Genomic DNA, 55,980 nt, shown 5'->3' with positions numbered 1-55,980 from the left:
AACACGGAGGTAGAGGTGAACCCGGCAGAGCTCTTCGAATACGTCTACACGGAGAAGACATCGCAGCTGCGCGAGCAGGCCGAGCAGTTGCGTGAGGAACTGGCGCGCGGCGCGGCGCCGGATGCGCCCGCCGACGGCGCCGGGGACCAGGGGGGCCAGCGATGACGCAGACCACGGAGGCTCCCGCCGCGGACCGCGCCGGACACGTCGCCGGATCCGTCCGCACACCGCCGGCCAGGACCACCTCGACCTTCGCCAGGGCCCTCAATGCCGCCCTCGCGGATGCCATGGAGGCGGATCCGGCGGTGCTGATGTTCGGCGAGGACGTGGGCACCCTCGGCGGGGTCTTCCGCATCACCGACGGCCTGACGGCGAGATTCGGGGAGGAGCGCTGCTTCGACACGCCGCTCGCCGAGGCGGGCATCATGGGAATGGCCGTCGGCATGGCGATGAACGGCATGAAGCCGGTCGTCGAGATGCAGTTCGACGCGTTCGCCTACCCGGCGTTCGAGCAGGTGGTCAGCCACGTCGCGAAGATGCCGAACCGCACCCGCGGGAAGGTGCGCCTGCCCATCGTCATCCGGATCCCCTACGCCGGCGGCATCGGCGGCGTCGAGCACCACTGCGACTCCTCCGAGGCCTACTACGCCCACACACCCGGCCTCACCGTCCTGGCTCCCGCGACCGTGCACGACGCCTACCTGATGCTGCGGGAGGCCATCGCCTCCCCGGACCCGGTGGTGTTCCTCGAACCGAAGAAGCTGTACTGGTCCAAGGAAGAGGTGGACCTCGCCGAGCTCCGCCGGACGTTCGACGACGGGGAGGCACCCCGGCGCATCGGCCGCGCCGTCGTCGCCCGCCAGGGTACCGATGCGACCCTCATCAGCTACGGTCCGTCCGTCCCGACGGCCCTCGCCGCCGCCGCGGCCGCCGCCGAGGAGGGCCGGTCGATCGAGGTCATCGACCTCCGCTCGATCGTCCCGTTCGACGACGAGACGGTGTGCGAGAGCGTCCGCCGCACCGGACGGGCCGTCGTCGTCGCCGAGGCCCCGGGCTTCGCGTCCGTGGCCTCGGAGATCGTGGCGCGGGTCCAGGAACGCTGCTTCCACTCGCTCGCCGCACCCGTGCTGCGGGTCACGGGGTTCGACATCCCGTATCCCTCGCCGAAGCTCGAGCACTTCTACCTGCCGAGCGTCGATCGCATCCTCGACGCCGTCGATGAGCTGCAGTGGGAGGACTGACATGAGCGCACCGACCGTCAGCCCGCAACTCCTCGTCTTCGCGCTCCCCGATCTCGGGGAGGGCCTGACCGAGGCGGAGCTGGTGTCCTGGCTCGTCGCGGAGGGCGATACCGTCGCCGTCGACCAGCCCGTCGCCGAGGTGGAGACCGCCAAGTCCGTGGTCGAGGTCCCGTCCCCCTTCGCCGGCACCGTGGCCGTGCTGCACGGCAGGCCGGGCGAGGTGCTCGACGTCGGAGCGCCCTTCCTGTCGGTCCGTCCGGAAGGTTCCGAGACGCCGGTCCCCGATCCGGCCGCCGCCGGAGGGAAGGCCGTCGCGGATGCCGCGGCCGCCCTGCGGGAGGACGCGGGCGTCCCGACGTCGGCCACCAGCGGGAACGACGCTCCGCCCGTGGATGCCGGCGGGTCGGGGAACGTGCTGATCGGCTACGGAACCCCCGGCGGTCTCGCCGGAGGGCGGACGCGTCCGCGCAAGCAAGCCGCGGCAGTTGCCCGGGCTGCCGCAACCCCACCTGCCCCCACGACGACGACCGTCCAGGCCGAACCGGTGCCATCCCCGGCACCCGCCGGCGGCAGGGCTCCGATCTGCGTGTCCCCGCTGGTCCGCAAGCTGGCCCGGGACCGTGGGCTGCGCCTCGACGCCATCAGCGGAACGGGGGAGGCAGGGCTCATCCTGCGCCGCGACGTCGAGCAGGCCATCGCGACGCGAACGGATGGACCGCCCAGCAGCCCGGGGCCCGGGCCGGCCGTCGACGCCGCTCCCGGGCGGACGTCCTCCCCGCCCGATACCCGCTCCGGGCTCACCGTCCTCGAGCGCACCCCGCTGCGCGGAGTACGCCGCACCATCGCGGACGCGATGACCCGCAGCCGGCGCGAGATCCCCGAGGCGACCGTCTGGGTCGACGTCGACGTCACGCCCCTCGTCGAGCTGCGCGAGGCGATGAAGCGCCGCACGCCCGATGCCGTCCCGGGCATCCTGGCCTTCGTGGCACGCTTCGTGGTCGCAGGCCTCGCCCGGTATCCGGAGCTGAACAGCCGGATCGCAACCGCGGACGACGGCTCGCAGGAAGTGGTGCGCGTGGACGGAGTCAACCTCGGCATCGCCGCGCAGACGGACCGGGGGCTCATGGTTCCCAGCGTCCGCCGGGCGGACACCCTGTCGGCACGCGAGCTCGACGCCGAGATCCGCCGCCTCGCGACCCTGGCCCGCGAGGGGAGGGCGACGCCGACGGACCTGTCCTCCGGCACGTTCACCCTCAACAACTACGGGGTGTTCGGCGTCGACGGCAGCGCGGCCATCATCAACCATCCGGAGTCGGCCATCCTCGGCATGGGCAGGATCATCGACCGACCCTGGGTGGTCGACGGCGCTCTCGCCGTGCGGAAGGTGAGCGAGCTGACGCTGGCCTTCGACCACCGGGTGTGCGACGGCGGTACGGCGGGCGGGTTCCTCCGCTTCGTCGCGGACGCCCTGGAGAACCCGGGAGGGATGCTCGCCGACCTGTAGCGGTCGGACTCAGGCGTCGTCGGGGTTCCCGAGCAGCCCGCGCTGGGCGAGGTCTGCCTCGGGGGAGGACTCCTCCGGCAGGGGATCCGTGGCCGGCGGGACATCCTCCGGGACGTAGTCCTTCAGGCCCAGGGCCACTTCCTCACGCTCGGTCGCCAGGGCCAGGGCGTCGTCGTCCACGTGGTCGTCGGACTTCCCGTGCGTCGCCCGTGACGGACGAGGCAGGGCGTCGTTGTCGGGGTTGAGGTCGTCCAGCGTCGGGAACTCTTCATTGATGTCAGCCATGACTCCACCCTAGGAGCCGGGTCCCGCGGGGTCGATGCCGTGAATACCGGGCAGCGGCCTTCCGCTCGGGTGGCCGCCGTCCTATGATCCGCCCGTCGGCGGCGGGTCCCCCGGCGGGCAGCGTCCCCGGACGACCGTAGGGTGGGGTTGGTGATCGAGTCGATGAATGCTGCCCCTGACGGAACGACGAGCACGCGGGACGGCTTCGTCCGGGTGCGGGGTGCCGGCGAGAACAACCTGCGCGGGATCGACGTCGACTGCCCCCGGGACGCCGTCGTCGCCTTCACGGGCGTCTCGGGCTCGGGGAAGTCCTCGCTCGCGTTCGGGACCATCTACGCGGAAGCGCAGCGCCGCTACCTCGAATCCGTCGCGCCCTACGCGCGCAGGCTCATCCAGCAGGGGCACACCCCCCACGTCGGGTCGATCACCGGGCTTCCTCCCGCCGTCGCCCTGCAGCAACGCCGCGGCACTCCGAGCGTGCGCTCCACCGTGGGGACCCTCACCACCATCTCGAACTCCCTCCGCATGCTGTACTCACGGGCCGGAACGTACCCGGCGGCCGCAGCAGGCCGGCTGGAGTCGGACGCCTTCTCACCCAACACGGCCTCAGGAGCCTGTCCCCGCTGCCACGGGCTCGGCATCGCCCGCGACGTGACGGAGCAGACGCTCGTCCCGGACCCGTCCCTGTCCATCCGTGAGGGTGCGATCGCGGCCTGGCCCGGTGCATGGCAGGGCAAGAACCTCCGCGACGTCGTCCGTGAGCTCGGCCACGACATCGACGTGCCGTGGCGGGACCTGCCGGAGGCGGCGCGGACCTGGCTCCTGTTCACCGACGAGCAGCCCGTCGTCGAGGTGACGCCCCAGCGTGACCGTGTGGCGAAGCCCTACAAGGGACGCTTCTGGAGTGCGAAGAGCTACGTCATGCACACGCTGCACGACTCCAAGAGCCCCCAGATGCGCGATCGCGTCCTGCCCTTCATGGTGTCCGGGCCCTGTGGGCTGTGCGGGGGCAGCGGCCTGCGTCCCGAAGCGCTCGCCGTGACGTTCGGAGGACTCACGATCGCGGACGCGAATGCCCTGCCGCTCGCCGATCTGGCCGCCCACCTCGAGCCGGCGGCGACGATCGAGCATCCCTCGGCCGCCCACCGGTCCTCCACGTCGGGGGAGGGCACGGAGGTGTCCGCCACCATCAGTCGCGACCTCGTCCAGCGGCTGGACGTCCTGGTCGACCTCGGCCTCGGGTACCTCAGCCTCGACCGGGCGACGCCGACCCTCTCGCCGGGCGAGATGCAGCGACTGCGGATCGCCACGCAGCTCCGGTCCGGCCTCTTCGGTGTCGTCTACGTGCTCGACGAGCCGTCGGCCGGACTGCACCCCGCCGACGTCGAGCCGCTCCTCGCCGTGCTGGAAGCCCTGAAGGACGCGGGGAACACCGTCTTCGTGGTCGAGCACAACATGGACGTGGTCCGGCGGTCGGACTGGATCGTCGATGTCGGTCCGCTCGCCGGGGAGGGCGGCGGCACCATCATCTACAGCGGTCCCGCCGACGGGCTCGCGGATGTCCCGGAATCACTGACGGCCCCGTTCCTGTCCGGGACAGCACCGTCCGACGCCGCGCAGGCCGAGCCACGGACGCCCTCGGCCTGGCTGCGGCTGGAGGGAATCCACCGCCACAACCTGGCGGGGCTCGACGCCGATATCCCGGTGGGCGTCCTGACGGCCGTCACCGGTGTCTCCGGTTCCGGCAAGTCCACCCTGGTGAGCGCGGTCCTCGCCGACGCGGTCGGACGGCACGTTCGCAACGACACGCCGGCGGACGGCGAGGCGGGCGACGACGCCGGTGATGCCTCCACCGCGGTCGGGAACATCCGGGGGCTGGAATCCATCGACCGGCTGGTCAGCGTGAACCAGAAGCCGATCGGCAGGACACCGCGTTCCAACCTGGCCACCTACACGGGCCTTTTCGACGCCGTGCGGAAGGCTTTCGCGGCGACGCCCGAGGCGACGGCGAGGGGCTTCGGAGCAGGCCGGTTCTCCTTCAACGTGCAGGGCGGCCGGTGCGAGACCTGCCAGGGCGAGGGCTTCGTGTCGGTCGAGCTGCTCTTCCTGCCCGGCAGCTACGGGCCCTGCCCCACGTGCCACGGTGCCCGCTACAACGAGGAGACCCTGGCGGTCACCCTCGAGGGACGCAGCATCGCCGACGTCCTCGGGATGACGGTCGACGACGCGGCGGTCTTCCTCGGCGCCGTCCCGGGCGCGGCCCGCTCCCTCGCCACGCTCCGCGAGGTCGGGCTCGGGTACCTGCGGCTGGGCCAGCCGGCCACCGAGCTGTCCGGCGGAGAGGCCCAGCGCATCAAGCTGGCCACCGAACTGCAGCGTGCTCGGCGCGGCCACACGCTCTACCTGCTCGACGAACCCACCACGGGGCTGCATCCGGCTGACGTCGTCCTGCTCCTCGCCCAGCTGCGGAAGCTCGTGGACGCCGGCAACACGGTGGTCGTCGTGGAGCACACGATGGCCGTCGTGGCGGCCGCCGACTGGGTGATCGACCTCGGCCCGGGCGGAGGCTCGGCCGGAGGGAGGATCGTCGCCACCGGTACTCCGAGGGATCTCGCCGCCCTCGACCCGGGCACGAGCATCACCGCGCCCTACCTCGCGGCCCATCTCGGGGAACGACAGCGGGCGTCGTGACGACGGGACCGGTCTCCTACACCAGGGCCGGGGCGAAGTCGTCCTGCACCTCGACCGCCGGATCCAGGGACTGCCAGGCGGAGGCGAGGATGTCCACGGCGCGCCGGGTGTCCTCGAGGGGATAGCTGAAGGGGACGCGGAGGAAGCGCTCGAAGACCCCGCCGATGCCGAAGCGTGGACCGGCCCCAAGGAGCAGGCCCCGGTCCCGGGCGGCCAGGGCGAGCTGCGAGCTGACCGGTGCACCGAGGTTCACCCACGTGCACAGGCCGCCCGCCACGTGGGGGACCTCCCACCCGGGCAGCCGATCGGCCAGCAGCGATTCGAGGTGCCCGCGGCCCGCGGCGAGCTGCGTCGCGCGGAACCGGAGGAGCTCGTCGTACGTCCCGAGCATCTCGAGGGCCATGAGCTGTTCGAGGATGGGGGTACCCAGGTCGGATGCGTACCGGAACTGCACGAGCCGCTGGATCAGGTCCTCCTCGCCACGGATCCAGCCGATGCGCAGTCCGCCCCAGACGGTCTTGCCCATCGAACCGGTCAGCACGGCCGGACCATGCGCCGCGAGGGGGAGTTCGGACCGGCCGTCGATGGTCAGCTCCGCCATCGTCTCGTCCGCGATCACCACCGTCCCCTCCCGCGTGGCGGCGGCCATCAGACGCGCGCGCTGCGCGGCCGGCATGACCGCGCCGGTGGGGTTGTGGAAGTCGGGCATGACGTACGCCAGCGCGGGCCGGGTCCGTCGGAAGGCCTGCTCGAGGCCGTCCTCGTCCCAGCCCCGGTGCGCATCGACCGCGACGGCGACGAGGCGGCGCCCGGCCGACTTCAGGGCCTCGTAGGCGTGCGGGTAGCTGGGTGCCTCCACGAGCGCCGTGTCGGACCGCCCCATCAGGGTGCGCGCGAGCAGGGAGATGGCGTGCTGGGCGCCGAGGGTGACCATGATCTGCCCCGGCCGGGTCGGCAGGCCCCGGGCGGAATACCGGTCCGCGAGGGCCTGCCGGAGCCGCGGCAGGCCGAGCGGGTCGTAACCGTTCCCGTTGAGGTAGGCGGGAAGCTCGCGTGATGCCCTGGCCGCGGCCTCACCGACCTGCGGTGCCGCCGGCAGTGCCGCCTTGCTGAAGTCGAGCACGACGGCGGCGCCGCCGTCGTGCTGCGGGGGAGCCCCGCGCCCCGGCATGGTCACGACGCTTCCGGAGCCGCGCGTGCTCTCGAGGTACCCGGCCGATCTCAGCCGTGCGTAGGCCGCCGCGACCAGGGTCCTGCTGACGGTGAGCTGCGCCGCGAGTTCACGCTCCGCCGGCAGCCGGGTGCCGAGCGGGATCCGCCCGTCGAGGGTGAGCAGCCGGATACGGTCCGCCAGGGCGGCGTAGGCGGGGCCGACGGTCCGCCAGGAACCGAGTTCGGCGGCGAGGCGGCGGGCGGGGAGAACCATCATGGGGCCACCATCCCACAATTGGCATCTTGATGTACGGCCAATCAGAGGCTCTACTGGGACCATGACGTTCCTCGGCGCCCGGCGCGGGCTGCAGCTCCTCCTCGGCCTGTTCCTCTACGGCTTCTCGCTCGCCATGATGATCCGGGCAACGCTCGGGGTGTCGCCCTGGGACGTCCTGAGCCAGGGCGGCTCCCTGCAGACCGGCATCCCGTTCGGTTTCATGACCAACATCATCGGCGGGATCGTGCTGTTGCTCTGGATACCGCTACGGCAGCGTCCCGGCATCGGCACCATCCTCAACGTCCTGCTCGTCGGTCCGAGCGCCGAGGTGGGACTGGCGCTCCTGGACGAGCCGAACGCGCTGTGGGCCAGGGGCCTGCTCTTCACGGGCGGGCTGGTGCTCCTCGCCGTGGCGACCGGCCTGTACATCGGCGCGCGCCTCGGCCCCGGCCCCCGCGACGGCCTCATGACCGGTATCCACCAGCGGTTCGGGCTGCCGATCTGGCTCGTCCGCACGGCGATCGAGGGTACGGTCCTCCTGCTCGGCTGGCTGCTCGGAGGGTCCGTGGGTCTCGGCACGGTGGCGTTCGCCCTCCTCATCGGTCCGCTGGTCAATGTCGCACTGCCGCTCTTCCGGATCCCCGAGCGTCCCCGCCCGGCCCGCGAGGCCGTGGTCGCGGGCTCCTGAGCGCCGGCGTCCCCTCCGGCGCCTGAGCCTCTCGGGTGGAGGACGGGCGCGGACCTAGACTGGTAGTCCTGCCGCCACCGAGAGGATCCCATGACCACCGATGTCCCCAGCACCGAGACCCGCAGCCCCTGGCGCGAACTCGGAGAGGGTATCCACGTGCTGCGCACCGCCGGGTTCGGACTGAACGTGGGGCTCGTCGTCGGCACGGAGCGGGCGCTCGTCGTCGACACCGGTGCGGGTCCCCTGGGCGCCGCGGAGGTGTTCCGGCACATCCGGGACGTCACCGCGCTGCCCCTGATCGTGGTGAACACCCACGCCCACGCTGACCACTTCTTCGGCAACAGCTACTTCGCCTCCCAGGGTGTCGAGGAGTTCTGGGCGACGTCGCGCTGCAGCGCGGTGCAGGCGGAGCACGGGGACGAGCAGCGTGCGCTGGTCGCCGCCGTCGAGCCAGCGATGGGGGCGGCGGACGGCGACTCCACCGATCTCCTGCCGGCCAACCGGCTCGTCGAGGGCAAGCCCGCTGACCTGGACCTCGGCGGCGTGTCCGTGACGCTGTTCCACCTGGGCCGGGGCCACACCGACCACGACCTCCTGGTCGGCGCGGGCAACGTCCTCTTCACCGGCGACCTCGTCGAGGAGGGCGGCGACCCGGCCTTCGAGGATTCCTTCCCCACGGACTGGGTGCGGACGCTCGGCAAGATGGTGGCGCTGGAGGATCTCTACGACGTGTTCGTGCCCGGGCACGGTCGGCCGGTCTCCGTGGCCGAGGTGGTCACCCAGATGAACAAGATGCGCAGCGCGGTCCGCGTGACGCGCCTCGCCATGGACGAGGCGTCCGTGGACATGACCAAGGCCATCCCGATCCTGCCCTACGGCCCCGAGCAGTCGCGGGCCCTGCTGATCCGCCTGCGGACCCTGGCGCACTGGAAGTGGCTGGCGCGCAAGCACTAGGCACGCGCGCACGACGGCGCGCGGAGCGGCCTCAGGCGGAGGTGCCGAAGACCGTCCGGTCGAGGAAATCGTTGCGGAACTTACCCGAGGGGTCCAGGCGCAGGGCCAGCCTGCGGAAGTCGTCGAACCGGGGATAGGCGGGTGCGAGCTGGTCCGCGCCGGCCAGGAACAGCTTGCCCCAGTGGGGGCGGACCGACAGCGGTGCGAGTGCGGCCTCGATCTCGGGCAGGAGCGCCTCGACCTCCGGCTGCAGCGGCTTCCACGTGAAGTGCAGGCCGATGCCGTCCCGCTGGTAGTTGTTGCTCATCCAGAGCTCGTCCGCGGCCATCGACCGCACCTCCGAGACCAGCAGCAGCGGCGTGATCCTGGGTGCGAGGGCACGCATGGCCTCGATGGCCTCGACGGCGTGCTCGCGACCTACGAGGTACTCGGTCTGCAGTTCCTGGCCGTTGCTGGGTGTGAAGGCGAGGCGGAAGTGGGCGAGCCGGTCCGACCATGGTCCGGGAACGCCGAGCTGCTGCGTGCAGTGGTCCGCGGCGACGCCCGGTACCGGGTGGTATGCCCGGTCCGCCGGCGCACCCCCGTAGAACGTCCCGGGTACCGGTGTACCGCTGTCCGTCCTGGTCTTGAGCCAGGCCTGCCCGATGGTGTCGCTGGACCAGTCCGTGAAGAGGCTGACGCTGTAGGCGGAGGAGGTCGCGGCGTCGTAGTCCGCGAGGACGGCGTCCCACGGCACCTCGGTGAACACGTCCTGGCGTACGTCGAAGGACGGTTCGATGCGCAGGGTCACGCTATGGACGACGCCGAGCGCACCGAGGCCCACCACCATGCCGTCGAAGTCGGCGTCACCCTTGGCCACGGTGAGCACGTCGCCGGACGCCGTCACGAGCTCGAGCCCGACGACGGCGGTGGCGAGGTTGCCGTTGGCGTTCCCGGAGCCGTGGGTGGCAGTGGCGATGGCGCCGCCGACCGAGATGTGGGGGAGCGAGGCCAGGTTGTGGATCGCGAAGCCGTGCCGCTGCAGGTGTTCCGCGAGGACGCCGTAGCGCACGCCCGCCGCCACCGTGACGGTGAGCGCGTCGGCATCGATCTCGACCCCCGGATCGAGGACGTCCAGGGCGATGAGGGTCCCCGGGGTGTCGGCGATGTCGTTGAAGGAGTGGCGCGAGCCGAGTGCCCTGACGCGGTCGGCTCCGGCCACGGCACGCTGCAGCTCCGCGAGGGAGGTGGGGTGCTCCATCGTCCGGGCGCGGTACTCGTAATTGCCCGCCCAGTTGAGCCGGTCCCGTACCTGTTCCTCGATCATGGTGGTCCTTGTCTGCCCGGTGTCGCGACGATGGGAGAGGTGCTGCGCACTCCGTCCGCACAGGGTGCCCGCCTATCCTACAACGTTGTAGACTCACCTCACGCGTGGCGTACAGGGCATCACGGGTGGATCGAGGGAGCGGCATGGCGGCCACACTGAAGGACGTTGCGCTGGCGGCCGGTGTCTCGATCAAGACCGTCTCCAATGTCATCAACGACTACCAGCACATCCGCGCCGACACGAAGCAGCGGGTCATGGAGGCCATCGCCGAGCTCGGCTACAGCCCCAATCTCTCGGCGCGCAGCCTGCGCTCGGGCAGGACCGGCGTCATCGGTCTTGCCGTCCCGGAGCTCTCGCTGAGCTACTTCGCCGAACTCGCGGGTTCGATCATCAAGGCTGCCGAGCGCCGTGGACTCAAGGTCCTCATCGAGCAGACGGGCGGGGACCGCTCCCACGAACTCGAGATCCTTTCCAGCCCGCGGCTCCAGCTGACCGACGGCCTGCTGTTCAGCCCCCTCGGCATGTCGAACGAGGATGCCCACCATCTGAACGTGAACTTCCCGCTCGTCCTCCTCGGTGAGCGGATCTTCGGCGGCCCCACCGACCACGTCACCATGAGCAACGTGGAGTCGGCGCGGGCCGCGACCGCGCACCTGCTCTCCAAGGGGCGGCGCCGCATCGCCGTCGTCGGTGCGCACGAGGGCGAGGTCATCGGCTCGGCGGGACTCCGGCTGCAGGGCTACCGGCAGGCCCTCGAGGAGGCGGGCGTCGCGTTCGAGCCCGAACTCGTGGCCTATACGACGTTCTGGCACCGGGCCAACGGTGCCCGGTCCATGCGGGAACTGCTCGAGGCCGGCGTCGCGTTCGACGCCGTGTTCGGCATGAACGACACCCTGGCCCTCGGGGCGATGCGCGTCCTGCAGGAGGCGGGCCGAAGGATTCCCGACGACGTCGCCGTCATCGGGTTCGACGACCTCGACGAGGGTCGGTATTCACTGCCCACCCTCTCCACGATCGACCCCGGCCGGGACGAGATCGCGGACACGGCCGTGCGTGTGCTGCAGGAGCGCATCTCCGGACGGGACGGAGAGGCGCCGCCCCGGGAGTTCGAGGCCCGGTTCCAGGTCATCGAACGGGAGTCCTCGGCGCTTCCCGCCTGACGCTCCTGCAGCAATCGAAAATATCCTCCCGGATGCTTGACAGGTACCGTCCCCACTCTGCATGCTTCTTTCTACATCGTTTACCTACAACGATGTAAACCACGGAACCGACACTTGCGGAAGCCCCCTCCCAGAGAGGTGGACTGCAGGACGGCGGACCCGGATCAAGGAAGATTCGAGCGGGCGCAGCACCTGTGCCCCGGTGATCCTCCTCCCTGCAGCACCCGGACCGGCCGCCCCTCGGGGCGGACCACGGTGGAATCCCACCGCGAGAGGAAGCAAGAGATATGAAAGCCAAGTTCCTGGCAACGGCCGGCATCGTCGCCGCCACTGCCGTAGCACTGACCGGCTGCTCCGGAGGAAGCGGAAGCGGCGGCGGCGGCTCCGAGGAAGCCTCCTGCACCAACACCATCGTCAACGCCGAGGCGCCCCAGGTCACCGTCTGGGCCTGGTACCCCGCGTTCAACGAGGTCGTCGACCAGTTCAACAACGCCAACGACGACGTCCAGATCTGCTGGACCAACGCGGGCCAGGGCAACGACGAGTACACGAAGTTCTCCACCTCCATCGAGTCCGGTTCCGGTGCCCCCGACGTCATCCAGCTCGAATCGGAGGTCCTCTCCAGCTTCACCATCCGCGATGCGCTCGTGGACCTCACCGAATTCGGCGCCGACGATGTCAAGGCGGACTACGCCGAGGGCGCCTGGGAAGACGCGAGCAGCGGCGACGCCGTCTACGCCATCCCCGTCGACGGCGGACCCATGGGCATGATCTACCGCCAGGACCTCTTCGACGCCGCGGGCATCGCGGTTCCCACCACGTGGGAGGAGTTCGAGGCAGCGGCCCGGAAGCTGAAGGAATCCGGCAGCGACGCTGTCATCGGCGACTTCCCGACCAACGGCCGCGCCTTCAACCAGGCGCTCTTCGCCCAGGCAGGGTCTGTGCCGTTCGAGTACGACTCCGCGAACCCGCAGGAGATCGGCATCAACGTCAACGACGACGGTGCCAAGAAGGTCCTGGAGTACTGGGACGGCCTCGTGAAGGACGGCCTCGTCGCGACCGACGACGCCTTCACCGCCGACTACAACACCAAGCTCGTCGACGGCTCCTACGCCGTCTACCTCGCCGCGGCCTGGGGTCCCGGCTACCTGCAGGGGCTGTCCGACGCCGATCCGACCGCCGTCTGGCGCGCGGCACCGCTCCCGCAGTGGGACGCTGCCAACCCCGTCCAGGTGAACTGGGGCGGCTCCACCTTCGCCGTGACGGAACAGGCGAAGGACAAGGAGCTCGCTGCGAAGGTCGCCATGGGCATCTTCGGCAATGAGGAGGGCATGAACCTCGGTGTGGACAAGGGAGCACTCTTCCCGTCCTACGCACCGGTCCTCGACTCCCCGGAGTTCGCCGACAAGGAGTACGAGTTCTTCGGCGGACAGCAGATCAACAAGGACGTGTTCCTCGATGCTGCTGCAGGCTACGAGGGAGCGACCTTCAGCCCGTTCCAGAACTACGCCTACGACCAGCTCACCGAGCAGCTCTACGCGATGGTGCAGGGCGAGAAGGACGCCGGCCAGGCGCTCGACGACCTCCAGGCATCGCTCGAGCAGTACGCGACCGAGCAGGGCTTCACCGTGAAGTAGCCGTCCGGGGAGGTGCCCACGGAGACCGTGGGCACCTCCCCGCCCGGTCCGCTCCCGAGGGGACCGATCCACCGTGACAACCGCCAGCCCGAGGAAAGACATTTCATGGCTACGACCACCGCGCCGACGTCGTCCCACCGCGCCGAGGCCCCCCAGCAGGTCAAGCACCGTCCCGACAGGAACTACCGGCGCAGGCAGCGCTGGGGATGGCTGTTCGTGGCGCCCTTCGCCCTCATCTTCCTGACCTTCCTCATCCTGCCCCTGGTCTTCGCGTTCCGGATGAGCCTGTTCACCAGCACCCTCGCGACCGGCAACAAGTTCGTCGGCGCGGACAACTACCTCAAGGCGTTCTCCGACCCGATCTTCCTCGAGGGCCTCGGAACAGTGGCGAAGTTCGCCCTGGTCATGATTCCGGCCCAGATGCTCGTGGCCCTCGTCGCTGCCCTCGTCCTCGACAACCTCGCCACCTGGGCCTCGAAGTTCTCCCGCCTGATGATCTTCATCCCCTACGCGATCCCCGTCGTCATCGGTGCCCTGATGTGGGGCTTCCTCTACAGCCCGCGGTTCGGTCCGGCCAGCAGCATCTTCGGCCTCTTCGGACTCGCCGCGCCGGAATTCCTGGCACAGGACAACATCTTCGGCAGCCTCGTGAACATCGTCACCTGGCAGTGGGCCGGCTACTACATGATCATCATCTACGCGGCGCTCCGAGGCATCGACCCCGGGATCTACGAGGCGGCGGTGCTCGACGGCGCCTCCGACCGGCAGATCGCCCTGCGCATCAAGGTCCCCATGATCTCGTCGTCGCTGGTCATGGTGGTCATCTTCGCCCTGATCGGCACCCTCCAGTTCTTCACCGAACCGCAGGTCCTGAGGGGAGTGGCGCAGGGAGCCATCCCGGTGTCGTACACGCCGAACATGTATGCGTTCACGCTGGCCTTCTCCTACAGCCAGTTCAACTACGCCTCCGCCATCTCCTTCGCGCTCGGGATCGTCGTGTTCGTCTTCTCCTTCATCTTCCTCTTCCTGACCCGCAAGCAGAGCGGACTGAAATAAGCCATGGCACTCGTCACAGACACCCCCCAGCAGCAGGACGCCGGCCGGAAGACACGCGGCACGGCAGCCCGCAACCGGGCCCGCAACGGCGGCCCGCGCATCGGCTCGCACATCTTCCTGCTGATGCTCGTCATCTACTTCATCACCCCCCTCTGGTGGCTGACGGTCGCGAGCACCAAGGACACGGCGGGCCTGTTCGGCGGATCCGGCGGCCCGCTCTGGTTCGACGACGGATTCCACTTCTTCAGCAACCTCCAGGGCCTGTTCGAACGGCAGGACGGCATCTACTGGCGCTGGCTCGGCAACTCGTTCCTCTACGCAATCTCCGGCGGCGTGGGTGCCACCGTCCTGGCGGTCCTCGCCGGCTACGGCTTCGCCAAGTACAACTTCCGCGGCCGGGCCGCCTTCTTCGGCATCCTGCTCGGGGCGGTCATGGTGCCCCTGACGGCGCTCGTCATCCCGACGTTCGTCCTCCTGAGCTCGGTGGGCCTGGTGAACACCATCTGGGCCGTCATCCTGCCGTCGCTGCTCAGCCCCTTCGGTGTCTACCTCATGCGGGTCTTCGCCCAGGAGGCGGTACCCGACGAGCTCCTCGACGCCGCACGGATCGACGGCGCGGGCGAGATCCGCACGTTCTTCCAGATCGCACTCCCGCTGCTGCGTCCGGCCATCGTCACGGTGCTCCTGCTGTCCGTCGTCGGGACCTGGAACAACTTCTTCCTGCCGCTGGCGGTGCTCAGCGACCCGCTCCTGCTTCCCGTCACCGTGGGCCTGAACGGCTGGCAGGCACTGTCCAACGCCGGCAGCGGCGGCGAGGCCCTGTGGAACCTCATCACCACGGGCGCCTTCATCTCGATTATCCCGCTCATCATCGCCTTCCTCTCCCTCCAGAAGTACTGGCAGGGCGGGTTGTCGCTCGGCTCGCTCAAGTAGCCCGCACCCCGCCCCACCGCACGCCACCCTGAACAGAAAGCAGCTCGATGCAGAACGCACGCCTCACACTCGATCCCTCCTTCACGGTCGGGCGCATCAACCGCAACATCTTCGGCGGGTTCGTCGAACACCTCGGCCGCCACGTCTACGACGGAATCCACGAGCCCGGCCATGCGACCGCCGACGACGAGGGCTTCCGCCAGGACGTCATCGAACTCGTGAAGGAGATGGGCGTCTCGACCATCCGCTACCCCGGCGGGAACTTCGTCTCGGGCTTCCGCTGGGAGGACAGCGTGGGACCGCGCGAGGAGCGCCCCATCCGCCTCGACCTCGCCTGGCACTCCACGGAGACCAACCAGGTGGGCATGCACGAGTTCTCCTCCTGGCTGCGGAAGGTCGACAGCGACCTCATGCTCGCGGTGAACCTCGGGACGCGCGGAACCCCGGAGGCCCTCGAGCTCCTCGAGTACACGAACCTGCCCAAGGGCACCGCACTCGCCGACCAGCGCATGGCCAACGGCCGCCCCGACCCGTTCGGGGTGAAGATCTGGTGCCTGGGCAACGAGATGGACGGCCCCTGGCAGCTCGGCCACCGGTCCGCCGAGGATTACGGCAAGCTCGCGGCCATCACGGCCCGGGCCATGCGCCAGCTTGATCCGTCCATCGAACTCGTGGCCTGCGGCTCCTCGAGCGCCCACATGCCGACCTTCGGCGAATGGGAGCGCGTGGTGCTCACGCACACCTACGACGTCGTGGACTACATCTCCTGCCACGCCTACTACGAGGAGAAGGACGGGGACCTCGGTTCCTTCCTCGCCTCCGCCGTCGATATGGACTCCTTCATCGAGTCCGTCGTCGCGACCGCCGACCACGTGAAGGCCGTCCGCGGCAGCTCGAAGACCATCAACATCTCCTTCGACGAGTGGAACGTCTGGTACATCAGCCGGTTCGAGAACGTCGACAAGATCGAGGGCCTCGACAACTGGCCCGTGGCCCCGCGCCTGCTCGAGGACTGCTACTCGGTGGCCGACGCCGTCGTGTTCGGCAACCTGCTGATCTCGCTGCTCAAGCACGCGGACCGCGTCACCTCGGCGTCGCTGGCTCAGCTCGTGAACGTGATCGCGCCGATCATGACGGAGCCGGGCGGCCCCGCCTGGCGCCAGACCACGTTCTTCCCGTTCTCCCTCACCTCGAAGCTCGCGCAGGGTTCCGTGCTCGAACTCAAGCTGGACGCCGGCACGTACGAGACCAGCGACTACGGCACGGTGTCCCTGGTGGACGCGGTGGCCACGCACGACGACACGACGGGGGCCACCGCCGTCTTCCTCGTCAACCGGTCCCAGACCGAGGAGACGACCGTGACCATCGACATCGCGGCACTGAACGGCTTCAGCCGTGTGGAGGCGCAGTCGCTGTACGATACGGACGTATATGCCAAGAACACCCTCGAGGAGCCCGAGCGCGTGACCATGAAGACCAACACCTCAGCGAAGCTCGACGGCGGTGCCGTGACCATCACGCTGCCCCCCGTGTCCTGGACGGCCGTATCCCTCGCATGAGCCCTTCCGAATACAGGATCGAGGGCGGCGGCTACACGGCCGTCGTCCTCGGTCTCGGTGCTGCCGTCCGGGAACTGACCTACGAGGGACGGCCGCTCGTGGTCGGCTTCGGCGCCGACGAGGAGATGCCGAGCTTCCGCGGCGCCTTCGTGGCGCCGTGGTCCAACCGGATCGAGGACGGCCGCTATTCGTTCGACGGCGTCGACCACCAGCTGCACGTCAACGAACCCGAGCGCGGCGCCGCCCTGCACGGACTGGTCTTCGACATCCCCTGGACCCTCGTGGAGCACAGCGCGTCCACCGTGACCCTGGGCTGCACCATCGAGCCGACGGAGGCGTACCCCTTCACGCTCGCGCTGCACGCACGCTTCCGTGTCGACCGGGAGGGCTTCCGGACGGACGTCACCGCCCTGAACACGGGATCCCGGCGAGCGCCGTACGGTGTCTGCCCCCACCCGTACCTGGTGGCCGGTCCGTCACCGCTCGACGAGTGGGTGCTCGAGCTCCCCGCCTCGACCGTCCTGACCGTCACGCCGGACCGCCTGCTGCCGGTCGGCAAGGAAGCCGTGGACGGCACGCCCTTCGACTTCCGTTCGGCGCGCGTCCTCGGGGACGTCCAGATCGACCACGCCTTCACCGGCCTCACGTACGACGCCGCCGGCCGGGCCACGGTCCGGGTCACCGATCCGGCCTCCGGCACCGGCGCGGCCATGGTGTGGGACCAGAGCTGCCCCTGGGTGCAGATCCACACCGCGGACCTCCCGAAGAAGCCCGAGAACACACGCCTCGGCCTCGCCGTCGAACCCATGACCTGCCCGCCCGACGCCTTCAACTCGGGCGAGGACCTCGTCGTCCTCCAGCCCGGGGAGATGCACGCGACGGGCTGGACGATCACGGCCCTATAGCGTCGCCGTCCTGCACCGGGCCGGGTCTCAGGTCCTGGCCCCGGCGGTCTCCCGGCGGACGAGGGCCAGCAGGTCGTCGAGGACGTCCCCCGCCGGCCGGTCGGCATCGAGGAGCGTGAAGGAGCCGAACCCGGGCAGCCTCCGGTAGCCGGCCTGCAGTGCCACGAGCCCCGCGCGTGTCTCCACGTCGGTGCCGCGCGCCGCGACGCGACGCAGCGCGACGTCGACGGGCAGGTCGAAATGCGCGACGACGTCCGGCGCCGGGAGGATCCGCTCGAGCCACGGCAGGAGCACGCCGCGCGGCAGGCCGCGTGCCTCCCGCAGCGCGAGCTGGCAGGTGAGTCCGCGATCGAGCACGACGACGCCGTCGAAGCGGAGGAGTCGTACTTCGTGGAGAAGGGCATTGGCCACGCGAGCCACGGTCTCCAGCGTGTCCTGCAGGCGGGGTCCCGGCGCCCGGCCCAGCCGCGACCACCATGCCGCCATGGTCCGGCGCCCGGCCGGCGTCTTGAGCATCACCGCACGGTCTCCCCGGGCGGTGATGGCGTGGGTGAGGTCGCGGGCGGCCGTGCTCTTGCCGGACCCGTCGATACCGGTCAGGAGGATGCGCAGGGGAAGAGCCTTCCGTGGAGGATGTACCCGGTTCAACGGAACCCGCACCGGCGCCGTTCCCCGGGTGGCCCCGACGGGCGGTCATGGACCGGGACGGAGCCCGCCGTCGTCGAGCACCAGATGACCCTGCACCGCGTCGCCCCCGCACTGCTCGCCGTTCGGGTACACCCTGGCCGGGAGGACGGTGGTCGTAGAGCCGTTCGTGGACCCGTCCGTCCCCCGGAGGACCACGTCGACGCGGACCTCCTGCTCGGGCAGGTCGAGCTCGGCGAACCCCTGCAGGGTGCCGTCCGGCGTCGGGGAGACGCTGCACGAGTTTGCCTCGGGGCTGCACGTCTCCCCGGCATTCGACGAGCCGGAGGTCGGCACCACCTCGGTGGTGGTGCAGCCGTCCTCGGTGCATGCCGTCAGGTCGAGTCCCGCCACGACGGCTGCAGGCCCTCCCTCGATGCTGATGGACAGCCCCCCGAGCGCTGCGACCGCTGTGCAGGGGAGTGCTTCCGCCGTGCAGGACGTCGCGGCGAGCACCAGCGCGCACAGGGCTGCCGCCCTCACGGTCCTGCCGGTCATGGTCCTGCCCCTCCGAGCCGGGCGCGAGTGCCGGGCTAGCCGGCCGATGTCCTGCCCCCGAGCCGGGCGAGCAGTCCGCTCTCCTCCGCCCGGGTCAACCCCGACCGGCGCTCACGCCCGAGCCCGCGTCCACGCTCGTCGTCGAGCGTGTCCTCGAGGAGCTCCCGGAGGGGCCGCAGGACGCCGCCCGCGGCCCGGAAGGCGGCGTTGCTGCGGCGGCTGAAGCCGCCGAAGTCCTCGGGGAGCCAGAGCGGGAGGGATCGCGGCCCCGCCCAGTACGCGACGCCCTGCTCCACCAGCCATTCCGGTGCCGCCTCGACGACGGCACCGGTGTGACCGGCGACAGGGCGCGCCTGGGCGAGCACCTCCTCGAACGGGTGCGCGTCACCCACGGCGTTGATCGCTCCCGTGGCGCCGGCCCGGCCGGCGCTGATGGTCCAGGCGGCGAGGTCACGGACGTCGATGACCTGCACGTACCGGCCGGAGAGGGTCGGCGCGAGCACATCGCCGTCCCGGGCCAGGGCGCACCGTGAGACCCAGTAGCCGAAGCGGTCGCTCCCGTCGCCGGGTCCTGCGATCAGCCCGGCGCGGACGATCAGCAGGCGGTCACCGACCACCGCCGTCGACGCCCGCTCGCAGAGCACCTTCGCCTGGGCGTAGTCGTCCTCGCCGCCCTCACCCGGCTCGACCAGCGCCGCGGATTCGTCCGCACCGGGGACGTCGTTCGAGGCGTAGACGGAGCAGGAGGAGATCAGGGTCCAGTGGGCGGCCCGTGCTCCGAGCGCATCGAGGGCCGCGGTGACGTGCGCGACGTCCCAGGAGATCTCGATGACCTCGTCCCAGTCCGAGCCCCGGACGGCGTCGTACGCCGTCGCGTCCGATCGGTCCGCGGCGACGAATACGGCCCCGGGCGGAGGCGGGCCGGCGGTGCCACGGGCGAGGCAGGTGACGTCGTCCCCGCCGCCCACGAGCCGGGCGGCGAGTTCCCTGCCGAGCCACGCGGTGCCGCCCAGGATCAGGACCCGCCTCACGGCGCGCACCCGGCAGGACGCCCGGGCGGAGGGCAGGCTGCGGGCGCGCTCGGGTCCGCGGGCCGGCGGAGGGCCATCACCGCCGGTGTGCGCCGGTGGTGTCCGACGCCTCGAGGACCCGCGCCGCGAGATCCCGCGCCTCGCGCAGGCGCTCGGGCGGGCAGGTGCCGACGGGGGGCATCGAGAACCCGGAGGCCCGCCCGTCATCGGGGTCCCCGCGGGGAGCGGGCACCCGCCGGAAGCACAGCCGCGCGAGCACGATGCCGCCCGCGACGACCAGGAGGAGGGGATAGCCGCGGGCGCCCGCGAACAGGGCGAAGAATCCGAGGGAGATGCTGAGGATGCCGAGAGGGAGGGAGAATCTGGTGGTCATCACACGTCCGTCGTCGTTGACTGATTGTGGTGGCACCGATAGTACTCCCTGTGTCCCCGGATCAGTACAGGAGGCGCTGGTACAGCGTGTGGTCCTGCCAGTCCCCGGCGATGCACAGGTAGGACGGCGCCAGGCCGATGACGGTGAACGCGGCCTTCTCCAGGACGGCGATCGACGGCGCGTTGTGCGGCAGGACCGACGCCTGGACCCGGTGCAGTCCGAGGGTGTCGCGCGCGTACCGGAGCACTTCCCCGAGGGCTGCCGAGCAGAGACCGCGGCCCTGCAGCCGCCGGTCCACCCAGTATCCGACGTGGGCGTTGAGGAAGGGTCCCCGCACGATCCCCGACAGGGTGATCGTGCCGGCGATCCCGTCCCCGGCGGTGAGGACCCAGGGCACGTCGGTCCCTGCAGCCAGGTCGCCGAGCATTCCGGCGATCCGTTCCGCCTGGCCCTCCTCCGTGAAGAAGGCGTCGTCGCGGAGCGGCTCCCAGGGCTCGAGCTGCTCCCGGTTCTGCCGGTAGGCCCGCGCGAGAGCCTCGGCGTCCGACGGTTCGAGGAGCCGCAGGCCTCCTCCGGACGGCAGCGTAGGGCGTGGCACCCGGCAACTGTAGTGCACGGCGGGGACGAGGAACCGCCACCGCTGCGTGGACTCCGCGTGGTGGCCAGCGGCTCCGCCCGGGGCCGTCGCTCCGGCCTGCCCCTTCCCGCCGGCGGGCCGCACTGGCACACTGTCCGCATGGCCCCGGCACCCGAACCCCGGATCGACGACTACATCGATGTTCTGCCGCCCTGGCAGCAGGAGATCTGCCGAACGGTCCGCCGACTCGTCCACGAGGCGGACCCGGAGGTGGAGGAGACGATCAAGCGCACGCGCCAGCCGTACTTCGTGCTGCAGGGCAACGTCTGTGCGCTGCTCGCCACCAGGGACCACGTCAATGTCTTCCTCTACGACGGCGGTCTCGCCCCCGACCCCCAGGGCATCATCACGGGCGGGCACACCAACTCCACGGGACGGACCGTCGCGGTGTACGAGGACCGGCCCCTCGACGAGGACGCGCTGCGGGAGATCTTCCGGGCCATCATCGCCGACAACCGCGCAGGCGGCTGGCGGACCCTGACGAAGCGTGCAAGCCTAGGCGAATGAGCCTCCAGGACATCCCCACGGACACCGGCGCCGGCAGCATCTCCGCCTACGTGGCGCGCCCCGACGGCCCGGTGCGGGGCGGGCTGGTCCTTCTCCACGAGGTCTGGGGGCTCGTCGGCCACACCCGGGACGTCGCCGACCGCTTCGCGCGGGAAGGCTACGTCGTCGTCGCCCCTGACCTCCTCGCCGACCAGGGCATCACCGAGGAGAGCACCGCCGGCATCGGTGAGGCCATCGCCGGCCCGGACGCGGAGGCTCGCAACCGGGCCCAGCCGAAGCTGCGGGCACTGCTGGCGCCGCTGCAGGACCCCGGGTTCGGTGCGCTGACGACGCAGCGGGTGCAGGCCTGCTTCGAGTTCCTGCACGACGACCCCGAGGTGGCCGGACGCGTGGGGATCACCGGCTTCTGCTTCGGCGGTACGTACAGCTTCTCGCTCGCCGTCCACGAGCCGAGGCTCCTGGCATGCGTGCCCTTCTACGGCCACGCCGACTTCTCCGCCGAGGAACTGGCGCGCATCGAGGCTCCCATCCTGGCCTTCTACGGGCAGGACGACGCCGGGCTCGTCACCGCGTTGCCGGCGCTGGAATCAGCGATGGCGGAGGCAGGCGTGGACTTCACCGCCACGGTCTACCCCGACGCGGGCCATGCCTTCTTCAACGACTCGAACCGCTTCGCCTACAGGCCCGGGCCGGCAGGGGACGCCTGGAGCCTGGCCCTGGACTTCCTCGCGCGCCACGTTGCCTGAGTCCCCGGCACGCCCGACGGAGGGGAGGGTGCCACCGCACCTCCGGCCCGCCGCCCTGGGCCTGGTTTTCCTGGGCGGTTCCGCGGGGACCCTCGCGCGCTTCGGCCTCGCCGAGGCCCTGCCGGCACCGGCGGGCCTTCCGCTCCCCGTCCTCCTCATCAACCTCACGGGGGCCTTCGCCCTCGGGCTGCTCCTCGAAGTGCTCGCCCGGCGGGGCCCGGACACGGGCGGCCGCCGGGCAGCCCGACTCCTCCTCGGCACGGGCTTCCTCGGCGGCTTCACCACGTACAGCGCGCTCGCCGTCGATTCCGCGGTCCTCGTGGGAGCCGGCCGCGCCGTCGAGGGCATCGCCTACCTCGTGCTGTCCGTCCTGCTGGGACTGGCGGCGACGGCAGCGGGCATCGCCGTGGGCAGCCGGACCCGCCCACCGGGCGGGCGGGGGGCGGCGCCGTGAGCGGAGGACTCGTGCTGGTGCTCGGCGTCGCGGGCGGGCTGGGCTCGGTGGCGCGCTTCCTGCTCGACGGAGCCCTCCGCGCGCGCGTCAGCAGTCCCGTCCCCGCCGGCACCATGGCCGTCAACATCAGCGGCTCCTTCCTGCTCGGGCTCCTGACCGGACTCGTCCTCGCAGCAGCCCTTCCGCCCGCGTGGACGCTCGTGGGCGGTACGGGATTCCTCGGCGGCTACACCACGTTCAGCACGGCGAGCAACGAGACCGTGCGGCTGCTCCAGGCCGGCCGTGTCTGGCCCGCGGTGCTGTCGGGTGCGGGAACCGCGGCGGCGGCGCTCGCTGCAGCGGGGGCGGGACTGTCGATCGGACTGCTGGCCGCTTGAGGTGCAGCCTCGGGCGACGGCTCCCGCACGGCGCGTCCATCAGGTGCGGCCCGTCCATCACCGGTGACCCGTCCTCGCGGCCGGGCAGGCTCGAGGGCCACCCTCCACGATGCCCCTTGACACCACCGCCGGAACGGGGACGATCGATCCACAGGGTCGCACAGGCGACCCGACAGGAGGAGGATCCCGTGGGAACGATCGACGACGAGGCAGCCCTGACGATCTCCCTGGTGGGAGACCTCGCACCCGGTACCGACGCGACGGTGCAGGTACCCGGCGAGATGCCTCCCGGGGCGCCGTTCGACCCTGCCGGGATGCCGGCCTCGACCCACCCCGGTGCCGTCGGCCTCCCGGACTACGCAGACGCCGCGGCCCTGCGCGCCGGTGACTCGGTCCAGACCTTCGTCGCGGTGCCGGACGGAGGCCCGGAGGCCGAGCTGCCGGGCTTCCTCGACTCCGGGAGCGGTGGGGGAGACGGCGGCGGGGATTGAGCGAACCGTCCTCAGCGTCGCGCGATGACGAGATGGCGGACTCCGTCGAGCGTCAGGACCTGGCGCTCCCCCTGATCCGTGAGGCACAGGAGGACCGCGGTGCAGGTGGGGCACCTCAGCACCATGCCCGGAGCCCGCGCGTAGAGCAGGGCGGTCGCCAGGGGTGAGGACGATCCGCAGCCGTCGCACGTGCAGTCGGCGCTCGTGAGGTCGGCGACGAACTGCTCGAGGGCGCCCGCGAGGGCATTGCCGTCGAGGTGGTCCTGGTCCGGGGAGTGCTGCTGCTGATCGTCCATCCCTATCCTCCGTATCGTTCGGTGCGGATGCGGCCGGCGTCGTGTCCGTCCTCCACGAGCCACGAAGCGACGGACTCGACGAATCCCGTGGAGCCGCAGATGTAGATGGCCGGATGGTCCTCGGGCGGGAAGCAGGCGGCGGTGACGGCGTCCCGCGTGAGCCGCCCGACGGGCCTGCCGTCGGGCGCGGCACGGGTGTAGGCGACGTCGATGGTGACCTGCGTGTCCTCCTGTCCGAGGACGGTGAGTTCACCGCGGTAGAACACGCTCCCGGGGTCCCGGACGGAATACAGCAGGCGCGCCGGCACCACCGAGCGGGCCTCCGCATGGGATCGGAGCATCGCCATGAGGGGGACGATGCCCGATCCTCCGGCGATGAGCTGCAGCGGGCCTCCGAGGTCCGGGGTCCACGTGAACCAGCCGCCCACGGGACCGCGGACCTCGAGCCGGTCCCCCACGGACAACTCGGTGACGAGGTAGGGGGAGACCTCCCCGTCGTCGAGCTCCTCGACCGTCAGCTCCAGCTCGTGGGGCGGGACCCATGCCGCCACCGAGTACGAGCGCACGGCCTGGTAGCCGTCCTCGGCGGTGAGCCGCAGGTCCACGTGCTGCCCGGCCACTCCTGAGACGGCGTCGGGGAAGCGGAGCCGCAGCGTACGCGCCGTCGCCGTCTCGGGCCGGGCGGCGCTGACCTCTGCCGCTTGCCAGGTCCGCCTCACCAGTAGCGATCCTCGCGCCACGGGTCCCCGTACATGGAATATCCGTTGGTCTCCCAGAAGCCCGGGAGGTCCTGGTCCATCAGCCGGATGCCGCTGACCCACTTGGCGCTCTTCCAGAAGTAGAGGTGGGGTACGAGCAGCCGGGCCGGCCCGCCGTGCGCGGCAGCGAGCGGCTCGCCGTCGAACTCGTGGACGAGCCACGCCTTCCCGTCGAGGAGGTCCCCGAGCGGGATGTTCGTCGTGTAGCCGCCGTACGAGTGCACCATCGTGTAGTCGGACCCGGATTCGACGTCCTCGAACAGCGTGTCGAGGGAGACGCCGCGCCAGGCGGTACCGAACTTCGACCAGTGGGTCACGCAGTGGATGTCCGTGGTGACGTCCTCCTGGGGCAGGGCCTGCAGCTGTTCCCACGTCCACTGGTGCGTCCGGCCCTGGCCGGCTTCGATCTGGAATGTCCAGTCCGCCCGGAGCACCCGGGGTGTGGGGCCGGCGGACATGACGGGGAAGCTGTCGGTCGCGTACTGGCCCGGCGGGAGCTTCACGTCCCTGGTCCGCCGCCTGCCCGCGAAGCCTGAGGTCGGTATTGCCATGCGGTACTCCCGCCTGAGGAAGGACGCCGGTTCGGCGGTAGGAGAAACGTATGCCAGCCGCCCGGCACTGTCCAGAGCAGTCACGCGGACGCCGGAAGGGCGGACTAGGGTTGAACGGTGCCCGAGGAGACCTTCGACCTGCGCGCCATCGCCGTGGGAGCCTACGGCCCCTCGCTGCTCTACGGGGTGGCCACGGGCGCGATCCTGCCCGTCATCGCGCTGACGGCTCGCGAGCTGGGCGCCGACCTCGCGACGGCCGCCCTGGTCATCACGCTCTCCGGCATCGGATCACTGGTCACGAACGTCCCTGCAACCCTGATCGCCACGCGCTTCGGCGAGCGGAAGGCCCTGGTGGGCGCCGCCCTGTGGTGCGCGGCGGCGATGTTCCTCGCGCTCGCGGCACCCACCCTGCCGGTGTTCGCTGCTGCCGTCTTCATGGTCGGGATGGCCGGCGCCGTGTTCGGGCTCGCGCGGCAGAGCTACCTGACCGAGGCCGTGCCGCCGTACTTCCGCGCGCGGGCGCTCTCGACGCTCGGCGGTGTCACCCGCATCGGGGTCTTCGTGGGTCCCTTCGCCGCAGCCCTCGCCATGAGTACCCTCGGGCTGGACGGCGCGTACTGGGTGGGAGGAGTGGCGAGCCTCGCCGCTGCCGCCCTCAGCTGGCGTGTCCCGGAACTCGACGCACCGGCCCGGAGGCCGCTCCCTGCACAGAACGCGGTCGGAGCCGCCCTGGCACCGCCGCCGGCCCCGACGGTGCGCTCCGTCATGCGCAGCCACCGGCGGATCTTCGTCACGGTCGGCATCGGGGTGCTCCTCATCGCGGCAGTGCGGGCCACGCGCCAGGCGGTGCTGCCCCTGTGGGCGGAGAACATCGGCCTCGACGCCTCGGCGACGGCACTGATCTACGGGCTCTCGGGCGCGATCGACATGCTGATCTTCTACCCCTCGGGCAAGGTCATGGACGTCAAGGGCCGCCGGTGGATCGCCGTGCCGTGCATGCTCATCATGGGGACGGCCCTGACCCTGCTGCCCCTCACCGCGGATGCCGTGGGCCTGCTGCTCGTGGCCCTGCTCATCGGCTTCGGGAACGGGATCGGGTCCGGCATCGTCATGACGCTGGGAGCCGATCTGTCCCCGACACCGGGCCGTCCCCAGTTCCTCGGGATCTGGCGCCTGCTCACCGACGCCGGCACCATGGCCGGGCCGGCGCTGCTCTCCCTCGTGACGGCGCTGGCCACGCTCTCGGCGGGGATCTGGGTGACGGCGGCCCTCGGTTTCCTCGGTGCCGGGGTCCTCTGGTACTGGATCCCGCGTGCCGCCCCGGGGTCGGCGGAGCCGGCCTCCCGGGTCTGACCCCGGCGGTGGGGCACCAGGCCGGGGCGCGGGACGGGGAGAGCTGCTGGTCGATCGACACGTGCGGCGTCCAGACATCCGTCACCCGGGCGAGTTCGTCGTCGATGGTCGTCCTGTCGATGTCCAGGGACCCGGAGTGCAGCAGCGTTCACCATCCCGTGCGGTGCTCCGGGCGGTCAGCGCCTCCCGCGCCGGGCGATGGCACGCGCGGCGAGGACGACGCCTGCCGAGGCGGCGACCCACGGGCCGCCGACGATGATCGGATCCATCCACTGATGCTTGGTGTCCGCGCGTCCCGTGCCGAAGCGGGACGCGAGGCCGTGCCGGCGTCCCTCCGCCAGCACGCCCGTCTCCGTGATGGGGTTGTCGGGACGCAGCGTGGCGAATGATGCCGCGTGGGAACCCCATGCGTCCACGCGGTCTCCGAGCAGGAGCAGGAGCCAGTGCGCGGCGCGGCCCTCGCTGTACCGGTAGGCATAGCGCCGGATGCTGCCGGAGACGCCCTTCAGGGGAGCGCTCGTCCCGAAGGCCGGGGTCAGCCGGCTGTGCTCGACCGACCGCTCCCGGCCCTCTCCGCCCGGCTGCTCCTCGGGGTAGTCCCAGTGCGCCCCGGTCCCGGCCGGGTCGAACACCTCCCGCGGGAACGACGGTCGGTCCTTCGGGTCGAGGTCCGCGCCCCAGCCGGGGATCCGGGCGCGCAGTGCCTCGGGGGTGGGGATGTCCCTGGACTTGTTCGCGACATAGGGCGTGGACGGCGTGGATGACGACACGGTGATCTCCTAGCTGGGGTTCGCGATGACGAGTGTCTTGATGCAGTTGTCGAGTTTCGCCGAGAACATGTGGTAGCCCTCGGCGATGTCCTCGAGGGGTATCCGGTGCGTGACGATGTCGCTGGGCTTGAGGTAGCCGTTCTGGATGTGCTCGAACAGGCGCGGCCACTGGCGTTTCACCGGCGTCTGGTTCATGCGCAGGGTGAGCCCCTTGTTCATGGCGTCGCCGAACTTCACGGCGCTGAACAGGGGCCCGTAGGCTCCGACGACGGACACGGTGCCACCCTTGCGCACCGCATCGATGGCCCAGTTCAGGGCGACGGGGGAACCGGCCTGCAGTTTGAACTTCGAGGAGGTGACGTGCTGGAGGAAGTTGCCGTCGGCCTCCGCCCCGACGGCGTCGATGACGACGTCCGCGCCCAGGTAGTCGGTGGTCTTCTTCATCTCCACCACGATGTCGTCGTACTCGGCGAAATTGTAGGTCTCCGCGTGCGCGAACGTGCGGGCCTTCTCGAGCCGGTACTCGAGGTGGTCGACGACGATCACGCGCCCCGCTCCCATCAGCCAGGCAGACTTCGCCGCGTACAGGCCCACGGGGCCGGCGCCGAACACCACCACGGTGTCGCCCTCGACGATGTCCCCGAGCTGCGCGCCGAAGTACCCGGTCGCCAGGGCGTCGGTGAGCAGCACCGCGTCCTCGCTGTCCAGCCAGTCGGGGATGATCGCGGGTCCGACGTCGGCGAAGGGCACGCGGACGAACTCCGCCTGGCCGCCGTCGTACCCGCCGGTGGTGTGCGAGTAGCCGTAGATGCCGCCCACCGCCGTCGCGTTCGGGTTCACGTTGTGGCAGTTCGAGTACAGGCCGCGCGCGCAGAAGTAGCACGACCCGCAGTAGACGTTGAAGGGGACCATGACGCGGTCGCCGCGCGTGAGGTTCCGGACGGAGGGCCCCACCTCCTCGACGACGCCGATGAACTCGTGCCCGAACGTGGTGCCCACGCGGGTGTCCGGCATCATGCCGTGGTAGAGGTGAAGGTCCGACCCGCAGATCGCCGCGGTGGTGACCCGGACGATGGCGTCGTTCGGGTGCTCGATCCTCGGCATGGGTTTCTCCTCGACCCGGACCTTGTAGGGCCCGCGGTACACCATGGCTTTCATCGTCCGCCTCCTTCGTCGCTGGTCCGGCCAGCGTTGCACCGTCGCGGCGGCGCATCAACGGTCCGATGGCGGAGGAAAGGGGATGCGGAGGAGTCGGCGGGGTGCTACGCCTGCTGCTGTGCCGTCACCCGGGCCTGCGCCGCGAAGAGCCATCCCGCGGCGGCCGAGAGCGCGAAGCCGACGCCGACGATCCAGGCGAGCCCCCACCAGAAGAACAGGGGTACGTTCGCCGTGCCGGGTTCGGGTGCCGGCCCGATCGCCTGCACGGAGAAGTACAGGGCCGCCGACAGCGCGAGGCTCCCGAGCCCGAGCACCCAGCACGCCACGAGCCAGCTGCGGGCCGACCCCCAGTGCGCGCCGAACCCCTGCCAGTTGTTCCAGGTGTCGCCGGTCCGCATGATGATCAGCCCACCGACCAGGGTCCACGTCCCGACGACGAGGAGCGCCGCCACCACATCGGCGGGCCGGTGCCAGAGGTTGATGAAGGTGGCCGCTCCGGCGAGGACGGAGTACGACCCGCCCGCCGCTGCGGCGAAGGGACGCCAGCGCGGTGTCGCGATGACGAACACGGCCGCGGCCGCGGACGCCGCAAGCGTCGTATGCCCTGACGGTAATGAATTGAAGGCGAGCGTCGCGACGCCCCGGTCCGGCCGATCGAACACGACGTTCTTCAGGAGCTGCGTGGTCAGGTTCGACGCCAGGATCACGGCGACGGCGATGAGTGCGGCCGCATACCTCCGACGCCTCAGGGCGACGAAGAGGATGGCGGCGGCTGCGACGATCACCGAGATGGTGGGGAGCGTGTCCAGGAAGCGCAGGAAGGGACCCTGGGTGTCCGGCGCCGCGACTCCGGCCTCGCGCCACGCGGACTCGTCGGCGAACTGGCCCGTGGTGGTGCGCACGAACGCCCAGTAGGTCCAGCCCAGCGCGCTCGCGCACGCCACGGCGGCCAGCACGAACAGCAGCGGTGAGCGTGCTGCCCGTGCCTGCCCGGTAGAGGTTCGCTGCGACGTCATCGACCCAATCGTTCCACATGATCCTGCGAGTTCCGTAACCGTCCCGTGACCTCCGGCCGGGACCGTACCTCCCGTAACCTGAGGTCGTGCGCACCCCTCCGCCTACCCCACCGCCTGCCCTACCGACGCCTCCGACGTCGCCGCTGCCGCTGCCCGGTCCGGCGGAGGTGGCCGGGTCGGCGCGCGTGGTCTCGGTGCCCATGCGGGTGAAGTTCCGGGGCGTCCTCCAGCGTGAGGCGCTCCTGGTGCGGGGGCCGGCGGGATGGGGCGAATTCTGCCCTTTCCCCGAGTACGACGACGCCGAGTCCGCCCCGTGGCTCGCGTCCGCGATCGAGGCGGCCTGGCACGGCTTCCCCGAACCCCTCCGGACGTCGGTGCCGGTCAATGCCACGGTGCCGGCGGTCGGACCGGACGCCGTGGAAGGCGTGCTCTCCCGCTTCGGAGCGGTGGACGCCGTCAAGGTGAAGGTCGCTGAGAAGGGGCAGGATCTCGCGGCCGACGTCGCCCGCGTCGCGGAGGTGCGCAGGCTCCTCCCGGAGGCCGGGATCAAGGTGGATGCCAACGGTGGCTGGGACGTCGGGGAAGCCCTGGCCGCGCTCGACGCGCTGGCCCGCTTCGACCTGCAGTACGTGGAACAGCCCGTTCCGGACATCGCAGGCCTGCGGACCGTGCGGTTCGAACTGCGCCGCCGCGGACACCGGGTGCTGGTGGCCGCCGACGAGAGCGTCCGCCGGCAGGACGATCCGCTGCGCGTCGCCCGCGAGGACGCGGCCGACATCCTGGTCATCAAGGCCCCGCCGCTCGGCGGGGTCCGGCGTGCTCTCGACATCATCGGACGGGCGGGCCTGCCCGCCGTCATCAGTTCCGCCCTGGACACCTCCGTCGGGATCCGGGCCGGCGTGGCCCTGGCGGCCGCGCTGCCGGACCTCCCCTATGCCTGCGGCCTCGCGACGGTGTCGCTCATGGCCGGTGACGTCACCGACGCCCCCCTGGTGCCGCACCTAGGGCGGATCGGGGTACGGGAGGTCGAGGTCTCCGAGGAGAAGCTGCACAGGTTCGCCGCCGCCCCCGACAGGAGGCAGTGGTGGCTGGAACGCCTGGACAGGGCCTACGCCCTCCTGGCCGACGGATCGCGGGAATCCCGGGGCTGACAGGACGACACGCGAAAATCACACGGCGGAAATACGGGCACAACACGAGCGGGCTAGGTTAGATCGTCAATGGTCTTGTGAGAGGAACAAAACCTTGACAACTTCGGACTCCCTGCCGCGCCCCGTCGTCGGGCTGACGTCCTACCTCGATTCCGCCGTGACAGAGGGTTGCGGAACGATCGAGGCGGCATTTCTGCCCCAGAACTATCTCGCGCCCGTACTCGCCGCCGGCGCCATCCCGGTGCTGCTCCCTCCGCAGGGGACCGACGGCGGTGTGCTCGAGCACCTGCTGCCGAGGCTCGACGGCGTGATCGTGGTCGGCGGCTGGGACATCGATCCAGCACGCTACGGCGCCGAACCGCACGCCGAGACCGATCGTCCGCACCTCCTGCGTGACGCGTGGGACTCCGCCGTGGTGCGGGAGGCGGTCCGGACCGACCTGCCCCTGCTGGGGATCTGCCGTGGCGAGCAGATGCTCAACGTGGCGCTCGGGGGTTCACTGCACCAGCACCTGCCCGACCTCGTGGGCGAGGGGACGTACCAGCTGGGGGACCACCGCTTCAACGCCATCCCCGTGGACCTCCGCCCCGGTTCGCACGTCGCCCGGGTGATGGGCGGTACGCGCGTCGAGGCGGTGCCCGTCTCCCACCACCAGGCCGTGGACCGGCTGGGGCTCGGCCTGCAGGCTGCGGCGTGGAGCGACGACGGCGTCATCGAGGCGATCGAACTCCCGCAGAACCGTTTCTGCATCGGGGTCCAGTGGCACCCCGAACAGAGCCCCACCGAGACAGCGTTGTTCGACGCCTTCGTGCAGGCCGCCCGGGAACGGCAGCTGGGCCGGACACTCCCGCTGCATCTGGACGGAGCCTTCCAGGAGATGGGCCTGCCGGCCGGCTGAGCAGCCACCCGGGCGGGGGATGCCTGTTCGATCGCCGTTCACCCGGCGTTCATCGGCTCGCACCATGGATGTTCAGGTGTCCTCGGAAGGGTGGAGGCGAACCCGTTCGCCCCTGGAAGAGGTACCACCCATGACTGAAACCACGCGTCGCCTGCTGCCCATGCTCGGCCACACCAAGGGGAAGCGCAGTGCCGTCACCTGCGCACTCAAGTGTGACAATGCGTGTTCCGACGCCGTCTGCAACACCTCCGCCAACAACTACTTCCGGGACATCGTCTCGAGTGAGTTCTCGCGCCGGAGCGCACTCGGTGCCGGTGCCGCAGGTGCGCTGACGCTCCTCGTCGGTATGCAGACCGGAGCGGGCTCGGCCCAGGCCGCGCCACCGCCCGGCAAGGGCTACCTCAAGAGCAACCTGCCGTTCGACGCCATCGCGCCCGTCGATGCCCTGGTCGACGACATGACGGTGCCGCAGGGCTACGGCTGGAAGCCGGTCATCCGCTGGGGCGATCCGCTGTTCAGCGCGTCTCCTGCATTCGACGCCGAGAACCAGACCGCCGCCGCGCAGGCCCTGCAGTTCGGGTACAACTGCGACTACACGGACATCCTCGAGGTCGAGGGCAGCAAGGGCCGCCGTGCGGTGCTCTTCGCCAACCACGAGTACACGAACGAGACCATCATGGTTCCGCCGACCCTGCCCGCCGCCGAGGTCCGCGGCATCGGCAAGGCGGCGCACGGACTCTCCGTCGTCGAGCTCGAGCGCAAGAACAAGAACAAGCCGTGGTCCTACGTCCAGGGCGCTCCGCTGAACCGCCGCTACCTGACCACCACCCCGTACGAGGTCACAGGCCCCGCCGCAGGCTCCGACCTGCTCAAGACCAAGGACGACCCCGCGGGCCGTAGCATCCTCGGCACCCTCGGCAACTGCGCCGGCGGCACCACGCCCTGGGGCACCATCCTCTCCGGCGAGGAGAACTTCAACGGCTACTTCGTGGCCACCGGCACCAGCGACGGTGACCGCCGCTACGGCATCACAAACCGCCCGACCGCACGGGGCTGGGAGATCGACGAGCCGCGCTTCGACACGCGGAACGCCGGCTACGAGAACGAGAAGCACCGCTTCGGCTACATCGTCGAGGTCGATCCCTTCGATCCGACCTCCACGCCCAAGAAGCACTCCGCGCTCGGACGCTTCAAGCACGAGGGCGCCAACGTCACCGTCGCCTCGGACGGCCGGGTGGTGGCGTACATGGGCGACGACGAGCGCTTCGACTACCTGTACAAGTTCGTCTCGAAGAACAAGGTCCAGCCCGGCACGAGCGCCGCTGCGCGCAAGGCCAACATGACGCTGCTGAGCGAGGGCTCGCTCTACGTCGCGCGCTTCCAGGGCAACTCCGTGGCCGAGATCAACGGCACCGGCACGCTGCCCTCCGACGGCGCGTTCGACGGCGTGGGCGAGTGGCTCCCGCTGCTCATCGACAACCGGTCCGTCGTGGCCGGCATGACGGCCGCCGAGGTCGCCGTCTTCACGCGCCTCGCCGCCGACAGGATGGGCGCCACGAAGATGGACCGCTGCGAGGACGTGGAGCCCAACCCGGCCACGGGCAAGGTCTATGTCGCCTGCACCAACAACACCAACCGCGGCGTCGGCTCGAACGCCCCCGCGGACGAGGCCAACCCCCGCACGCAGAACCGGGACGGCCACATCGTCGAGCTGTCGGAGGCGGGCGGCAACGCGTCCGGGACCCGCTTCACCTGGAACCTGCTCCTGGTCTGCGGCGATCCGGCCCGCAACCCGACCACCTACTTCGGGGGCTACCCGAAGGACAAGGTCTCGCCCATCTCCTGCCCGGACAACGTGGCCTTCGATTCCCAGGGCAACCTGTGGATCTCCACCGACGGCCAGCCCAGCACGGTGGGCTTCAACGACGGCCTGTTCAAGGTGGGCCTCGAGGGCGCCGAGCGTGGCCGCGTGCAGCAGTTCCTCGCGGTGCCGCGGGACGCCGAGACCTGCGGTCCGGTGATCCACGACCAGGACGGCAGCGTGTTCGTCGCTGTACAGCACCCCGGCGAGGACGGGAACTGGGCGGCCCAGACCTCCTACTTCCCCGACTACGTACCGGCAGGTACCCGGCCGGGCAGGGGCGAGGCCGCCCTCCCGCGGCCGTCCGTGGTGCAGGTCTACCGGGCGTAGCGGCCTCACGAGCCGGCCGGGGTCCGGGCTGATCGCATGTACCGGATCCCGTCCTGGGGGAGGGATCCGGTGCGTGCCGGGGATGGAAGGATGGATGCGTGACTGATCCAGCTGCATCCCCTCCGGTCCCTCTCGATTCCGCCGCATCCGCTGCCCGGGCCGTCCAGGCCCTCGTCGCCGGAGGCGTCACCGACGTCGTCGTCGCTCCCGGTTCCCGCAGCGCGCCCCTCGCCTACGCTCTCGCGGAGGCGGGAGCCGCCGGCCTGGTCCGGCTGCACGTCCGCATCGACGAGCGGTCGGCGGCCTTCACCGCGCTGGGCCTCGCACTCGGCGGGCAGCGCCCCGCGGCCGTGGTGACGACGTCGGGCACGGCGGTGGGGGAGCTGCTGCCGGCCGTGATGGAGGCGAACCACGCGGCGGTGCCCCTCGTGGTGGTCTCGGCCGACCGGCCCGGCGAGCTGCGCGGGACCGGTGCCAACCAGACCACGGTGCAGCCGGGCCTGTTCGGCGTGCACGTCCGGGCGGGCCTCGACGTCCCCGCCGGCGAGGACCCGTCCGTCCTGGTCCGGGAGGCGCTCACTGCCGCCACCGGCGGGCCCGCGCATGGCGTGCCCACGCAGCCGCCGGGACCGGTGCACCTCAATCTGGCCTACCGTGATCCGCTGGTACCGGACGGCGCCGGCCGTCCCGTCGAGCCGGCGGTCCCCGAGGACCGGCCTGCCGTGATCAGCGACGCACCCCCCGCGTCCGCGTCGGACGCATCGGATCCGTCCGCGGCATCGACGCCTGCCGCCGGGAGCACCACGGTCGTCGTGGCGGGACACGGCGCGGGAGAACTGGCCGCGGTGTTCGCTGCCCATCTGGACCTGCCGCTGCTGGCGGAACCGTCGTCGAACGCCCGCTTCGGCAGCAGCGCGATCGCCCCGTACCGCCTCCTGCTCGAACATCTCGGCCCGGCCATCACACGCGTGGTGACCTTCGGCCGCCCCACCCTGTCCCGTCCGGTGACCGCGCTGCTGGCACGGCCCGATGTCGAGCACGCCCTGTACCTGCCCGCGCCCGTCTCGTGGTTCGAGGAGGGCCGACGCGCCGAGCGCATCATCGACAACCTCCCGGAGCTGCTGGAGTTCGCGGGCCGCGGCGACGACGGCTGGCTGCGCTCGTGGCGCGAGGCGGGGGCGACGGCCGAGGCCGGGATCCAGTCGCTGCTCGCCGGCGAACCCCGCATCACGGGCCTGCACCTCGCCGACGCGGTGTGGGAGCACACGGACGGGAACCTCGTGCTCGGCTCCTCCAACCCCATCCGCGACATGGACCTCGTCGCCGCCACCGACTGGCACCCGCTTGAGGTCTTCGCCAACCGCGGGCTGGCCGGGATCGACGGCACCGTCTCGACCGCCACCGGGGTGGCGCTCGCCGCCGGCATCCCCACGCGCGTGCTCATGGGCGATCTGACGTTCCTGCACGACGTCGGCGGACTCCTGCTCGGCGACGGTGAACCGCAACCGGACCTGCACATCGTGGTCCTCAACGACGGCGGCGGGGGGATCTTCGGCCTGCTCGAGCACGGTGCGGAATCGACGACAGCCCGCTACGGTGCCGCCGTCGAACGGCTGTTCGGCACCCCGCACACCGTGGACCTCGCAGCGATCGCTGCCGCCTACGGACTGCGGTACGAGCGCGCGACGACGCTGGACGAGCTGGATACGGCGATGGAGCGGCCCATCCGGGGCCGCTCCATCCTCGAGGTCCGGACCGAGCGGGCGACGCTCCGGGACCTCCATGCGCGCATCCGCCATGTGGTGGCGGACGGATTCCTCTAGCTACAGCACCTTCGAGAGGAACAGCTTCGTCCGCTCGTGCTGCGGGTTCCCGAGGACGTCCTCGGGCTTGCCCTGCTCGACGACGACGCCGCCGTCCATGAACACCACGCGGTCGCCGACCTCCCGGGCGAAGCCCATCTCGTGCGTGACCACCATCATGGTCATGCCCTCCTTGGCGAGCTGCTTCATGACCTCGAGCACGTCGCCGACGAGCTCGGGGTCGAGGGCGCTGGTCGGCTCGTCGAACAGCATCATGTCCGGGTCCATGGAGAGCGCGCGTGCAATCGCGACACGCTGCTGCTGGCCGCCCGAGAGCTGCGAGGGGAAGGCGTCCGCCTTCTCCGCGAGGCCCACCTTGGCGAGGTTCCTGCGGGCGATCTCCGTGGCCTCGGTCTTGCCCCGCTTCTTCGCCCGCTGCTGCGCGAGGGTCAGGTTCTTCAGGACGGTGAGGTGCGGGAACAGGTTGAACTGCTGGAACACCATGCCGATGCGCGTCCGCACGTCGTCCAGGTCCGTCTCGCTGTCCGTGATGTCCACGCCCTCCACCATGACGATGCCGCTGGTGGGCTCCTCGAGGCGGTTGACGCAGCGCAGCAACGTGGACTTGCCGGAGCCCGAGGGCCCGATCACGCAGACCACCTCGCCCTGGTCCACGTGGAAGTCGATGCCCTTGAGCACCTCGTTGCTGCCGAAGGTCTTGCAGAGTGCCCGGACCTCGATCGCGGGGACGGCTGCGGCCGATCCGCGGGATGCGGCACCCGATGCTGGCTGGCTCACCGGAATCACCGGCCTCTCTTGTTGTGTCGTTCGAGCTTCGCGACCAGCTGGGTCAGCGGCAGCGTGATGACGAGGTACATCAGTGCGGCCACCACGAGCGGCGTCGCGTTCGCCTGACTGGTGAGGGCGTCACGCGAGAACGTGGTCAGTTCGCGGTCGCCGATGGCCATGCCCGCGATGAACAGCAGCGACGTGTCCTTGATGAGGATCACGAGTTCGTTGGTCAGCGGGGGAGTGATGATGCGGAAGGCCTGCGGGAGGACGACGGTCACCATGGTCCAAGCGGAGTTCATGCCGAGCGAGCGCGCGGCCTCGACCTGCCCCTTGGGCACCGCCTCGATGCCCGCTCGGATGGTCTCCGCGATGTAGGCGGAGGAGACGATGATGAGGGCGATCAGGCCCGCGCCCGCATTGCCGCCCGGAGGGCGCCACTGCAGGGCGATCGGGACGGCATAGGCGAAGCCGAAGATCACGAGCAGGGCCGGGAGGCCACGGAAGAGCTCGATGTAGGCGGTCGCGAGCCAGCGGTAGGGCAGGACGGGCGAGAGCTTCATGAGCGCCAGGAGCAGGCCGAGCAGCATCCCGCCGACGAAGGCGATCACCGTGTAGACGACCGTGTTCTTCGCCGCGATCGTGACGATCTCGGGGAACGTGTCCCGGGCGACCTCGACGTTGAGGAAGTTGGTCTGGATCCTGCTCCAGTCGGCCGAGAGGACGACGAACAGGACGGCGGCGGCGAAGACCGCGTAGAGGACGCCTCGCGTGAGGCGCCGGCGTGTCGATCGTTTCACGCGGGGTATTACCTTCCGTCGGGAGGTGGCGCCCGAGCGGCGCCGGAGTCTGCACTGCCGGCGCCGCTCGGGTAGGGGTGTCCTACTCCGCGAAGTAGGAGTCGTAGATTTCCTGGTACCGGCCGTTGTCGCGCAGGGCCGTCAGCTGCTCGTTGACGGCTGCGACGAGTTCCTCGCTGCCTTCCTTCGACATGATGAAGCCGTACTGCTCGTCGGTGGGCAGTTCCTCGGCGATGGTGAAGGCGCCTTCCTCCGTGTGCCCGAGGTTGACCGGGAGGTCCTGCAGGAGCGCGTCGACGTTACCCGCCTGGATCGCGGCGTACATCTCGGCGTCGGACGGGAACTGGACGAGCTCGGCCTCGGGTGCCTTCTCGGCGGCGTAGGTCGCACCCGTGGTGCCCTGCTGGACGCCGACCTGCTTGCCGGCGAGGTCCTCGATCGAGGCGATGTCCGAGCCCTCGGGGACGAGGATCGACTGCAGGGAGTCGTAGTACGGGTCCGAGAACGCGAGGTTCGCCTTGCGCTCCTCCGTGATGGTGACGGCGCTCGCGCCGATGTCGCACTGGCCCGCCGCGAGGACGGCCCCGCTCTGCAGTCCGTCGAAGCCGACGTCCTGCACGGCGAGCTCGAGGTCCATGCCCGAGGCGATCTCCTTCATGAGGTCCATGTCGAAGCCGGTGTACTCGCCGTCCTCCTCGAACTCGAAGGGCGGGTAGGGGATGTCCGAGCAGACGGTCAGCGAGCCTTCGGCGACGAGATTCAGGCCACTGTCCTCTCCGGAGCCGGACGCGGCGTCGTCGGAACCTCCGCCACACGCGCTGAGCGCGAGGGCGCCGGCGGCCAGGGCGGCCAGCATTGCGGATTTCTTGGAAAGCATGGGTACCTCACTTGAACGGACGGGATGGAGCGGAAAAGGTCCTGCTGATTCTAACGAGCAAAGAGAGATGTGCATCACAGGCTACAGGTATTGCTTATTGGTAACCAAGGGCAGGACTCAGCGGGCCAGCCCGAGCGCCTGGATCATGGGCCGGAACTTGCTCCAGGTCTCCGCCAGTTCCGCCTCGGGCTGCGAGCCCTCGACAATGCCGCAGCCGGCGTAGAGCCGCACGCGCGTGGGCGTCTCGACGACCGCGCCACGCAGGGCGATGCCCCACTCGCCATTGCCGCCGGCGTCGATCCAGCCCACCGGTCCGGCGTAGGGGCCGCGCTGCAGGTGCTCGAGTTCGCGGATCAGTGCACCCGCGACGGTGGTCGGGGTGCCGCAGACGGCGGCGGTCGGGTGGAGGGCCTGGACGAGGGCCAGCGACGTCGGGATCTCGCCGGCGGCGTCGGGGGCGAGCTGCGCCGTGACATCCGACGCGAGATGCCACACGTTCGGCAGCTGGAGGACGAACGGTTCGCTGTGCGACGTCATGGAACTCGTGAAGGGCTCGAGCGTCCCGGTGAGCGAGTCGATCGCGATCTGGTGCTCGTGGAGCTGCTTCTCGGACCCGGCCAGCACCCGCGTGGGGTAGTCGGGGTCGCCCTCGGGAGCGTTGGCGCGGTCGAGGGTGCCGGCGAGGACGCGGGCCCGGGCGGTGTTGTCCTCGACCTTGATGAGCATCTCCGGCGTCGAGCCGATCAGGCCGTCGACCGCGTAGGTCCAGCAGTCCTCGTACCGGACGGCGAGTTCGCGCAGCACCTGCGCGGTGGCGACGGGCGTCTCGAGGTCCGCGACGACGTCGCGCGCGAGGACGAGCTTGCTCAGTTCGCCGGACTGCACGTGCTTCACGCCCTCGGCGACGGCGAGCTTGTACTGCTCCTCGCTGAGGACGCCGGGGCCGAGCCTGTCACCGGGGCTGGGGGAGCGGTCGGCGTCGGGCTCGACGAGGTAGGCGGCGAGGGCGGCCTCGGCCGCCTCGGCGGTCAGGTCGGCCTCGGCGTCGTCGGTGATGAACGTCAGCCAGCTCCGGCCCTCGCTGCAGCCGACCACCACCTCGGGGACGATCAGGCGCGATTCGTGCGGCGAGGTCTTGGAGAAGGCGAAGGACCCGAACGCGATGAGGCCGGACCCGGGGACGCCGAGCTCGTTCACGACCTCCGCGCCCGCGAGCTCGCGTCGCCACCACTCCTGGGCCTGCGTGAAGCGGTCAGGGCCCGTGACGGTGAACCTCGCGGCCTCGCCGTAACCCACGAGCCCGCCACCTCGCCGGATCCAGGTGTGGGCGTCGTTCCGGACCACGTACTCGAGGAGGCCCGACTGGGGGTCCATGTCGGCGCGTCCCACCGTGATGCTGCGGAGCCCGCGGGACTGTCCGGGCGCAGGCGTCAGCGCGGTGAGGGACGGAGTGCTCATGATGCTCCAAGCGTACTCCGCGGTCCTGCGGCGTATCCGTGCGGCATCGTGAGCTTGGGCACGTGCACCCCGACAGCGCGGCCATGGTCCGGTACCGATTAGGCGCCGGGTGTTTGTTTGAGACAATGAGCAGGTGAATCGTGCATCGCTGGAGAAGCGTCCTGACGAAGTAGCAGCCATGTTCGACGACGTGGCGCCCAAGTACGACGTCGTCAACGACGTCCTCTCGATGGGACAGACGCGCCGCTGGCGCCGGATCGTCGTGGATGCCGTGGGCGCCGAACCCGGTCAGCGCGTCCTCGACCTCGCCGCCGGTACCGGCACGTCGAGCGAACCCTACGCGGACGCCGGGATCGACGTCGTCGCCTGCGACTTCTCGCTCGGCATGCTGAAGGTCGGCAAGCGCCGGCGGCCGGACATCGACTTCGTCGCCGGCGACGCCACCGACCTGCCGTTCGCGGACAACTCCTTCGACGCGTCCACCATCTCCTTCGGGCTCCGCAACGTGAACGAGCCGAAGAAGGCCCTCGCGGAGATGCTGCGGGTCACGAAGCCGGGCGGCCGGCTGGTCATCGCCGAGTTCTCCTCGCCCACCGTCGCGCTGTGGCGCACCACCTACACCGAGTACCTGATGCGGGCGCTGCCGGCGATCGCGCGGAAGGTCAGCTCGAACCCCGACGCCTACGTCTACCTCGCGGAATCCATCCGCGCCTGGCCGAACCAGGACGAGCTCGCCGCCTGGATCGGCGAGAGCGGCTGGAACGACGTCGAATACCGCAACCTCAACGGCGGGATCGTCGCCGTCCACCGCGCCACCAAGGCACCGGCGGCACCGGGCGAGGAACCGCTCCTGCCGGGGCAGGTCCGCCTGCGCCGGATCTCGGCGGCCGTCTAGGTGTCCGTCCTCATCGTCGGTGCCGGTCCGGCCGGTTCCACCGCGGCCTACTACCTCGCGAGCGCCGGGATCGAGGTCACGGTCCTCGAGAAGACCTGGTTCCCCCGCGAGAAGGTATGCGGCGACGGCCTGACGCCCCGCGCCACACGGGAACTGCAGCTCCTCGGCCTGCCGCACGACGAGAGCGAGGGGTGGCGCCGCAACAAGGGCCTGCGCCTCATCGCGGGCAAGCGGACCGTCGAGGTGCCCTGGCCCGAGCTGAGCGACTTCCCCGACTACGGCCTGGTCCGCACGCGCCTCGGCTTCGACGAGGCCCTCGCGCAGCACGCCCGGTCCGCGGGCGCCACGATCCTCGAGGGCCATTCGGTGACCTCGGCGCAGCGCGACGAGGCCGGGCGCGTCACCGGGGTGACCGCCAACCTCCTGGACGCCGACGGACGCAAGACCGGCGAGACGCGCACCTTCACGGCCGACGTCGTCCTCGCGGCGGACGGCAACTCCACCCGCACCGCCGTCAGCCTCGGTCTGCAGAAGCGCGACGACCGGCCGCTCGGCGTCGCCGTGCGCACCTACTTCACCAGTCCCCGCACGAACGACGACTGGATGGAGGGCTGGCTCGAGCTGCCGGACGCCACCGGGAAGCCCCTGCCCGGGTACGGGTGGGTCTTCGGCGTCGGCGACGGGACCTCCAACGTGGGCCTCGGCATCCTCAACTCCTCCGCTGAGTTCGGGAAGCTCGACTACAAGCAGGTCCTCCGAGACTGGACCGCCGGGATGCCGTCGGAGTGGGGTTTCACACCCGAGAACCAGGTCGGGGAGATCCGCGGAGCCGCACTGCCCATGGGCTTCAACCGGACGCCGCACTACAGCCCCGGGCTGCTGCTCCTCGGCGACGCCGGCGGCATGGTGTCACCCTTCAACGGCGAGGGGATCTCCTACGCGATGGAGTCGGCACGGTACGCCGCCGAGTTCATCGAGCGGGCGCAGGGTGTCGCCTCGCCGCTCGGACGCGACCAGGTCCTGTCCGGGTACGCGCCGTACGTGCGGGAGCGGTGGGGCAGCCACTTCACGCTCGGCCGCATCTTCGCGCAGCTCATCGGCAAGCCCGCCATCCTGTCCCTCGCCCTGCGGACCGGTATGCCCGTGCCGGTGCTCATGCGGTTCGTGGTGCGCATGCTGGCGAACCTGACGGACGCCGGCGGTCGGGGCTTCGAGGATCGCGTCATCCACCTGCTCGAGTCGCTCGTGCCCCCCACCTCCAACCAGCCGTCCCTGACGGGCCACCTGCGTGCGCAAAGCGCCGCCCCACTTGGTTAGTCTTAGACCGTGACACAATCCTTCAACTCCGGGTGGACCAGCGTGGGTCTGAACAGCGCGCTGGATACCGCGGACATCCCGGACGACGCCGATGCCCTGCGTCTGCCTCCCGGCTTCGCCCTCATCGCCGAGGACCCGGAGCTGGGGCCGTCCGTCTCGTCCTGCCTCGCGGAGGTCGAGAAGCAGCTGCGCGGTGCGATCGCCAATTCCGATCCCCTCGCCGACGCCACCAGCCGCCACCTCGTCGAGGCCGGCGGGAAGCGCATCCGCCCCCTGCTCACCATCCTCGCCTCTCACCTCGGCAACCCGGCGCGCACGAAGGTGGTCCAGGCGGCCGTCGTCGTCGAGCTGACGCACCTCGCCACGCTGTACCACGACGACGTCATGGATTCCGCGCCGTACCGGCGTGGAGCGCCCACCGCCCACGAGGTGTGGGGCAACTCCGTCGCCATCCTGACCGGCGACCTCATCTTCGCCCGCGCCTCGATCCTGGTCTCAGAACTCGGCGGCGAGGCCCTCGGGATCCAGGCCCGTACCTTCGAGCGGCTCTGCCTCGGCCAGCTGCACGAGACCGTGGGACCGAGCGACGGCCAGGACGACCTCGAGCACTACCTCTCGGTCATCGCGGACAAGACCGGTTCCCTCGTGGCGGCCTCCGGGCAGCTCGGCGCCCTCTTCGCGGACACCCCGCCGGAGGTCGTGGACGTCATGGTCTCCTACGGCGAGAAGGTGGGCGTCGCGTTCCAGCTCGCCGACGACGTCATCGACGTCACGGGCCTGAAGGTTAAGTCCGGCAAGGCCCCCGGCACCGACCTCCGCGAAGGCGTCCCCACCCTGCCCGTCATCCTGCTGCGCCGTGCCGCAGCCGCCGGCGACTCCTCGGCGGCCGACGTCGTCGCGCTCGTCGACAGCGACCTCTCCTCCGACGAGGCCCTCGCCGAGGCCGTCGCCGCCGTCCGTTCGCACCCGCAGACGCAGGAGGCCTGGGCCGTGGCCCAGCAGTGGGCCGACGACGCCGTCGCGGCCCTCGGTCCGCTCCCGGACAGCGTCGTGAAGCAGGCCCTCGCGAGCTTCGCGCAGGCCGTCGTCAGCCGGGACGTCTAGCGCCGCCGTCGCGCCTGCGTTTCCGCGGCTTCGTGCACGGCTTTCCCGCGGGAGTGTCCCTGATAGTCGGCGTGTCTCGAGACGACACGCGGTCGCCCTGGTGAAACGCGTGCACGACGCCGCATCCTCCCGTGCCGCCGCACCCCGCGGCCCGTCCACATAGCCAAGGGCCCACCGTCGATCACGGGCGGCTGCCTCTTGGGTTGGTCCATGACGATCGAGCAGATTCTCGCGGTATCGGGTGGTGTGGCCTCCACGGGTGCCCTGCTGGAGCGCGGAGTGGGGGAGCGGGCGATCGAGCGCTCCATCGGCGACGGCAGGATTCTCCGCGTTCGACGGGGTGTCCTGGCCCTTCCCGACGCACCGCCGGAGTTCATCCGGGCGGTGGGTGCGGGAGCACGGCTCACATGTGTCTCCGCCGCGGTCCACTACGGGCTGTGGCGCGTCCGGCCCGCGATCGGCGTGCACGTCAGCCGGCCGACCCGCTCGGCCGACGGCTGCATCAACCATCGGGTCGTCACCGTTCCTCCGCACTCCCGGCTGCCACTCGTCGGTCTCGCCGACGTGCTGGTGCATGTGCTGCAGTGCCGGCCTACCGACGAGTCGGTCCCAATGGTCGAGTGCGCTCTCCGACGCGGTGATACCGTGGCGGCGTTCCTCGAGTCCCGGCTGCGTGGAAAGCGCAACGGCAGGGCGCGCGCTGCCCTGGCGTCGGTGGACCTCACCGGCGAGTCCGCGATCGAGGTCGTGGCGCGACTCCTGCTGCGCGGCGCCGGTCTCGAGGTTCGCCCGCAGGTCCGGATAGCGGGCGTGGGACGGGTCGACTTCCTGGTCGAGGGGTGCCTCGTCGTGGAGATCGACGGAGCGGCGTTCCATTCGGACCGCCAGGCACTCCGGCGCGACCGCAGGAGGAACAACATGACGGTGATCGGCGGGTATATCGTGCTGCGTTTCTGCTACGAGGACGTCATGTTCCAGCCGGACGATGTCCTCGCGATGGTCTTCACGGCCCTCGGGCGCCGACCCGTCCGCTGATGTGGATGGCTGGGTGCGGCCTCGTGCACGGCTTTCGTGGGCGGGTGACTCCGATAAGCGGCGTGGCGTCGTAGGACACGCTCTCTTTGCTCAGAAGCCGTGCACGAAGCCGCAGCAGGGCGTGAAGCGGAGCCGGTGGGCGCTATCTCGCCGGAAGGAAGGACCGCAGCTCGTCGGCTTTCTGCGCCCTGATCTCCGGGTCCACGATGGGCCGTTTCGGGGTGAAGTAGAAGCCGTCGTCGTGCCAGCGGGGCAGGACGTGCTGGTGGTAGTGCCACACGTGCTGGCTGCCGGCGGGCTCGTTGTGCTGCCGCGTCGAGACGCCGTCGGGCGCCCACGCCAGTTTGATGGCGATCGCTATGTCGCGGGTCAGCGTCATGATGCGGGCGGCGACGTCGTCGGGCAGTTCGTAGAGCAGCTCGACGTGCTCGCGTGGCGTGATGAGTACGTGCCCCGGGTTCGGCTCGAAGCCGTGCGATGCGATGAACGCGAGCACGAGGTCGTCGGAGTAGACGACGTCACCCGGTCGGCACAGGTTCCCCGGGTTGCTGAAGTCCCCCCGCGCGAGGTCGCAGAACGGGCACCGGTACCCGTCGGGGGCGTGGTGGGCGAACTCCATCAGTCCTCCCCGTCCTCCTCGAAGACCCACTCGAACAGGTCGAGGACGTACTCGCTGAAGGTTCCCTCCTCGCTCTGCCACTCGCCGCGGGCGTTGTTGCGGCGCCAGACGATCGGATCGGGGACGTCCAGCTGGTCGGCCCTCATGCCCCAGGTGTACTGCTCGTCCTCGTCCTCGAGGAACAGGAGGAAGCCGTCCTCGATCTCGAGCTCGTCGGGGTCCCAGAAGAAGTGGAACGCCTCCATGATGTCCTCGGTGGCTCCGACGGCGCGGTAGAACTCGTGCAGGGCGAGGGGGAGTTCGAAGTCCTTGCCCGCGAGCATCTCGGCGAGCTCGTCCTCGGACAAGCCGTCCTCCTCGACCCACTCGCCCTCGAAGTACTGAGGCACCAGGGCGCGGAATCGATCGGAAAAGAGCTCAGTCACAAGTACTCCAGGAGTGGTGGCGGGGGATTCCCCCATCCTAGCCGCCGCGTCCGGCGCCGGGGCTACCTGCGGATGCCGGAGGTACGTGCCGCGAGCGGCGCGTGCCAGCCGTAGCGCCAGGCGAGGACGCGCAGCGAGAACACGAGCGACGCCGCCAGCATGCCCGTGACGAGCGTGAAGGTGTCCGTCAGGTACAGCACGGTGACGACGACGGCGCCGAGCATCGCGGGCAGCGCGTAGATGTCCCGGGGGTCGAAGAGCTGCGGGATCTCGTTGGCGACGACGTCGCGCAGCAGGCCGCCGCCCACGGCCGTCGTGACGCCCAGGAGGACGGCGGAGACCGGGTTGAGGCCGACGTCGAGGGCCTTGATGGTGCCGGTGATGCAGAACAGGGCGAGGCCCGCGGCATCGAAGAGGACGAGGACGCGCTTGACCCGCTCCACGCCGGAGAACACGAAGTAGACGAGCACGGTGGCCAGCAGGGGAGGCACGAGGTAGGCGGGATTGTTGAACGCCGCCGGCGGGACGTCGATGATGAGGTCCCGTGCCACGCCGCCGCCCAGCGACGCGAGCGACGCGAGCAGGAGGGAGCCCACGAGGTCGAAGCCCTTCCGTGCGGCCAGCAGGCTGCCGGACACGGCGAAGAAGAACACGCCGAGGAGGTCGGCGGCGAGGGCGATGTGTGCTGCGGTATCCATCTCTTCCTTCGGCGGGCCGGAACGGCGTCGGGCGGATCGGTGGGACAAAGGACGCCAACCGGGGCATTCCGGCCCCGACCAGCATGACAGAGGCGGCGCAGTCCGCGGGGGCCGCACTAGGCTGGGGCCATGACGAGCGGATATGCGGCCGGCACGGACACCGTCGAACCGAGCGCGCACGACGGCTCGCGGGCCATGCGCGTCGCGTGCCGGCTGATCGGCCTGCTGCCCACCAAGAGGAACCTGACCGGGACGGACTGGGTCAACGGGAAGTACCCGGGCCGGACCTACCCGTCGGCGGCGGCCATCCCGTGGACGTTCAAGCAGACCCACACGATCCAGGAGAAGCGGATCGACGGCGTGCGCACGATCACCGTCCGGCCGCTCCTCGGCGCCACGCGGTCGCACATCATCTACACGCACGGCGGGATCTACCTCAACGAGTTCGGGCGGCCGCACTGGTGGATCATCGCCGAGCTGACCAAGCGTACGGGTGCTGCCGTGACCATCCCCCTCTACCGCCTGGCTCCGGAGAGCACCTACCGCGAGGCCTTCCCCTACCTGGTGTCCGTCTACCGGGAGGTCCTGCGGACAGCGGATCCGGAGGACGTCACGCTGATGGGGGACTCGGCCGGCGGCGGGCTCGCCATCGCCCAGCCGTGGGCCTTCCGCGACGCCGGGCTGCCTGCACCCGGGCGCGTCGCCGTGTTCGCGCCCTGGCTCGATGTCACGGGCACGAATCCCACGATCCCGAAGTACGAGGCCGTCGACCCGATGCTCTCGGTCGCGGGCCCCGTGCAGGCCGGCCTCTGGTGGGCCGGAGGCGACGACCCGAGGACACCTCTGGTCAGCCCCGCCTGCGCACCCGATGACCTGCTGGCCGCGGTGCCGCCCACGCGGATCTACCAGGGCACCCGCGATGTGTGCATGGCGGACGCGACGGTGTTCCGGGACCGGGCCGTCGCAGCCGGCGCCGACGTCACCATGAGGATCTATCCGGGCGGGTTCCACGTCTTCCCGGCGGCCCCGCGCCTGCCGGAGTCACGGGAGGTCTACGCGGACCTCGCGGCGTTCCTCGGCCGACCGCCACTGCCGTGACCCGTGACCGGCGGGCTCGGCCGGCCGTTACTACCCTGACCGGTGGCCGCCGGCTCGTCGGGCCGTCACTGGCGTGACCCGTGCTCGGTGGGCGCAGCCGTGACCCGGAACCGGCGGGAAGCGTGACCCGGAACCGGCGGGAACCAGGACCGGAGCCGCGGACACCAGGACCGGAGGGTCAGTGCCCTTCGCCGGCGTCCCGGGACAGGACCCACACGTTCGAGTCGCCCTGCCGCTCGACCGTGACCGTCGTGACGAGTGCCCGGATCATCGAGAGACCGCGACCTGATTCGTCGTAGTCCTCCAGCAGCGCGTCGTCGGGGAGGGCGGTCAGGTCGGGCCCCTCGAGGTCGGGTACGGGGTCCAGGGGGGCTGCCCCGATCTCGCTGATGACGGCCCGCAGGTACCCGGAGGCCACCGTGAGCTCGACGCCGAGGAGGAGTTCGGAGCCCTGCGCAGCGACGCCGTGGCGGACGACGTTGCTCGCGGCCTCGATCACGGCGGTGCTGAAGGCCATCTGATCCATGGCCGGCACGAACGCCGCGTCGTGCCACAGTTGGTCGAGCACGCCGTGCAGGTCCTCGATCGCCTGTTCGGCCGCGGGTTCCTCGAGGGTCCGCCGGGCGAGGATGTCAGTCATTCGGGAAGGCTTCGTCGGGCGTGCCGTGCGGTGTCAGGACCCGGTGCATGCTGGTGAGCTCGAGCACCATGGTGACCTGGGGCTGGACCGCGGCGATCCGCAGGTCGCCGCCGGACTGCCGGGCCAGCTTGAGGCAGCCGATGAGGGCGCCGAGCCCCGAGGAGTCCATGAAACTGGTCTCCGCGAGGTTCACCACGATGCGCTTGCCACCCGCGGCCACGACGTCGTTGATGACCTCGCGCAGCTTGGGGGCGGCCACCATGTTCAGGCGGCCACTGGCTGCCACCTCGGTGTAGCGTCCCTTGTCCTGGGTGGTGAATTCCATCTGTGTGTCCTCTTCCTCTACCTGTCCGTGGGTGTGTGGTCGTGCGTGTGGTTCGCGTCAGTCCTGCGTGCGCCGGAGCACGACGACGGTGACGTCGTCGGCCACCTCGGGCACGTCGGCCATGTCGAGCAGGACGGCGCAGGCGGCCTCCGCGCTGGGCGCCGCCGTGATGACGCCGGCCACGGCCTCGGTGAACTGCTCGACCGTCTCGTAGATGTCGAGCAGGCCGTCGCTGACGATGGCCAGGGAGTCGCCGGGGCCGAGCTTCACCGTGTCCGCTGCCCAGACCTGGTCCGGCCATGCCCCCACCGGCGGTCCCGCCGACTTCAACCGGGTCACGCCACCGTCTGCCGTGACATGCAGTGCCAGTCCGTGGCCGGCATCCACATAGCCGACGACGCCGGTAGCGGCGTCGAGGCGCCCGTGGAAGAGCGTGACGAAGGAGTTCGTCTGCTCCAGGTCGGCCTCGGTGGCGCGCGCCGCCGTCGCGAACGCGGTCTCGATGCTCGGCTGGGGGGCCACCGACCGCATGATGGCGCGCACGGTCGCCGCGACGAGGGCGGCTCCCATGCCCTTGCCCATCGCGTCGGCGACCGTGAGGTGCAGCCCGTCCGGGGTGCCGTACCAGTCGTAGAAGTCGCCGCCCACGCTGCGGGACGGCCGGAAGCGTCCCGCCAGTTCGTAGTCGCGGACCCACAGGTTGTCGCGGGGGAGGAGGTTCTGCTGGACCTCGGCGGCGCGCTGGCGCTCATCGGCGTTGGCGACGTCGGCGGCTGCCTGCCGGCTCTGGCGGCGGAACAGCGAGTTGATGCGTGCCACGAGTTCGCGCGGGCTGAAGGGTTTGCTGATGTAGTCGTCGGCACCGGTCTCGAGTCCGGTCAGGCGCTCGATCTCGTCCGTGCGTGCCGTGATCATGAGGATGTAGGCGTCGGAGAAGGTGCGGACCTCCCGGCAGATCTCCACGCCGTCGCCATCGGGCAGGTTCAGGTCGAGGGTGATCAGGTCCGCGCCGGCGCGCGCCTTCTCCAGCCCGTCGCTCGCCGTCCCGGCTTCCGTCACCTCGAAGCCCTCGCGCTTCAGGATCTGCACGAGCAGGCCCCGGATGTCGACGTCGTCCTCAACGACCAGTGCTCGGCGTTTCTCGGGGGCGACAGTCATGATCCTCATTAAACGCTACGCCGGGCGATGCTCGGCGCCCCTACAGCAGCTTCGCCACGATCACCGGTTTGGTGCGTCGAACTTGAGGTGATCTTGAGGAGCGCAGGCGGATTCCGCACCTTCAATCACCGGGCGGTCGCGCTAGTCTGTGGAAGCCGGCGCGCCGATGCCGCCAGCACCGTCATGCAGCGACGGATTGGCTCGACGACGGAGGGGGGATCGGTCAGCATGGACAGGGTGCTCTCCTACCTGACGCTCAACACCAGGCAGTTCCACGAACTGACCCTGCGGATGCGCGTCGTCCTCAGCCAGCTGCCGCTCTCCCTCACGGTGCTGCTCATCCTCGTCGGCGGGGCACTGTTCCACCGTGATCTCTTCTCGAGCGGGTCCTTCCTCCTCGGCGCAGGGCTGCAGGCAGTACTTTTGGCGCTGTGCGTCGTCGTCCCCTGGGACCGCCTGCCGCACGCCAGTTTCCTGGTCATCCCGCTGCTCGATTTCATCCCCATCGGACTCATGCGCCATGGCGCGGGGACCATGATCACCGGCGTCGGGCTGCTCGCCGTCTTCCCCGTCATCTGGCTGGCGGCCTCGGGGCTCTTCCCGCGTGCCGCCCTGGCCGTGGGGTTCCTCGGCTCGCTCGCGATCGTGTGGGCACCCGTCTTCGGAACCGACGCCGCCGTCACCTCGCAGTCCCTCACACAGTCCATCCTCCTCCCGTTCATCATGCTCGCGATCGGCGTGACCATACGGGTTATGACCGCCAGCATGATGGCGCAGCAGCAGGTCGTCGAGGAGAAGGACCAGGCCCTGCAGATGCTCCTCGAGGAGAGCGCGCGCCGGGAGCGGCTGCTGGAGACCGTGGTCAACAGCGTGGACATCGGACTGATCGCCGTCGACGAGACCGGGCGGCCGATGCTGACCAACCGCAAGCTCGAGCAGTTCCGCGCCCTCGCAGGAGGTACGCGGAACACCGCGGAAGGGGACCTCCGGATCTTCCAGCACGACGGCCAGTCGGTCATGCCCGAGGCACGGAGGCCGACCCGGCGAGCCGCCGAGGGGCAGGTCTTCTCCGACTACCTCCTGTGGTGGGGCGAGCGGCCGGACCAGAGGGTGCTCTCGACGTCGTCGCGCCTGATGACGAACCAGGCGGGCGCGCGTGAAGGATCCGTCGTAACATTCAACGACGTCACGGAACTCGTGACCGCGCTCAACGCGAAGGACGAGTTCGTGGCCACGGTGTCCCATGAACTGCGGACCCCCCTCACCGCGATCCGCGGCTATCTCGAACTGCTGACCGGCATGCCCGACCTGCAGCCCGAGGTCGCATCCGGCCTCGAGGTGGTGTCCCGCAACTCCGAGCGGTTGCACAAGCTCGTGGTGGATCTGCTCTCCACGGCCGAGGGGACCCCGGAGATCACACCGGTCCCCACCGATTTCTCCGAACTGGTCCTGCAGCGCGTGGCGTCCGCCAGGGAACGCTCGACGAACCCCCTGATGCGCTTCGAGGACCGCACCGAGCCCGGCCTCCTGGCGCTGTGCGATGCCCCGCGCATCGGCCAGGTGCTCGACAACCTGCTCTCCAACGCCGTCAAGTACTCACCGGACGGCGGGCGTGTGACGGTCAGTGCCGCGGAGGTCGACGGCGAGGTGGAGTGCAGCGTGACGGACCAGGGCAGCGGCATGTCGGCGGAGGAGCTGAAGGGCGTCTTCTCGAAGTTCTTCCGGACCTCGGCGGCCCGCAATGCCGCCATCCCCGGCGTCGGGCTGGGGCTCGCCATCTCCAAGGCCATCGTGGAGCGCCATGGCGGCACCATCAGCTGCCGCAGTGTCGAGGGCGAGGGCTCCACCTTCACCTTCCGGCTCCCGCTGGCCCGCGCTGACCAGGACCAGCAGCTGCAGTCGCAGCAGCTCTAGCGCCGCGAGGCGCTGCGGGAAGGATCAGGCCGGGCCGAGATCGACGGTGACTGTCGTGCCGCCGCCGGGCGTCTCCGTGAGGCTGATCGAGCCGTCGTGGGCGGCCGCGATCCGCGCGCAGGTCGCGAGGCCGATGCCGCTGCCCGCTGGGTCGCCCTCCCGCTGGAGCCGCACGAGCGGTTCCAGGACCCGGTGCCGGTCCGCGGGGTCGATGCCCTTGCCGTGGTCGATGATGCGGAGCACCTGGGTCTGGCCGACGTCCGCGACGACCTCGATGCGGGGAGGAGTCCCTGGGGCCGAGTACTTGATCGCGTTCGAGACCAGGTTCTGCAGGAGGGCGGTGACCTGCGCCTGGTCCACCTCGAGTTGGGCGTCCCGGACGGTCACGACGGCGTCGCAGGCACTGCTGAGCGGCAGCACGTCCTGCAGCACGGCGTTCATCATCGTGTTCAGGCGGACCTTCCGGCGGCTGATCGAGCCGCCGATGCGGGAGAACTCGAGAACCTCCTCCACCGTCGAGAGCATCCGGCTGGCACTGCCCCGGATGATGCTGAAGTAGCGGGCCGCCGGCCCCGAGGTCTCGACGTCGTCGTCCTGCTCGCTGAGCTCGGTGTAGCCGAGGATCGCCGTCAGCGGGTTCTTCAGGTCGTGGCTGACCCGGGCTGCGAAGCCGGCGAGGTCCTCGTTGCTGCGACGGACCACCTCGAGGGCCTCGACGAGCTGGCGGGTCTTGAACTGTAGTTCGAGGACCTCGACCACCTGCCGGGCGAGGATCTCGAGGCCCTCCCGTTGCTCGGCGTCGAAGCCGAGGATCTCGGGGGAGAAGACGCAGAGCGTCCCGAGGGCGTACCCGCTCTCCGCCACGAGGGGGACGGACGCGTAGGACCGCACGAGGGCGATCCCACCGTTCACGAAGGGGTTGTCGGCGAAGCGGGGATCGCGTGACGCGTCGGGGACCGCCGTGATGGCGCCGGAGCGGAAGACCTTCGAGCACATCGAGTCCTCGCGGGAGCACACGGCAGCATCCACCCCGACGGCCGCGATCTGGTGCTGCTGGTCGGCCGTGATGATGTTGATGACGCCCGCGTGCATCCCGCTGACGCGGACGGCGAGCTTCACCAGGTTGAGGAGTTCCGTGGGCGTCTGGTAGTCGAACGCCTCCACCGGAGTGCCGTCGGCCTCCCCGTAGGGCAGGCGGTACTCCTGCAGGATCGCCTGTCGGGCCAACTCCTGCAGGTCCAACTCGTCGGCGTGAAGAAGCGACATGAATACCCCCGAAGAACTGTGAGACCGGTATCTGGTGATCCAACTATCGCATGCGGGGGTGCGGCCCACGTGGTAGGCGCGGAGCGGCCGGAGTGGCCGGGACCACACGGGGCGCTGTCCGGCGGGCCCGCCGTCCCGCCTCAGCCGAGTGCGCGCACCCGGAGGGCGAGGTAGAGGTGGACGCGGTCCGCCGTGACCGCAGGGTCGTACCCCGTCAACGCCACCACCTGCTGCAGCCGGTACCGGATGGTGTTGCGGTGCAGGTCGAGGTCGGCCGCGACGGCGGCCACGGACCCGTCGAGGTCCAGGTACCGCTGCAGCGTCGCCAGCAGGCCGGCGCCGTGCGCCTCGTCGAAGGCCTCGAGCGGGTTCAGGGTCTCGGCCGCGAGATCGGCGAGCGGAACGTCAGCACTCGCCATGAGGAGGGACGTCAGGCTCAGGCGGTCGGCGAGGTTCAGCGCCTGCCCCCGCTGGAGTGCCTCCCGGGCCTCGAAATAGCTCCAGCGCAGTCCGTTCGGCTGGGCGTACGCCCCTCCCACGCCGATGCGCGAGGTGAGCCCGGCGCCATGCAGGTACTGGCTGAGCTGCGCCGGCTCCGGTGCGGCGGTGGCCGGCAGCACGAGGACGAGGCGGTCCTCGACCAGGGCGGAGGAGACGCCGTCCCAGCCGTCGGGCAGCGGCAGCGTGCGCAGGGCCCGGCGCTGGCCGGAGGCGACGTCGACGATCAGGACGCTGTGCCTGAGCGCGGTGTCGATACCCGAGCTCGCAAGCCTCGCGGCGGCCTCCGGACCCGCGAGGCTTCCCCGCACCACGTCCTCGAGCAGTTGCCCGGCGGCCGTCCGGGCTCCTGTGCGGTTCCGCCCCTGGTTCGTGAGTTCCACCGAGATGAGGCTCTGCGCGTAGTCGACGACCGCCGCCCGGGTGTACGGTTCCGCGATGGCGAGTGTGCAGCGGTCCTTCAGCCCCGTGGCGATGGGCAGCCGATGCCAGGACGTCGATTCATCGCGGACGCGCCGCGGACCGGCGGCCCCGGCGATGCGTGCACCGTACTGGAAGAGGGCGACGTCGGTGCCCAGCATCCTCGCGAGTTCGGCGAGGAGCGCGCCGAGGCCCCCGGCGCCGAGGAGGGCGGACGCGAGGACGGCGTGTCCCTCGAGGAGGTCCTCGAGGCCTGCGTAGTGATCGGCGGAGAGGGCGTCCGCCACCCTCTTCCCGATGGCGATGAACGGGACCTCGTACGGGACCCGGAAGGCCGGGAGTCCGACGTCGTCCGCCTCGGACAGGAGGGCCGCCGGGATCCTCCGGTGCGTCAAACCCACGCCGAATCCGATGGCCAGCGCCCCCGCCTCGTGCGCCCGGCGGACGAAGGCACGCTGGGCCGCGCCGGTCTTGAGGCGGACACCCGTCGTGAGGATCACCTCGGCGCCGCTGAGGAACGGCCGCGGATCCTCCAGCTCGGTCACCGCGACCCACTGGATCGGCTGGGCCGGCGGCTCGGAGCGGCCCTCCGCCACGAGGCCGAGGGCCGGGTCGGACAGCAGGTCGGGAAGCGTGATGGCCATGGTTCAAGCCTAGGCTCTACTGTGCTCCTGCACGGCACTTCCCGGTCCGTGCTGTGCAGATATCCGTGGCAGGGGTTACCCCGTCCCGGTACCGTCGATTCGATACCCGTGGCCGGACCTACCCGGAGGCCGCGGACACCCCCTCGTGAAAGGCACTGCAGCGTGGCTGAGACCCTTCAGAACTACATCGACGGCGCGTTCGTGACGCCCGCCGGAACCGAACTCCTGGACATCGTCAACCCGACCAACGGCGAGGTCGTGGCGCAGTCGCCTGTCTCCTCCCCCGCGGACGTCGACGCCGCCATGCAGGCTGCTGCCCGCGCCTTCACCACGTGGAAGCGCACCACGCCGAGCCAGCGCCAGCTCCTGCTGCTCAAGCTCGCCGACGCCGTCGAGGCCGCGAGCGACGAACTCGTCGAGGCCCAGCACCGCAACACGGGCCAGGTGCGCGAGATGATCGCCGCCGAGGAGGTCGCGGTCGGCGCCGACCAGCTGCGCTTCTTCGCGGGTGCTGCGCGCATCCTCGAGGGCAAGTCCGCGGGCGAGTACCTCGAGGGCCACACCTCCTACGTCCGCCGGGAACCCATCGGCGTCGTCGCCCAGGTCGCCCCCTGGAACTACCCGTTCCTGATGGCCATCTGGAAGATCGGGCCCGCCCTCGCCGCCGGCAACACGGTCGTGCTCAAGCCGAGCGACACCACCCCCGAGTCCACCCTCGTGCTGGCACGCCTCACGCAGGGGATCCTGCCGGACGGCGTCCTGAACGTGGTCCTCGGTACCGGTGAGACCGGTGCGGCCATGATCGAGCATCCCGTCCCGGGCCTGGTGTCCATCACGGGTTCCGTACGCGCGGGCATCGCCGTCGCCACGAGCGCGGCCAAGGGCCTCAAGCGTGCCCACCTCGAGCTCGGCGGCAAGGCGCCCGCCGTGGTCTTCGCCGATGCCGATCTGAAGAGGTCCGCCGCGGCCATCGCAGAGTTCGCGTTCTTCAACGCAGGCCAGGACTGCACCGCGATCACCCGCGTGCTCGTGCAGGAGCAGGCGCACGACGAGTTCGTCGCAGCGATGGTCGAGCACACCGCCACGCTGAGGACGGGCAGTGCGGACGACTCGGAGAACTACTTCGGGCCGCTCAACAACATCAACCACTTCAACGCCGTCAACGCCGTCATCGACGCGCTGCCGGCACACTGCAGCATCGCGACCGGCGGCAGGCGCGCGGGTGACAAGGGCTACTTCTTCGAGCCCACGATCATCACCGGCGCCCGCCAGGACGATCCCGTGGTGCAGCAGGAGACCTTCGGGCCCATCGTCACGGTGCAGACCTTCGCCACGGAGGAGGAAGCCGTGGAGCTGGCGAACGGCGTCGACTACGCGCTCGCGTCCAGCGTCTGGACCACCAACCACGGCACCGCCATGCGGGTCTCCCGGGACCTCGACTTCGGTGCCGTCTGGATCAACACGCACATCATGCTCACCGCCGAGATGCCGCACGGCGGCTTCAAGAACTCCGGCTACGGCAAGGACCTCTCCATGTACGGCGTGGAGGACTACACCCGCATCAAGCACGTCATGAGCGTGCTGGACGCCTAGCCGTCCCTTAGGAAAAGGAATTCCCATGACAACGTTCGCAACCACTCCAGGCTCCGTCGCTCCCGGCTTCCGGCTGGAGCAGAAGCGCCGCATCAACGGCGACTTCCCCGGACCCAAGTCCACCGAGCTGGCCGCCCGCCGCGCGGCGGTCGTCGCGCAGGGCGTCGCCTCCGGCGTGCCCGTGTATGCGGCGGACGCCGACGGCGGCATCATCCGCGACGTCGACGGCAACTCCTTCGTCGATCTCGGCTCCGGCATCGCCGTGACGAGCGTCGGCGCGTCGGATCCCGCCGTCGTCAGCGCCGTGAAGGAGCAGGTGGAGCACTTCACGCACACATGCTTCATGGTCACGCCTTACGAGGGTTACATCGCCGTCGCCGAGCAGCTCGCCGAGCTGACGCCGGGTGACTTCGAGAAGCGCACCGTGCTGTTCAACTCGGGCGCCGAGGCCGTCGAGAACGCCGTCAAGGTGGCGCGCCTGGCCACCGGGCGCAACGCCGTCGTCGCCTTCGACCACGCCTACCACGGGCGCACCAACCTGACGATGGCGCTGACCGCGAAGTCCATGCCCTACAAGACGAACTTCGGTCCGTTCGCCCCCGAGATCTACCGTGTGCCGATGAGCTACCCGTTCCGCGAGGAGAACCCGGACATCACCGGTCCCGAGGCGGCACAGCGCGCCATCACGATGATCGAGAAGCAGATCGGCGCGGATTCGGTCGCCGCCATCATCATCGAACCCGTGCAGGGTGAGGGCGGTTTCATCGTCCCCGCCGACGGCTTCCTGCCGGCGCTGGCCGACTGGGCCAGGGCGAACGGCGTCGTGTTCATCGCCGACGAGGTGCAGTCCGGCTTCTGCCGCACGGGCGAGTGGTTCGCGGTGAACCACGAGGGCGTGGTGCCGGACATCATCACGATGGCGAAGGGCATCGCCGGAGGCATGCCGCTCTCGGCCATCACCGGCCGTGCGGACCTGCTCGACGCCGTCCACGCGGGCGGCCTCGGCGGTACCTACGGCGGCAACCCCGTGGCCTGCGCGGCGGCGCTCGGTGCGATCTCCACCATGAAGGAGCAGGACCTCGCCGGCCGGGCGCGCAGCATCGAGGCACGGGTCACCGAGCGGTTCGATGCACTGCAGGCGGACCTGGGGGAGCACAGCATCATCGGCGAGCTCCGGGGACGCGGAGCCATGCTGGCCATCGAGTTCGTGATGCCGGGCGGCAAAACGCCCAACGCAGACGCCACCAAGGCGATCGCGGCGCAGTGCCTCCGCGAGGGCGTCATCGTCCTGACCTGCGGGACCTACGGCAACGTGAT

56 protein-coding genes (2 of these 56 only partly in view) are annotated in these 55,980 nt (G+C 70.4%); 30 read left to right on the top strand and 26 right to left on the bottom strand.

Features of this window, described 5'->3' with window-relative positions; translation table 11 throughout:
• The 3 genes in view from pdhA to AC0Z9V_RS07450 are tightly spaced (at most 1 nt apart) and all read left to right on the top strand, a layout consistent with a single transcriptional unit that may run on beyond the window.
• Positions 1-165: the final stretch of a pyruvate dehydrogenase (acetyl-transferring) E1 component subunit alpha gene (gene pdhA, locus AC0Z9V_RS07460; protein ID WP_485141285.1), read on the top strand. It extends 999 nt beyond the left edge of the window; only the last 165 of its 1,164 coding nucleotides appear in the window; the start codon falls outside the window, past its left edge; the stop codon is at positions 163-165.
• Positions 162-1,241 carry an alpha-ketoacid dehydrogenase subunit beta gene (locus AC0Z9V_RS07455; RefSeq protein WP_485141139.1) on the top strand — a complete coding sequence of 360 codons (1,080 nt, stop codon included), beginning with the start codon at positions 162-164 and terminating at the stop codon, positions 1,239-1,241. Before pdhA ends, AC0Z9V_RS07455 begins: the two co-directional genes overlap by 4 nt.
• A 1-nt stretch (position 1,242) precedes the next feature.
• Positions 1,243-2,745: a dihydrolipoamide acetyltransferase family protein gene (locus AC0Z9V_RS07450; RefSeq protein ID WP_485141138.1), complete on the top strand. Its 1,503-nt coding sequence runs from the start codon at positions 1,243-1,245 to the stop codon at positions 2,743-2,745.
• Between the two features lie 9 nt (positions 2,746-2,754).
• Here AC0Z9V_RS07450 and AC0Z9V_RS07445 read toward each other — a convergent pair whose 3' ends face one another.
• Positions 2,755-3,030, bottom strand: a complete 276-nt coding sequence (locus AC0Z9V_RS07445; protein WP_459267284.1) for a hypothetical protein — start codon at positions 3,028-3,030, stop codon at positions 2,755-2,757.
• Positions 3,031-3,192: 162 nt separating this feature from the next.
• On the opposite strand from AC0Z9V_RS07445, the gene AC0Z9V_RS07440 reads away from it, so the two are divergent.
• Complete coding sequence (locus tag AC0Z9V_RS07440; RefSeq protein ID WP_485141284.1) at positions 3,193-5,721, top strand: excinuclease ABC subunit UvrA; 2,529 nt, start codon at positions 3,193-3,195, stop codon at positions 5,719-5,721.
• 16 nt (positions 5,722-5,737) lie between these two features.
• On the opposite strand, the gene yczR is transcribed toward AC0Z9V_RS07440, so the two are convergent.
• On the bottom strand, positions 5,738-7,150 hold the full coding sequence (gene yczR / locus AC0Z9V_RS07435) for a MocR-like transcription factor YczR (protein ID WP_485141137.1): 1,413 nt from the start codon (positions 7,148-7,150) through the stop codon (positions 5,738-5,740).
• A 61-nt stretch (positions 7,151-7,211) separates the two neighbouring features.
• On the opposite strand from yczR, the gene yczE reads away from it, so the two are divergent.
• Positions 7,212-7,838, top strand: coding sequence for a membrane protein YczE (gene yczE, locus AC0Z9V_RS07430; RefSeq protein WP_485141136.1), 627 nt, complete (start codon positions 7,212-7,214; stop codon positions 7,836-7,838).
• 90 nt (positions 7,839-7,928) lie between these two features.
• Positions 7,929-8,792: an MBL fold metallo-hydrolase gene (locus AC0Z9V_RS07425; RefSeq protein ID WP_208740283.1), complete on the top strand. Its 864-nt coding sequence runs from the start codon at positions 7,929-7,931 to the stop codon at positions 8,790-8,792.
• 31 nt (positions 8,793-8,823) lie between these two features.
• Here the strand turns inward: AC0Z9V_RS07425 and AC0Z9V_RS07420 are convergent, their stop codons facing one another.
• Positions 8,824-10,098 (bottom strand): FAD-binding protein, encoded by a 1,275-nt coding sequence (locus tag AC0Z9V_RS07420; protein ID WP_485141135.1) that lies wholly within the window; start codon positions 10,096-10,098, stop codon positions 8,824-8,826.
• A 143-nt stretch (positions 10,099-10,241) separates the two neighbouring features.
• On the opposite strand from AC0Z9V_RS07420, the gene AC0Z9V_RS07415 reads away from it, so the two are divergent.
• The 6 genes from AC0Z9V_RS07415 (at position 10,242) to AC0Z9V_RS07390 (ending at position 17,348) form a co-directional block, all read left to right on the top strand.
• On the top strand, positions 10,242-11,258 hold the full coding sequence (locus AC0Z9V_RS07415) for a LacI family DNA-binding transcriptional regulator (RefSeq protein WP_485141134.1): 1,017 nt from the start codon (positions 10,242-10,244) through the stop codon (positions 11,256-11,258).
• Positions 11,259-11,545: 287 nt separating this feature from the next.
• Entirely contained in the window at positions 11,546-12,895 is a 1,350-nt protein-coding gene (locus tag AC0Z9V_RS07410; protein WP_208740284.1) for an ABC transporter substrate-binding protein, read from the top strand.
• Positions 12,896-13,000: 105 nt separating this feature from the next.
• The gene (locus AC0Z9V_RS07405; protein ID WP_459267280.1) at positions 13,001-13,951 is read left to right on the top strand and encodes a carbohydrate ABC transporter permease; all 951 of its coding nucleotides are present in this window, start codon (positions 13,001-13,003) and stop codon (positions 13,949-13,951) included.
• Positions 13,952-13,954: 3 nt separating this feature from the next.
• Complete coding sequence (locus AC0Z9V_RS07400; protein ID WP_459267279.1) at positions 13,955-14,884, top strand: carbohydrate ABC transporter permease; 930 nt, start codon at positions 13,955-13,957, stop codon at positions 14,882-14,884.
• Between the two features lie 47 nt (positions 14,885-14,931).
• On the top strand, positions 14,932-16,443 hold the full coding sequence (gene arfA, locus AC0Z9V_RS07395) for an arabinosylfuranosidase ArfA (protein ID WP_485141133.1): 1,512 nt from the start codon (positions 14,932-14,934) through the stop codon (positions 16,441-16,443).
• Entirely contained in the window at positions 16,440-17,348 is a 909-nt protein-coding gene (locus AC0Z9V_RS07390; RefSeq protein WP_485141132.1) for an aldose 1-epimerase family protein, read from the top strand. Before arfA ends, AC0Z9V_RS07390 begins: the two co-directional genes overlap by 4 nt.
• 27 nt (positions 17,349-17,375) lie before the next feature.
• Here the strand turns inward: AC0Z9V_RS07390 and AC0Z9V_RS07385 are convergent, their stop codons facing one another.
• The 5 genes from AC0Z9V_RS07385 to AC0Z9V_RS07365 form a co-directional block, all read right to left on the bottom strand.
• Entirely contained in the window at positions 17,376-17,996 is a 621-nt protein-coding gene (locus AC0Z9V_RS07385; protein ID WP_485141131.1) for a nucleoside/nucleotide kinase family protein, read from the bottom strand.
• Between the two features lie 45 nt (positions 17,997-18,041).
• A complete protein-coding gene (locus AC0Z9V_RS07380) occupies positions 18,042-18,530 on the bottom strand; it encodes a hypothetical protein (protein ID WP_485141130.1) in 489 nt (162 codons plus the stop codon).
• Positions 18,531-18,565: 35 nt separating this feature from the next.
• Positions 18,566-19,561, bottom strand: coding sequence for an NAD-dependent epimerase/dehydratase family protein (locus AC0Z9V_RS07375; RefSeq protein ID WP_485141129.1), 996 nt, complete (start codon positions 19,559-19,561; stop codon positions 18,566-18,568).
• Positions 19,562-19,637: 76 nt separating this feature from the next.
• Positions 19,638-19,934 (bottom strand): hypothetical protein, encoded by a 297-nt coding sequence (locus AC0Z9V_RS07370; protein WP_485141128.1) that lies wholly within the window; start codon positions 19,932-19,934, stop codon positions 19,638-19,640.
• Positions 19,935-19,995: 61 nt separating this feature from the next.
• Complete coding sequence (locus AC0Z9V_RS07365; protein ID WP_485141127.1) at positions 19,996-20,532, bottom strand: GNAT family N-acetyltransferase; 537 nt, start codon at positions 20,530-20,532, stop codon at positions 19,996-19,998.
• 138 nt (positions 20,533-20,670) lie between these two features.
• Between AC0Z9V_RS07365 and AC0Z9V_RS07360 the strand changes: the two genes are divergently transcribed.
• From AC0Z9V_RS07360 to AC0Z9V_RS07340, 5 genes are all read left to right on the top strand, one after another.
• Positions 20,671-21,078: a DUF1801 domain-containing protein gene (locus tag AC0Z9V_RS07360; RefSeq protein ID WP_133081108.1), complete on the top strand. Its 408-nt coding sequence runs from the start codon at positions 20,671-20,673 to the stop codon at positions 21,076-21,078.
• Entirely contained in the window at positions 21,075-21,824 is a 750-nt protein-coding gene (locus AC0Z9V_RS07355; RefSeq protein WP_485141126.1) for a dienelactone hydrolase family protein, read from the top strand. Before AC0Z9V_RS07360 ends, AC0Z9V_RS07355 begins: the two co-directional genes overlap by 4 nt.
• Before the next feature lie 28 nt (positions 21,825-21,852).
• Entirely contained in the window at positions 21,853-22,278 is a 426-nt protein-coding gene (locus AC0Z9V_RS07350) for a fluoride efflux transporter FluC (RefSeq protein ID WP_485141125.1), read from the top strand.
• Entirely contained in the window at positions 22,275-22,655 is a 381-nt protein-coding gene (gene crcB / locus AC0Z9V_RS07345; RefSeq protein ID WP_485141124.1) for a fluoride efflux transporter CrcB, read from the top strand. The genes AC0Z9V_RS07350 and crcB overlap by 4 nt, the downstream gene beginning before the upstream one ends.
• A 188-nt stretch (positions 22,656-22,843) precedes the next feature.
• On the top strand, positions 22,844-23,146 hold the full coding sequence (locus AC0Z9V_RS07340) for a hypothetical protein (RefSeq protein ID WP_485141123.1): 303 nt from the start codon (positions 22,844-22,846) through the stop codon (positions 23,144-23,146).
• 11 nt (positions 23,147-23,157) lie between these two features.
• On the opposite strand, the gene AC0Z9V_RS07335 is transcribed toward AC0Z9V_RS07340, so the two are convergent.
• Genes AC0Z9V_RS07335 through AC0Z9V_RS07325 form a run of 3 tightly spaced genes read right to left on the bottom strand, consistent with a single transcriptional unit; the run spans position 23,158 to position 24,751 of the window.
• Positions 23,158-23,442, bottom strand: a complete 285-nt coding sequence (locus tag AC0Z9V_RS07335; RefSeq protein ID WP_485141122.1) for a DUF6510 family protein — start codon at positions 23,440-23,442, stop codon at positions 23,158-23,160.
• A gap of 2 nt (positions 23,443-23,444) precedes the next feature.
• Complete coding sequence (locus AC0Z9V_RS07330) at positions 23,445-24,161, bottom strand: ferredoxin reductase (protein ID WP_208739760.1); 717 nt, start codon at positions 24,159-24,161, stop codon at positions 23,445-23,447.
• Positions 24,158-24,751, bottom strand: coding sequence for a sulfite oxidase-like oxidoreductase (locus AC0Z9V_RS07325; RefSeq protein ID WP_485141121.1), 594 nt, complete (start codon positions 24,749-24,751; stop codon positions 24,158-24,160). The genes AC0Z9V_RS07330 and AC0Z9V_RS07325 overlap by 4 nt, the downstream gene beginning before the upstream one ends.
• A 117-nt stretch (positions 24,752-24,868) precedes the next feature.
• Here AC0Z9V_RS07325 and AC0Z9V_RS07320 point away from each other — a divergent pair, with 117 nt between their 5' ends.
• Positions 24,869-26,104: an MFS transporter gene (locus tag AC0Z9V_RS07320; protein WP_133081100.1), complete on the top strand. Its 1,236-nt coding sequence runs from the start codon at positions 24,869-24,871 to the stop codon at positions 26,102-26,104.
• 176 nt (positions 26,105-26,280) lie between these two features.
• Here the strand turns inward: AC0Z9V_RS07320 and AC0Z9V_RS07315 are convergent, their stop codons facing one another.
• From AC0Z9V_RS07315 to AC0Z9V_RS07305, 3 genes are all read right to left on the bottom strand, one after another.
• Entirely contained in the window at positions 26,281-26,874 is a 594-nt protein-coding gene (locus AC0Z9V_RS07315; protein WP_133081099.1) for a hypothetical protein, read from the bottom strand.
• A gap of 9 nt (positions 26,875-26,883) precedes the next feature.
• Positions 26,884-28,032 (bottom strand): zinc-dependent alcohol dehydrogenase, encoded by a 1,149-nt coding sequence (locus AC0Z9V_RS07310; RefSeq protein WP_459267265.1) that lies wholly within the window; start codon positions 28,030-28,032, stop codon positions 26,884-26,886.
• Positions 28,033-28,136: 104 nt separating this feature from the next.
• A complete protein-coding gene (locus AC0Z9V_RS07305; protein ID WP_459267264.1) occupies positions 28,137-29,048 on the bottom strand; it encodes a phosphatase PAP2 family protein in 912 nt (303 codons plus the stop codon).
• An 86-nt stretch (positions 29,049-29,134) separates the two neighbouring features.
• On the opposite strand from AC0Z9V_RS07305, the gene AC0Z9V_RS07300 reads away from it, so the two are divergent.
• The 4 genes from AC0Z9V_RS07300 to menD all read left to right on the top strand — a co-directional run bounded on the left by AC0Z9V_RS07300 (position 29,135) and on the right by menD (position 35,111).
• Positions 29,135-30,199, top strand: coding sequence for an o-succinylbenzoate synthase (locus tag AC0Z9V_RS07300; RefSeq protein WP_485141120.1), 1,065 nt, complete (start codon positions 29,135-29,137; stop codon positions 30,197-30,199).
• Between the two features lie 94 nt (positions 30,200-30,293).
• Positions 30,294-31,097 carry a gamma-glutamyl-gamma-aminobutyrate hydrolase family protein gene (locus AC0Z9V_RS07295; RefSeq protein ID WP_485141119.1) on the top strand — a complete coding sequence of 268 codons (804 nt, stop codon included), beginning with the start codon at positions 30,294-30,296 and terminating at the stop codon, positions 31,095-31,097.
• 130 nt (positions 31,098-31,227) lie between these two features.
• Entirely contained in the window at positions 31,228-33,288 is a 2,061-nt protein-coding gene (locus tag AC0Z9V_RS07290; RefSeq protein WP_459287270.1) for a PhoX family protein, read from the top strand.
• Positions 33,289-33,386: 98 nt separating this feature from the next.
• The gene (gene menD, locus AC0Z9V_RS07285) at positions 33,387-35,111 is read left to right on the top strand and encodes a 2-succinyl-5-enolpyruvyl-6-hydroxy-3-cyclohexene-1-carboxylic-acid synthase (protein ID WP_485141118.1); all 1,725 of its coding nucleotides are present in this window, start codon (positions 33,387-33,389) and stop codon (positions 35,109-35,111) included.
• Here menD and AC0Z9V_RS07280 read toward each other — a convergent pair whose 3' ends face one another.
• From AC0Z9V_RS07280 to AC0Z9V_RS07265, 4 genes are all read right to left on the bottom strand, one after another.
• Positions 35,112-35,888, bottom strand: a complete 777-nt coding sequence (locus AC0Z9V_RS07280) for an amino acid ABC transporter ATP-binding protein (protein ID WP_485141117.1) — start codon at positions 35,886-35,888, stop codon at positions 35,112-35,114. It lies immediately after the preceding gene.
• Positions 35,889-35,893: 5 nt separating this feature from the next.
• A complete protein-coding gene (locus tag AC0Z9V_RS07275; RefSeq protein WP_133081093.1) occupies positions 35,894-36,679 on the bottom strand; it encodes an amino acid ABC transporter permease in 786 nt (261 codons plus the stop codon).
• An 82-nt stretch (positions 36,680-36,761) separates the two neighbouring features.
• Positions 36,762-37,535, bottom strand: a complete 774-nt coding sequence (locus AC0Z9V_RS07270) for a transporter substrate-binding domain-containing protein (protein WP_485141116.1) — start codon at positions 37,533-37,535, stop codon at positions 36,762-36,764.
• A 138-nt stretch (positions 37,536-37,673) separates the two neighbouring features.
• Positions 37,674-39,014, bottom strand: a complete 1,341-nt coding sequence (locus AC0Z9V_RS07265) for an isochorismate synthase (RefSeq protein WP_485141115.1) — start codon at positions 39,012-39,014, stop codon at positions 37,674-37,676.
• Positions 39,015-39,147: 133 nt separating this feature from the next.
• Between AC0Z9V_RS07265 and AC0Z9V_RS07260 the strand changes: the two genes are divergently transcribed.
• The 4 genes from AC0Z9V_RS07260 to AC0Z9V_RS07245 all read left to right on the top strand — a co-directional run bounded on the left by AC0Z9V_RS07260 (position 39,148) and on the right by AC0Z9V_RS07245 (position 43,365).
• A complete protein-coding gene (locus AC0Z9V_RS07260) occupies positions 39,148-39,909 on the top strand; it encodes a demethylmenaquinone methyltransferase (RefSeq protein ID WP_133081090.1) in 762 nt (253 codons plus the stop codon).
• Positions 39,910-41,226, top strand: a complete 1,317-nt coding sequence (locus tag AC0Z9V_RS07255) for a geranylgeranyl reductase family protein (RefSeq protein ID WP_485141114.1) — start codon at positions 39,910-39,912, stop codon at positions 41,224-41,226. It abuts the gene before it with no gap.
• A 9-nt stretch (positions 41,227-41,235) separates the two neighbouring features.
• Positions 41,236-42,330: a polyprenyl synthetase family protein gene (locus tag AC0Z9V_RS07250; RefSeq protein ID WP_485141113.1), complete on the top strand. Its 1,095-nt coding sequence runs from the start codon at positions 41,236-41,238 to the stop codon at positions 42,328-42,330.
• A gap of 210 nt (positions 42,331-42,540) precedes the next feature.
• The gene (locus AC0Z9V_RS07245; RefSeq protein ID WP_485141112.1) at positions 42,541-43,365 is read left to right on the top strand and encodes a DUF559 domain-containing protein; all 825 of its coding nucleotides are present in this window, start codon (positions 42,541-42,543) and stop codon (positions 43,363-43,365) included.
• Positions 43,366-43,507: 142 nt separating this feature from the next.
• Here the strand turns inward: AC0Z9V_RS07245 and AC0Z9V_RS07240 are convergent, their stop codons facing one another.
• The 3 genes from AC0Z9V_RS07240 to AC0Z9V_RS07230 form a co-directional block, all read right to left on the bottom strand.
• Positions 43,508-43,984, bottom strand: a complete 477-nt coding sequence (locus AC0Z9V_RS07240) for an HIT family protein (protein WP_485141111.1) — start codon at positions 43,982-43,984, stop codon at positions 43,508-43,510.
• Positions 43,984-44,409, bottom strand: a complete 426-nt coding sequence (locus AC0Z9V_RS07235) for a hypothetical protein (RefSeq protein WP_133081085.1) — start codon at positions 44,407-44,409, stop codon at positions 43,984-43,986. The genes AC0Z9V_RS07240 and AC0Z9V_RS07235 overlap by 1 nt, the downstream gene beginning before the upstream one ends.
• A 62-nt stretch (positions 44,410-44,471) precedes the next feature.
• Positions 44,472-45,107: a trimeric intracellular cation channel family protein gene (locus AC0Z9V_RS07230; protein WP_208739110.1), complete on the bottom strand. Its 636-nt coding sequence runs from the start codon at positions 45,105-45,107 to the stop codon at positions 44,472-44,474.
• Between the two features lie 129 nt (positions 45,108-45,236).
• On the opposite strand from AC0Z9V_RS07230, the gene AC0Z9V_RS07225 reads away from it, so the two are divergent.
• Positions 45,237-46,205 (top strand): alpha/beta hydrolase, encoded by a 969-nt coding sequence (locus tag AC0Z9V_RS07225; protein WP_459267255.1) that lies wholly within the window; start codon positions 45,237-45,239, stop codon positions 46,203-46,205.
• Positions 46,206-46,383: 178 nt separating this feature from the next.
• On the opposite strand, the gene AC0Z9V_RS07220 is transcribed toward AC0Z9V_RS07225, so the two are convergent.
• The 3 genes from AC0Z9V_RS07220 to AC0Z9V_RS07210 are packed head-to-tail and all read right to left on the bottom strand — an operon-like array spanning position 46,384 to position 48,328.
• Positions 46,384-46,845, bottom strand: coding sequence for an ATP-binding protein (locus tag AC0Z9V_RS07220; protein ID WP_133081082.1), 462 nt, complete (start codon positions 46,843-46,845; stop codon positions 46,384-46,386).
• Positions 46,838-47,170: an STAS domain-containing protein gene (locus AC0Z9V_RS07215; protein WP_133081081.1), complete on the bottom strand. Its 333-nt coding sequence runs from the start codon at positions 47,168-47,170 to the stop codon at positions 46,838-46,840. The genes AC0Z9V_RS07220 and AC0Z9V_RS07215 overlap by 8 nt, the downstream gene beginning before the upstream one ends.
• A 57-nt stretch (positions 47,171-47,227) precedes the next feature.
• Positions 47,228-48,328, bottom strand: a complete 1,101-nt coding sequence (locus tag AC0Z9V_RS07210; RefSeq protein ID WP_133081080.1) for a SpoIIE family protein phosphatase — start codon at positions 48,326-48,328, stop codon at positions 47,228-47,230.
• Between the two features lie 228 nt (positions 48,329-48,556).
• On the opposite strand from AC0Z9V_RS07210, the gene AC0Z9V_RS07205 reads away from it, so the two are divergent.
• Positions 48,557-50,242 carry a sensor histidine kinase gene (locus AC0Z9V_RS07205; protein WP_485141110.1) on the top strand — a complete coding sequence of 562 codons (1,686 nt, stop codon included), beginning with the start codon at positions 48,557-48,559 and terminating at the stop codon, positions 50,240-50,242.
• A 24-nt stretch (positions 50,243-50,266) separates the two neighbouring features.
• On the opposite strand, the gene AC0Z9V_RS07200 is transcribed toward AC0Z9V_RS07205, so the two are convergent.
• Both AC0Z9V_RS07200 and AC0Z9V_RS07195 read right to left on the bottom strand, forming a co-directional pair.
• Positions 50,267-51,508 carry a sensor histidine kinase gene (locus AC0Z9V_RS07200; RefSeq protein WP_459267253.1) on the bottom strand — a complete coding sequence of 414 codons (1,242 nt, stop codon included), beginning with the start codon at positions 51,506-51,508 and terminating at the stop codon, positions 50,267-50,269.
• Between the two features lie 140 nt (positions 51,509-51,648).
• Positions 51,649-53,070 (bottom strand): PucR family transcriptional regulator, encoded by a 1,422-nt coding sequence (locus tag AC0Z9V_RS07195; RefSeq protein WP_485141109.1) that lies wholly within the window; start codon positions 53,068-53,070, stop codon positions 51,649-51,651.
• 162 nt (positions 53,071-53,232) lie between these two features.
• On the opposite strand from AC0Z9V_RS07195, the gene AC0Z9V_RS07190 reads away from it, so the two are divergent.
• Complete coding sequence (locus AC0Z9V_RS07190; protein ID WP_459287254.1) at positions 53,233-54,663, top strand: aminobutyraldehyde dehydrogenase; 1,431 nt, start codon at positions 53,233-53,235, stop codon at positions 54,661-54,663.
• 25 nt (positions 54,664-54,688) lie between these two features.
• Positions 54,689-55,980 carry the 5' portion of a 4-aminobutyrate--2-oxoglutarate transaminase gene (gene gabT / locus AC0Z9V_RS07185; protein WP_133081075.1) on the top strand. It continues 94 nt past the right edge of the window, so the window shows 1,292 of its 1,386 coding nt (coding positions 1-1,292); its start codon is at positions 54,689-54,691; the stop codon falls past the right edge of the window.

Source organism: Arthrobacter sp. UYP4, assembly GCF_057291175.1.
The sequence above is the reverse complement of the archived record's forward strand: the minus strand, read 5'-3'. Positions and strand labels throughout refer to the sequence as shown.

Coding starts and splice junctions, on each gene's coding strand:
- AC0Z9V_RS07455 (WP_485141139.1), top strand. CDS start 162: ATGACGCAGACCACGGAGGCTCCCGCCGCGGACCGCGCCGGACACGTC.
- AC0Z9V_RS07450 (WP_485141138.1), top strand. CDS start 1,243: ATGAGCGCACCGACCGTCAGCCCGCAACTCCTCGTCTTCGCGCTCCCC.
- AC0Z9V_RS07445 (WP_459267284.1), bottom strand. CDS start 3,030: ATGGCTGACATCAATGAAGAGTTCCCGACGCTGGACGACCTCAACCCC.
- AC0Z9V_RS07440 (WP_485141284.1), top strand. CDS start 3,193: ATGAATGCTGCCCCTGACGGAACGACGAGCACGCGGGACGGCTTCGTC.
- yczR (WP_485141137.1), bottom strand. CDS start 7,150: ATGATGGTTCTCCCCGCCCGCCGCCTCGCCGCCGAACTCGGTTCCTGG.
- yczE (WP_485141136.1), top strand. CDS start 7,212: ATGACGTTCCTCGGCGCCCGGCGCGGGCTGCAGCTCCTCCTCGGCCTG.
- AC0Z9V_RS07425 (WP_208740283.1), top strand. CDS start 7,929: ATGACCACCGATGTCCCCAGCACCGAGACCCGCAGCCCCTGGCGCGAA.
- AC0Z9V_RS07420 (WP_485141135.1), bottom strand. CDS start 10,098: ATGATCGAGGAACAGGTACGGGACCGGCTCAACTGGGCGGGCAATTAC.
- AC0Z9V_RS07415 (WP_485141134.1), top strand. CDS start 10,242: ATGGCGGCCACACTGAAGGACGTTGCGCTGGCGGCCGGTGTCTCGATC.
- AC0Z9V_RS07410 (WP_208740284.1), top strand. CDS start 11,546: ATGAAAGCCAAGTTCCTGGCAACGGCCGGCATCGTCGCCGCCACTGCC.
- AC0Z9V_RS07405 (WP_459267280.1), top strand. CDS start 13,001: ATGGCTACGACCACCGCGCCGACGTCGTCCCACCGCGCCGAGGCCCCC.
- AC0Z9V_RS07400 (WP_459267279.1), top strand. CDS start 13,955: ATGGCACTCGTCACAGACACCCCCCAGCAGCAGGACGCCGGCCGGAAG.
- arfA (WP_485141133.1), top strand. CDS start 14,932: ATGCAGAACGCACGCCTCACACTCGATCCCTCCTTCACGGTCGGGCGC.
- AC0Z9V_RS07390 (WP_485141132.1), top strand. CDS start 16,440: ATGAGCCCTTCCGAATACAGGATCGAGGGCGGCGGCTACACGGCCGTC.
- AC0Z9V_RS07380 (WP_485141130.1), bottom strand. CDS start 18,530: ATGACCGGCAGGACCGTGAGGGCGGCAGCCCTGTGCGCGCTGGTGCTC.
- AC0Z9V_RS07370 (WP_485141128.1), bottom strand. CDS start 19,934: ATGACCACCAGATTCTCCCTCCCTCTCGGCATCCTCAGCATCTCCCTC.
- AC0Z9V_RS07360 (WP_133081108.1), top strand. CDS start 20,671: ATGGCCCCGGCACCCGAACCCCGGATCGACGACTACATCGATGTTCTG.
- AC0Z9V_RS07355 (WP_485141126.1), top strand. CDS start 21,075: ATGAGCCTCCAGGACATCCCCACGGACACCGGCGCCGGCAGCATCTCC.
- AC0Z9V_RS07335 (WP_485141122.1), bottom strand. CDS start 23,442: ATGGACGATCAGCAGCAGCACTCCCCGGACCAGGACCACCTCGACGGC.
- AC0Z9V_RS07325 (WP_485141121.1), bottom strand. CDS start 24,751: ATGGCAATACCGACCTCAGGCTTCGCGGGCAGGCGGCGGACCAGGGAC.
- AC0Z9V_RS07310 (WP_459267265.1), bottom strand. CDS start 28,032: ATGAAAGCCATGGTGTACCGCGGGCCCTACAAGGTCCGGGTCGAGGAG.
- AC0Z9V_RS07305 (WP_459267264.1), bottom strand. CDS start 29,048: ATGACGTCGCAGCGAACCTCTACCGGGCAGGCACGGGCAGCACGCTCA.
- AC0Z9V_RS07290 (WP_459287270.1), top strand. CDS start 31,228: ATGACTGAAACCACGCGTCGCCTGCTGCCCATGCTCGGCCACACCAAG.
- AC0Z9V_RS07270 (WP_485141116.1), bottom strand. CDS start 37,535: ATGCTGGCCGCCCTGGCCGCCGGCGCCCTCGCGCTCAGCGCGTGTGGC.
- AC0Z9V_RS07265 (WP_485141115.1), bottom strand. CDS start 39,014: ATGAGCACTCCGTCCCTCACCGCGCTGACGCCTGCGCCCGGACAGTCC.
- AC0Z9V_RS07245 (WP_485141112.1), top strand. CDS start 42,541: ATGACGATCGAGCAGATTCTCGCGGTATCGGGTGGTGTGGCCTCCACG.
- AC0Z9V_RS07240 (WP_485141111.1), bottom strand. CDS start 43,984: ATGGAGTTCGCCCACCACGCCCCCGACGGGTACCGGTGCCCGTTCTGC.
- AC0Z9V_RS07230 (WP_208739110.1), bottom strand. CDS start 45,107: ATGGATACCGCAGCACACATCGCCCTCGCCGCCGACCTCCTCGGCGTG.
- AC0Z9V_RS07225 (WP_459267255.1), top strand. CDS start 45,237: ATGACGAGCGGATATGCGGCCGGCACGGACACCGTCGAACCGAGCGCG.
- AC0Z9V_RS07220 (WP_133081082.1), bottom strand. CDS start 46,845: ATGACTGACATCCTCGCCCGGCGGACCCTCGAGGAACCCGCGGCCGAA.
- AC0Z9V_RS07215 (WP_133081081.1), bottom strand. CDS start 47,170: ATGGAATTCACCACCCAGGACAAGGGACGCTACACCGAGGTGGCAGCC.
- AC0Z9V_RS07210 (WP_133081080.1), bottom strand. CDS start 48,328: ATGACTGTCGCCCCCGAGAAACGCCGAGCACTGGTCGTTGAGGACGAC.
- AC0Z9V_RS07205 (WP_485141110.1), top strand. CDS start 48,557: ATGGACAGGGTGCTCTCCTACCTGACGCTCAACACCAGGCAGTTCCAC.
- AC0Z9V_RS07200 (WP_459267253.1), bottom strand. CDS start 51,508: ATGTCGCTTCTTCACGCCGACGAGTTGGACCTGCAGGAGTTGGCCCGA.
- AC0Z9V_RS07195 (WP_485141109.1), bottom strand. CDS start 53,070: ATGGCCATCACGCTTCCCGACCTGCTGTCCGACCCGGCCCTCGGCCTC.